49 protein-coding genes and 2 pseudogenes are annotated in these 54,889 nt (G+C 60.5%); 9 read left to right on the forward strand and 42 right to left on the reverse strand.

The window, feature by feature from the left end; translation table 11 throughout:
* The first annotated feature begins 549 nt into the window (after positions 1-549).
* Positions 550-852 (forward strand): YciI family protein, encoded by a 303-nt coding sequence (locus tag AB4Y44_RS33970; protein ID WP_368701966.1) that lies wholly within the window; start codon positions 550-552, stop codon positions 850-852.
* A 542-nt stretch (positions 853-1,394) separates the two neighbouring features.
* Here the strand turns inward: AB4Y44_RS33970 and AB4Y44_RS33975 are convergent.
* The 7 genes from AB4Y44_RS33975 to AB4Y44_RS34005 form a co-directional block, all read right to left on the reverse strand.
* Positions 1,395-1,646, reverse strand: a complete 252-nt coding sequence (locus AB4Y44_RS33975) for a hypothetical protein (protein ID WP_368701967.1) — start codon at positions 1,644-1,646, stop codon at positions 1,395-1,397.
* A 31-nt stretch (positions 1,647-1,677) separates the two neighbouring features.
* The gene (pcaF, locus tag AB4Y44_RS33980; RefSeq protein ID WP_368701968.1) at positions 1,678-2,880 is read right to left on the reverse strand and encodes a 3-oxoadipyl-CoA thiolase; all 1,203 of its coding nucleotides are present in this window, start codon (positions 2,878-2,880) and stop codon (positions 1,678-1,680) included.
* A 50-nt stretch (positions 2,881-2,930) separates the two neighbouring features.
* A complete protein-coding gene (locus AB4Y44_RS33985; protein ID WP_368701969.1) occupies positions 2,931-3,875 on the reverse strand; it encodes an electron transfer flavoprotein subunit alpha/FixB family protein in 945 nt (314 codons plus the stop codon).
* Between the two features lie 28 nt (positions 3,876-3,903).
* Positions 3,904-4,653 (reverse strand): electron transfer flavoprotein subunit beta/FixA family protein, encoded by a 750-nt coding sequence (locus AB4Y44_RS33990; RefSeq protein WP_368701970.1) that lies wholly within the window; start codon positions 4,651-4,653, stop codon positions 3,904-3,906.
* A 69-nt stretch (positions 4,654-4,722) separates the two neighbouring features.
* Complete coding sequence (locus AB4Y44_RS33995) at positions 4,723-5,982, reverse strand: MFS transporter (protein ID WP_368701971.1); 1,260 nt, start codon at positions 5,980-5,982, stop codon at positions 4,723-4,725.
* A gap of 115 nt (positions 5,983-6,097) precedes the next feature.
* Positions 6,098-7,252, reverse strand: coding sequence for an acyl-CoA dehydrogenase family protein (locus AB4Y44_RS34000; RefSeq protein ID WP_368701972.1), 1,155 nt, complete (start codon positions 7,250-7,252; stop codon positions 6,098-6,100).
* 52 nt (positions 7,253-7,304) lie between these two features.
* Positions 7,305-8,138: an IclR family transcriptional regulator gene (locus tag AB4Y44_RS34005; RefSeq protein ID WP_368702012.1), complete on the reverse strand. Its 834-nt coding sequence runs from the start codon at positions 8,136-8,138 to the stop codon at positions 7,305-7,307.
* Positions 8,139-8,451: 313 nt separating this feature from the next.
* Between AB4Y44_RS34005 and AB4Y44_RS34010 the strand changes: the two genes are divergently transcribed.
* The 3 genes from AB4Y44_RS34010 to AB4Y44_RS34020 all read left to right on the forward strand — a co-directional run bounded on the left by AB4Y44_RS34010 (position 8,452) and on the right by AB4Y44_RS34020 (position 12,930).
* Positions 8,452-9,675, forward strand: a complete 1,224-nt coding sequence (locus AB4Y44_RS34010) for a CaiB/BaiF CoA transferase family protein (RefSeq protein WP_368702013.1) — start codon at positions 8,452-8,454, stop codon at positions 9,673-9,675.
* Positions 9,676-9,878: 203 nt separating this feature from the next.
* Positions 9,879-11,918, forward strand: a complete 2,040-nt coding sequence (locus AB4Y44_RS34015; protein ID WP_368701973.1) for an FUSC family protein — start codon at positions 9,879-9,881, stop codon at positions 11,916-11,918.
* Positions 11,919-11,988: 70 nt separating this feature from the next.
* Positions 11,989-12,930 (forward strand): LysR family transcriptional regulator, encoded by a 942-nt coding sequence (locus tag AB4Y44_RS34020; RefSeq protein ID WP_368701974.1) that lies wholly within the window; start codon positions 11,989-11,991, stop codon positions 12,928-12,930.
* Between the two features lie 168 nt (positions 12,931-13,098).
* Here AB4Y44_RS34020 and AB4Y44_RS34025 read toward each other — a convergent pair whose 3' ends face one another.
* Together AB4Y44_RS34025 and AB4Y44_RS34030 are read right to left on the reverse strand one after the other, a co-directional pair.
* Positions 13,099-14,106 (reverse strand): LysR family transcriptional regulator, encoded by a 1,008-nt coding sequence (locus tag AB4Y44_RS34025; protein ID WP_368701975.1) that lies wholly within the window; start codon positions 14,104-14,106, stop codon positions 13,099-13,101.
* A 167-nt stretch (positions 14,107-14,273) separates the two neighbouring features.
* On the reverse strand, positions 14,274-15,173 hold the full coding sequence (locus AB4Y44_RS34030; RefSeq protein ID WP_368701976.1) for an enoyl-CoA hydratase/isomerase family protein: 900 nt from the start codon (positions 15,171-15,173) through the stop codon (positions 14,274-14,276).
* A gap of 518 nt (positions 15,174-15,691) precedes the next feature.
* Between AB4Y44_RS34030 and AB4Y44_RS34035 the strand changes: the two are divergent.
* Positions 15,692-16,550: pseudogene (locus tag AB4Y44_RS34035) on the forward strand (3-keto-5-aminohexanoate cleavage protein).
* A 126-nt stretch (positions 16,551-16,676) separates the two neighbouring features.
* The gene (locus AB4Y44_RS34040) at positions 16,677-17,441 is read left to right on the forward strand and encodes a TetR/AcrR family transcriptional regulator (RefSeq protein ID WP_368701977.1); all 765 of its coding nucleotides are present in this window, start codon (positions 16,677-16,679) and stop codon (positions 17,439-17,441) included.
* A 57-nt stretch (positions 17,442-17,498) separates the two neighbouring features.
* On the opposite strand, the pseudogene AB4Y44_RS34045 reads toward AB4Y44_RS34040, so the two are convergent.
* The 11 genes and pseudogenes from AB4Y44_RS34045 to AB4Y44_RS34095 form a co-directional block, all read right to left on the reverse strand.
* A pseudogene (locus tag AB4Y44_RS34045) lies at positions 17,499-17,921 on the reverse strand (helix-turn-helix domain-containing protein); the annotation flags it as partial.
* Positions 17,922-18,007: 86 nt separating this feature from the next.
* A complete protein-coding gene (locus AB4Y44_RS34050; RefSeq protein ID WP_368701978.1) occupies positions 18,008-18,442 on the reverse strand; it encodes a hypothetical protein in 435 nt (144 codons plus the stop codon).
* A 55-nt stretch (positions 18,443-18,497) separates the two neighbouring features.
* Positions 18,498-18,869 (reverse strand): DUF3331 domain-containing protein, encoded by a 372-nt coding sequence (locus AB4Y44_RS34055; RefSeq protein WP_368701979.1) that lies wholly within the window; start codon positions 18,867-18,869, stop codon positions 18,498-18,500.
* Between the two features lie 282 nt (positions 18,870-19,151).
* The gene (locus AB4Y44_RS34060) at positions 19,152-19,601 is read right to left on the reverse strand and encodes a hypothetical protein (protein ID WP_368701980.1); all 450 of its coding nucleotides are present in this window, start codon (positions 19,599-19,601) and stop codon (positions 19,152-19,154) included.
* A gap of 396 nt (positions 19,602-19,997) precedes the next feature.
* Entirely contained in the window at positions 19,998-21,461 is a 1,464-nt protein-coding gene (locus tag AB4Y44_RS34065) for an alginate export family protein (RefSeq protein WP_368701981.1), read from the reverse strand.
* A gap of 89 nt (positions 21,462-21,550) precedes the next feature.
* The gene (locus AB4Y44_RS34070) at positions 21,551-22,315 is read right to left on the reverse strand and encodes a YoaK family protein (RefSeq protein ID WP_368701982.1); all 765 of its coding nucleotides are present in this window, start codon (positions 22,313-22,315) and stop codon (positions 21,551-21,553) included.
* A gap of 99 nt (positions 22,316-22,414) precedes the next feature.
* Positions 22,415-23,332, reverse strand: coding sequence for a glyoxalase (locus tag AB4Y44_RS34075; RefSeq protein ID WP_368701983.1), 918 nt, complete (start codon positions 23,330-23,332; stop codon positions 22,415-22,417).
* Between the two features lie 22 nt (positions 23,333-23,354).
* On the reverse strand, positions 23,355-23,801 hold the full coding sequence (locus AB4Y44_RS34080) for a DoxX family protein (RefSeq protein WP_368701984.1): 447 nt from the start codon (positions 23,799-23,801) through the stop codon (positions 23,355-23,357).
* 1 nt (position 23,802) lies between these two features.
* A complete protein-coding gene (locus tag AB4Y44_RS34085) occupies positions 23,803-25,701 on the reverse strand; it encodes an amidohydrolase (protein WP_368701985.1) in 1,899 nt (632 codons plus the stop codon).
* Complete coding sequence (locus AB4Y44_RS34090) at positions 25,698-25,988, reverse strand: DUF1427 family protein (protein ID WP_368701986.1); 291 nt, start codon at positions 25,986-25,988, stop codon at positions 25,698-25,700. The genes AB4Y44_RS34085 and AB4Y44_RS34090 overlap by 4 nt, the downstream gene beginning before the upstream one ends.
* An 80-nt stretch (positions 25,989-26,068) precedes the next feature.
* The gene (locus AB4Y44_RS34095) at positions 26,069-26,722 is read right to left on the reverse strand and encodes a hydrolase (protein ID WP_368701987.1); all 654 of its coding nucleotides are present in this window, start codon (positions 26,720-26,722) and stop codon (positions 26,069-26,071) included.
* A 584-nt stretch (positions 26,723-27,306) separates the two neighbouring features.
* Between AB4Y44_RS34095 and AB4Y44_RS34100 the strand changes: the two genes are divergently transcribed.
* Positions 27,307-27,855 (forward strand): LysR family transcriptional regulator, encoded by a 549-nt coding sequence (locus AB4Y44_RS34100; RefSeq protein WP_368701988.1) that lies wholly within the window; start codon positions 27,307-27,309, stop codon positions 27,853-27,855.
* Positions 27,818-28,879, forward strand: a complete 1,062-nt coding sequence (locus AB4Y44_RS34105) for an IS630 family transposase (RefSeq protein WP_368701989.1) — start codon at positions 27,818-27,820, stop codon at positions 28,877-28,879. The genes AB4Y44_RS34100 and AB4Y44_RS34105 overlap by 38 nt, the downstream gene beginning before the upstream one ends.
* Positions 28,880-29,153: 274 nt before the next feature.
* Here AB4Y44_RS34105 and AB4Y44_RS34110 read toward each other — a convergent pair whose 3' ends face one another.
* The 22 genes from AB4Y44_RS34110 to AB4Y44_RS34215 all read right to left on the reverse strand — a co-directional run bounded on the left by AB4Y44_RS34110 (position 29,154) and on the right by AB4Y44_RS34215 (position 52,522).
* Positions 29,154-29,495 carry a BON domain-containing protein gene (locus AB4Y44_RS34110; RefSeq protein ID WP_368701990.1) on the reverse strand — a complete coding sequence of 114 codons (342 nt, stop codon included), beginning with the start codon at positions 29,493-29,495 and terminating at the stop codon, positions 29,154-29,156.
* 872 nt (positions 29,496-30,367) lie between these two features.
* A complete protein-coding gene (locus AB4Y44_RS34115; protein ID WP_368701991.1) occupies positions 30,368-31,789 on the reverse strand; it encodes an MFS transporter in 1,422 nt (473 codons plus the stop codon).
* A gap of 137 nt (positions 31,790-31,926) precedes the next feature.
* Positions 31,927-32,484: a phosphonate metabolism protein/1,5-bisphosphokinase (PRPP-forming) PhnN gene (gene phnN, locus AB4Y44_RS34120; RefSeq protein WP_368701992.1), complete on the reverse strand. Its 558-nt coding sequence runs from the start codon at positions 32,482-32,484 to the stop codon at positions 31,927-31,929.
* Positions 32,485-32,494: 10 nt separating this feature from the next.
* Positions 32,495-33,649, reverse strand: a complete 1,155-nt coding sequence (locus tag AB4Y44_RS34125) for an alpha-D-ribose 1-methylphosphonate 5-triphosphate diphosphatase (RefSeq protein WP_368701993.1) — start codon at positions 33,647-33,649, stop codon at positions 32,495-32,497.
* The gene (phnL, locus tag AB4Y44_RS34130) at positions 33,646-34,368 is read right to left on the reverse strand and encodes a phosphonate C-P lyase system protein PhnL (protein WP_368701994.1); all 723 of its coding nucleotides are present in this window, start codon (positions 34,366-34,368) and stop codon (positions 33,646-33,648) included. The genes AB4Y44_RS34125 and phnL overlap by 4 nt, the downstream gene beginning before the upstream one ends.
* A gap of 9 nt (positions 34,369-34,377) precedes the next feature.
* Positions 34,378-35,208, reverse strand: a complete 831-nt coding sequence (locus AB4Y44_RS34135) for an ATP-binding cassette domain-containing protein (protein WP_368701995.1) — start codon at positions 35,206-35,208, stop codon at positions 34,378-34,380.
* On the reverse strand, positions 35,205-36,125 hold the full coding sequence (locus AB4Y44_RS34140; protein ID WP_368701996.1) for an alpha-D-ribose 1-methylphosphonate 5-phosphate C-P-lyase PhnJ: 921 nt from the start codon (positions 36,123-36,125) through the stop codon (positions 35,205-35,207). The genes AB4Y44_RS34135 and AB4Y44_RS34140 overlap by 4 nt, the downstream gene beginning before the upstream one ends.
* Positions 36,122-37,252 (reverse strand): carbon-phosphorus lyase complex subunit PhnI, encoded by a 1,131-nt coding sequence (locus AB4Y44_RS34145; protein ID WP_368701997.1) that lies wholly within the window; start codon positions 37,250-37,252, stop codon positions 36,122-36,124. Before AB4Y44_RS34145 ends, AB4Y44_RS34140 begins: the two co-directional genes overlap by 4 nt.
* On the reverse strand, positions 37,252-37,830 hold the full coding sequence (phnH, locus tag AB4Y44_RS34150; protein WP_368701998.1) for a phosphonate C-P lyase system protein PhnH: 579 nt from the start codon (positions 37,828-37,830) through the stop codon (positions 37,252-37,254). The genes AB4Y44_RS34145 and phnH overlap by 1 nt, the downstream gene beginning before the upstream one ends.
* Positions 37,820-38,296 carry a phosphonate C-P lyase system protein PhnG gene (gene phnG / locus AB4Y44_RS34155; protein ID WP_368701999.1) on the reverse strand — a complete coding sequence of 159 codons (477 nt, stop codon included), beginning with the start codon at positions 38,294-38,296 and terminating at the stop codon, positions 37,820-37,822. The genes phnH and phnG overlap by 11 nt, the downstream gene beginning before the upstream one ends.
* Positions 38,297-38,414: 118 nt before the next feature.
* Complete coding sequence (phnF, locus tag AB4Y44_RS34160; RefSeq protein WP_368702000.1) at positions 38,415-39,146, reverse strand: phosphonate metabolism transcriptional regulator PhnF; 732 nt, start codon at positions 39,144-39,146, stop codon at positions 38,415-38,417.
* A 487-nt stretch (positions 39,147-39,633) separates the two neighbouring features.
* Positions 39,634-41,751 carry a 3-hydroxyacyl-CoA dehydrogenase NAD-binding domain-containing protein gene (locus AB4Y44_RS34165; protein ID WP_368702001.1) on the reverse strand — a complete coding sequence of 706 codons (2,118 nt, stop codon included), beginning with the start codon at positions 41,749-41,751 and terminating at the stop codon, positions 39,634-39,636.
* Positions 41,752-41,764: 13 nt separating this feature from the next.
* Positions 41,765-42,952 (reverse strand): acetyl-CoA C-acyltransferase, encoded by a 1,188-nt coding sequence (locus AB4Y44_RS34170; RefSeq protein WP_368702014.1) that lies wholly within the window; start codon positions 42,950-42,952, stop codon positions 41,765-41,767.
* A 213-nt stretch (positions 42,953-43,165) separates the two neighbouring features.
* Positions 43,166-44,041 carry an alpha/beta fold hydrolase gene (locus tag AB4Y44_RS34175; RefSeq protein WP_368702002.1) on the reverse strand — a complete coding sequence of 292 codons (876 nt, stop codon included), beginning with the start codon at positions 44,039-44,041 and terminating at the stop codon, positions 43,166-43,168.
* A 75-nt stretch (positions 44,042-44,116) separates the two neighbouring features.
* Positions 44,117-45,058 carry a 3-carboxyethylcatechol 2,3-dioxygenase gene (locus tag AB4Y44_RS34180; RefSeq protein WP_368702003.1) on the reverse strand — a complete coding sequence of 314 codons (942 nt, stop codon included), beginning with the start codon at positions 45,056-45,058 and terminating at the stop codon, positions 44,117-44,119.
* Positions 45,059-45,146: 88 nt separating this feature from the next.
* Complete coding sequence (locus AB4Y44_RS34185; RefSeq protein WP_368702004.1) at positions 45,147-45,911, reverse strand: enoyl-CoA hydratase/isomerase family protein; 765 nt, start codon at positions 45,909-45,911, stop codon at positions 45,147-45,149.
* A 28-nt stretch (positions 45,912-45,939) separates the two neighbouring features.
* Positions 45,940-47,097: an acyl-CoA dehydrogenase family protein gene (locus AB4Y44_RS34190; protein WP_368702005.1), complete on the reverse strand. Its 1,158-nt coding sequence runs from the start codon at positions 47,095-47,097 to the stop codon at positions 45,940-45,942.
* 16 nt (positions 47,098-47,113) lie between these two features.
* Entirely contained in the window at positions 47,114-48,187 is a 1,074-nt protein-coding gene (locus AB4Y44_RS34195) for an acyl-CoA dehydrogenase family protein (protein ID WP_368702006.1), read from the reverse strand.
* Entirely contained in the window at positions 48,188-49,441 is a 1,254-nt protein-coding gene (locus AB4Y44_RS34200) for a CaiB/BaiF CoA transferase family protein (RefSeq protein ID WP_368702007.1), read from the reverse strand.
* Positions 49,442-49,454: 13 nt separating this feature from the next.
* Positions 49,455-50,690, reverse strand: a complete 1,236-nt coding sequence (locus tag AB4Y44_RS34205; protein WP_368702008.1) for an MFS transporter — start codon at positions 50,688-50,690, stop codon at positions 49,455-49,457.
* Positions 50,691-50,763: 73 nt separating this feature from the next.
* Positions 50,764-51,969, reverse strand: a complete 1,206-nt coding sequence (locus AB4Y44_RS34210) for an acyl-CoA dehydrogenase family protein (protein WP_368702009.1) — start codon at positions 51,967-51,969, stop codon at positions 50,764-50,766.
* 16 nt (positions 51,970-51,985) lie between these two features.
* Entirely contained in the window at positions 51,986-52,522 is a 537-nt protein-coding gene (locus tag AB4Y44_RS34215; RefSeq protein ID WP_368702010.1) for a flavin reductase family protein, read from the reverse strand.
* Positions 52,523-52,890: 368 nt separating this feature from the next.
* Between AB4Y44_RS34215 and AB4Y44_RS34220 the strand changes: the two genes are divergently transcribed.
* On the forward strand, positions 52,891-54,705 hold the full coding sequence (locus AB4Y44_RS34220) for a sigma 54-interacting transcriptional regulator (RefSeq protein ID WP_368702011.1): 1,815 nt from the start codon (positions 52,891-52,893) through the stop codon (positions 54,703-54,705).
* Positions 54,706-54,889: the final 184 nt, after the last annotated feature.

Below are 54,889 nucleotides of genomic sequence, written 5' to 3' on the forward strand. Positions count from 1 at the left end.
TCACCAGCGTCGTGTCCGGCTTCATGGCAGGCCCCGCAGCGGTTGCAGCAGTCTGCCAGCTTGCCAGCGCTCAAAAACACGACATCTGTAAATAGCCAGAACACGACATTAGGACGTAGCCCCCACAAATCAAAATGCGATCATTTAATTTATGTAAAATTCTAGGCAGGCGGAGCGGGAAAACAGATTGGCAAAGGTCCTTGGTGCGCTGGGGTCGTCGAGCGACGCCATGCAGCGCCTGTCAAAATGCACCCGACGATTTGTAAGGCTGGAGCGAAGGGCCTTTTCAAATGGAAGCTGTGCTCGAACGACGTGGTGCGCAAGCTGCCTGGTTTTCCTTAATCGCCAACATACCGTCCGCGACGCGAACCTTCGTGCACCGCCACACGAGGGATAACTTAGTCGGCTGTCCAGGACGTCACTCTGGCGCAAAATGATATTTATCCCACATGTGTCGCGTAGACAAATCGCTCACTTGTGGGTTTCCCCGTAGCCCCTAGATTGAACGGCAAAAGCATTCACGATTCGACTTACCCCGATAGGCCCATCATGTTCTTCATCATCCATGCACTCGACAAGCCTGACCACGTGCAGAGCCGCTTGGACGGCTACGCCGACCACAAAGCGTATCTTTCTAGCGCGAGCATCAAAACGCTCGTGTCAGGTCCCCTGCTGGCAGACGACGGCGAAACGATGATTGGCTCTTTTTTCCTCGTCGAGGCTGATAGCAAAGCAGACGTTATTAAATTCAATGCAAACGACCCGTTCGCAAAGATTGGGCTGTGGCAGAACGTCAGCATCCATCACTTCAACAAGCGCGTCGATAATCGTGATATGGGCACACCAGCGTAGAACCGGCAATCTACCGCTGCATGCCTACACGCTCCCTCTTACGAATGAAGATGGCTGCCCCATGCACTCGTGCGCCTCCGAAAGTCAGACGGCAGACTTCCAGTACCGGCCACAATCGATAACTGGATCAATCGAAGACACGGCCGCTCTAGATCAACTCCCGCCTACCGTCATCCCGTGTTCTCGCCCCGATATCCGCGGTGGGCGGTACTGGCCGGCGGCAAGCTTACTTCGGACCAACGTCGATGCCATACCGAACGATGGTCAATAAGCGGGAGAGTACGATCTGGAGGCCACGCGGAACGATGCATACGTGCGTGGCTCTGTTACTCTTACGTGTTCTTCGGCCGGCAGTGCAAGAGCAAGCAGGGCTTCCTGGAAAGCGCGCTCGATGCCATCCTGACACTGATCGTCAGACTTGTTTGTCATCTGATCAGTGCTCACGCAAAGCGAAATCTGATCCAGTGTATATTGAATCTGACCAGCCGTTGCCCCTCCCGCTACAAGCCGCGGGGACTTGTGCACAACAAGGTGGGTATGAGTCAGCGAGCGATAAAAGCGCTCCGAGAATCCGATTTCCCTTGAAACCGCTCAATAGCAAGCCGGATCGCCTGATCGAAGCTGGATTCGGTGGCCAGATGCCGATTGTTGATTGATACAAGCCAACCTCGTGCAGACTCGCACCAGCGGATGCGATGCTCTTCGCAGAGAATGGAAAACATTCGCCATAAATCAGCGTCTTCCTGATTTGCGGTTGCCGCCGCCATAATTCGCCGCAACTCAAAGTCTGTCATTCCACTACCTCGCTGGTGCATCTGGTCACGCTTACAGGCGCTCAATCGCAATAGCAATCCCCTGCCCGACACCGATGCACATCGTGCACAGCGCGAAGCGACCTTGCGTGCGTTGCAGCTGATACATCGCGGTCGTGACCAGTCGTGCGCCGCTCATGCCCAGCGGGTGACCCAACGCGATCGCGCCGCCGTTCGGATTGACGCGCGCGTCGTCATCGGCAACACCCAGCGCGCGCAGCACCGCGAGACCTTGCGACGCGAACGCTTCGTTCAGCTCGATCACGTCGAACTGATTGATGTTCATGTTCAAACGCGCTAGCAGTTTTTGCGTCGCAGGCGCCGGGCCGATGCCCATTACGCGCGGATCGACACCCGCCGTCGCGATGCCGAGCACGCGTGCGCGCGGCGTCAGGCCATAGCGCTTCGCGGTCTCTTCGTTCGCGAGCAGCAAGGCCGCTGCGCCGTCGTTGACGCCCGAAGCATTGCCCGCCGTCACCGTGCCGTCGGGACGCACCACGCCCTTGAGCTTCGCGAGCGCCTCGATGCTCGTTTCGCGCGGATGCTCGTCCTTCGACACGACAATCGCGTCACCCTTTTTCTGCTGAATCGTCACCGACACGATTTCCTGCGCGAGCGTGCCGTCCTGCTGCGCGCGCAACGCCTTCTGCTGGCTGCGCAGCGCGAACGCATCCTGGTCGGCGCGGCTGACGTTGTAGTCGGTTGCGACGTTTTCGCCCGTCTCGGGCATCGAGTCGACGCCGTAAAGTTGCTTCATCAACGGATTGACGAAGCGCCAGCCGATCGTCGTGTCGTAGATGTCGGCCTGACGCGAAAACGCGCTCGTCGCCTTGCCCATCACGAACGGCGCGCGGCTCATGCTTTCCACGCCGCCCGCGATCATCAGCCCGGCTTCGCCCGACTTGATCGCGCGCGCCGCAATGCCGACGGCATCCATGCCCGAGCCGCACAGACGGTTCACGGTCGAACCGGGCACGTCCTTCGGCAAGCCTGCCAGCAGCAGCGACATGCGCGCGACGTTGCGGTTGTCTTCACCGGCCTGATTCGCGCACCCGTAGATCACGTCGTCGATTGCGCTCCAGTCGACCTCCCTGTTGCGCTCCATCAGCGCCTTGAGCGGTACGGCGCCGAGATCGTCGGCGCGCACCGACGACAGCGAACCCGCATAGCGGCCAATCGGCGTGCGAATAGCGTCGCACAAAAGAGCATCCGTCATGCTTTCTTCTCCAATTCGAGGTTACAGGAGCAACTTCGCTCCTTCGTTAGTTAGATAGTCGCCGCGAGATCTGGCACGGCCGAGAACAGATCGTCAACCAGACCGTAGTCCGCCACGCTGAAGATCGGCGCATCTTCGTCTTTGTTGATCGCGACGATGACCTTCGAGTCCTTCATACCGGCGAGATGCTGGATCGCGCCGGAGATGCCGACGGCGATGTACAGTTGCGGCGCGACGATCTTGCCGGTTTGACCGACCTGATAGTCGTTGGGCACGTAGCCCGCATCGACGGCTGCGCGCGAAGCGCCCATCGCTGCGCCGAGCTTGTCGGCCAGTGGCTCCAGCACCTTCGTATAATTCTCGCCGCTGCCCAAACCACGGCCACCCGACACGATGATGTTCGCGCTAGTCAGTTCCGGGCGGTCCAGCTTCGTCACTTCGCGGCTGACGAACTGCGAGAGACCTGCGGCAGCCGCAGCTTCGACCTTTTCGACCGATGCGCTGCCGCCTTCCGCCGCCACCGGATCGAAGCCCGTTGCGCGAACCGTGATGACCTTGATCGCGTCGTGAGATTGAACGGTAGCGATTGCATTGCCCGCATAGATCGGGCGTTCGAATGTATCTGCGCTGATCACCGCAGTGATCTCGCTAATCTGCGCGACGTCGAGCTTCGCGGCAATGCGCGGCATGATGTTCTTGCCGTACCCGGTAGCGGGCGCGAGGATGTGCGAATAGTTCCTCGCCGGGACTTGAACAAGCGTCAGCACCGTCGCCTCGACATTTTCCGCGAGACATTCGGCCAGTTGCGACGCGTCGGCCAGCAGCACCTTCGCGACGCCTGCCACCTTCGCCGCTGCATCAGCGGCGCCCTGTGCGTTGTGGCCCGCGATCAGCACATGAATGTCGCCACCGATCTTCTGTGCGGCGGCAACCGTGTTCAACGTTGCCGCTTGCAGCGCCGCGTTGTCGTGTTCAGCAATTACCAGAACCGTCATATCATTCGTCTCCGTGTGCCCGTAAAAATCAAAGCACCTTGGCCTCGGTCTTGAGCTTCTCGACCAGCGTCTTCACGTCAGCCACCTTCACGCCAGCCGAACGCTTTGGTGGCTCACTGACCTTCAGCGTCTTCAGACGCGGCGTCACGTCGACACCCAGGTCTTCCGGCTTCACGGTGTCGAGTGGTTTCTTCTTTGCCTTCATGATGTTCGGCAAGGTCACGTAGCGCGGTTCGTTCAGGCGCCGATCGGTCGTCACGACTGCGGGCAACTTCAGCGACAGCGTTTCAGCCCCGCCGTCGACTTCGCGCGACACCGTTGCCGTCCCTTCAGTGACTACGACCGTCGACGCAAACGTTGCTTGAGGTAAGCCAGCCAGCGCGGCGAGCATCTGACCAGTCTGATTCGCATCATCATCAATGGCCTGCTTGCCAAGAATGACGAGAGAAGGCTGTTCTTTGTCGACCATCGCCTTGAGCAACTTTGCCACGGCAAGCGGCTGAAGATCCTCATTCGACTCGATCAACACCGCGCGGTCCGCGCCGATCGCCAGTGCGGTGCGTAGTGTTTCCTGACATTGCGTCACGCCACACGAAACGGCGATCACTTCACTGACAATGCCCGCTTCCTTCAAACGCACCGCTTCTTCAACAGCGATTTCGTCGAACGGATTCATCGACAACTTCACGTTGGCAATGTCGACCCCCGTGTTGTCCGACTTCACGCGGACCTTCACGTTGTAATCAATCACCCGTTTGACAGGTACCTGAATTTTCATAGCATCCACAAATTCAAAACAGGCCGCGGCCACGCACTGAGAAGCTACGGCCGTAATCAGCCGGCACGGTCACGCATTCTGCGGGTCGTAGAGCTTCTCGCTGATGAACAATGCGGGCACGACGCCAGCGAGAAAGTACGCGCCGCCCATGACCAGAAAGCCGAGTCCGATCGTGCCGCCCGTCGCGAGAAAACCGATGGCAGCGGGCGCGATGGCGGCACCCGCACGCCCGACGTTGTACGCGCCGCCCACTGCCGAGCCGCGAATGCGAGCCTCGAAGCTTTCGGTCATATACGTCGCGTTCACGCCGTACGGCATCCCGTACAGGAAACCGAACACGGTCATCAGCCAGGCGATGTTTTCTGGCGTATGCCACAACACAATGACAGGCAAAAACACCGCCGCACCGAAGGCACCAAATGCGAATATCGCGCGTCGCCCAAACTTGTCGGCGAGCCAGCCTGCGATGATTTTTCCCAGGATCATCGCGACATAAGTGCCCACCATGTAGCTCGTCATCGACGAAAACTTCAGGTGCAGTTCCTTCTCGAGATAGGTCGGCATCCAGTTGCTGACGCCGTAGTAGCCGAACTGCAGCAGACCCGCGGTCAGCGACCACAACAGGAACATGCGGCGGCATACCGGATCGCCGAAAATCTGTCTGGTCGCACCGATGCCCTGCTCTTTCCGCACGACGTTGCCGCAAGCGCGTCCTTGTCGCGACGCGATGTAGCTCTCCGGCTCGGGAACCAGACGCTGCATGACCAGCGCAAGCACGACGGGCACGATGGAGAGGAAAAAAAGATAGCGCCACCCGAACGTCGGCAGAATCAGTCCGGCCAGCACCGTCGCGACGACATAGCCGACCGACCATCCCGCCTGCAGCGTGCCGAGGATCGTCGTACGGATGCGGGTGGGCGAGTATTCCGACATCAGCGTATTGCACGCGACGTACTGTGCGCCAAGCCCAAGCGATGCAATGAAGCGGAACGCCGCGAACTGCGTGAAGTTTTGCGTCAGGCCAAGCGCTGCCGTGCCGATCGAAAAGACCCCGATCGTCCACACCACCGTACGCACGCGACCGAAACGGTCGCAGGCCCAGCCCCCGTAGATGCCCCCGATCGCCATGCCTGCAAGCGTGACGGTGCCGAGCGCGCCCGCTTCGACGTTCGAAAGCCCGAAGTCGTGCTTGAGGCTCGACAGGCTATAGGAAAGGAACATCAGGTCTGCACCGTCGACCATCAGACCGAGAAAAGCAAACACGAACACAGCGATCCACACACGATCGCGCGCAACCAGACCTTGCTGGCTGAACGAATTGACTTCCATCCGGACTCCTCCATGCGGCTAACAAGCCAACAAGCGCTCTACGGCGCCTTGACGGCAAACGATTGTGCGGTGACCACTCACCGCCTCCTTCACGACTGCGTGACTGCACCCGCGCTCAAACGCTCGCGTGGCGAAGCATGTTGCGAGCGATCACGAGCTGCTGGATCTGTGTCGTGCCTTCGTAGATGCGGAACAGGCGCACGTCGCGGTAGAAGCGTTCGATCGCGTACTCCGAGACGTATCCCGCGCCGCCGTGAATCTGCACGGCGCGATCGGCGACGCGGCCGCACATCTCCGAAGCGAACAGCTTGCAGCACGACGCTTCCGTGGATACGTCCTCCTTGTTGTCGCGGCGTCGGGCTGCGTCGAGCACCATCGAACGGGCCGCGTAGATTTCTGCCTTGCTATCGGCGAGCATGGCCTGGATGAGCTGGAATTCGCCGATCGGCTGACCGAACTGTTGCCGCTCCATCGCGTAGCGAAGCGCATCGTCAAGCATGCGTTCGGCGGCGCCGACGCAAATCGCCGAGATGTGCAGCCGCCCCTTATCGAGCACCTTCATCGCCGTTTTGAAGCCGACGCCCTCGAAACCGCCGATCAGATTCCTCGCCGGCACCCGGCAGTTCTCGAAAATGACGTCGCACGTATGGGCGCCCTTCTGTCCCATCTTCTTGTCGATCTTTCCGAGCGACACGCCAGGCGTGCCCCGTTCGACGATAAATGCGGAAATGCCGCCCGCGCCCTTGATGTCGGGATTGGTGCGGGCCATCACGGTATAGATGCCCGCCTCGGGCGCGTTCGTGATGAAGCGCTTGGCGCCGTCGATGATGTAGTGGTCGCCATCGACCCGCGCACGCGTGCGCAGCGAGCCTGCGTCCGAACCCGAACCCGCTTCCGTCAATGCGAACGAAGCGATCAGTTCGCCAGATGCGAGCTTCGGTAGATAGCGTTGTTTCTGTTCTTCGGATCCGTCGATGATCAGGCCTTGCGATCCGATACCTACGTTCGTGCCGAACAGCGAGCGGAAGCATGGCGAAGTCTTGCCGATTTCGAACGCGACGCGCACTTCCTCCTCCATTGTCAGCCCAAGACCGCCGTACGCCTCGGGGATCGACAGGCCGAAGAGGCCCATCTCGCGCATTTCGTCAACGATGTCGGCGGGAATCTCGTCGGTTTCCGCCACTTCGTTTTCAGCAGGGACGAGCCGCTCGCGCACGAAGCGCGAAACGGTGTCGAGTAGGAGGTTGAGCGTTTCCTGATCACGAATCATCTGTTTTCCTTGATTCCACAAGGGGCGCTTCACGCGAGCGCACCGTTGTCGGTCATCGCCGCCCTATGGCGGCGCCTAAACGTCGCACAAGGTCCACAAGGCGTGGACCAATGTCGTTTTCCAGCGTGTCGCGGCTCATCACAAATGCGGGCCCCCCGCAGTTGAAGGCCATGCGGGTGCCATCGGGGGCCGCGAACGGAGCGGCAGCGCTCGCGATATCCTTGTCCCAGTCGCCCACCGAGAGGCAAAAGCCGCGCTCCTCATAATCCTTCACGGCCTGATCGATGCCGCGCTGGATGCGCGGCCAGTCCGACTCGTCCTGAAGGCGTACCTGCTCGAGCACTTCGTGGCGCTCCTCCTCGGGCGCCGCCGCAAGGTACGCCCGCCCCATCGACGTCGTCGCGAGCGGCAATCGGACGCCGACGCCACGCATGACGGTAATCGGCGCGCTGCTGCGCACCCACTCGATATAGACGACTGAGAGCCGGTCACGAATCCCCAAAGCCACCGATGCGCGGGCATATTCGGCAAGTTCCTGCATGAATGGGCGCGCGACATCGCGGATGTCCAGATTCGACAGCATCGAATAGCCGAGCGAGAGAACACCCGTCCCGAGGCTGTATTTGCCGAGCGATTCCGAGTAGCGCAGATAGCCGAGTTTCGCGAGCGTGCCGGCCAATCGCGCTACCGTGGCTTTCGGCAAGCTCGTGCGACGCGCCAGCTCCGACAAACCGAGATAGCGGTCCGCGGGTCCGAAGCACCGCAGCACTTCGAGCCCTCGCGCGAGTGCGGTCACGAACTGCCGGTCCGTGCCGGCCTCGTCGTCGAAGCGCGCGATGTCGCGCTGCTCATACGGAGCGTCCGACGGTCCCGCCGGACTCTTCATCCTCGGCATAGCTGTAATCTGTCCCTGCTCTTTCGAACCCTTTCCTTTGCTAAATCCTGTCATGTCGAAACACTCCCTGTCAAATATTTTAGAAATTCGGTCCGCATAGCGGACCAACATATATTCATCACCAGCAGATGCTGAAATCGTTTGTCAGATTAGATAACGCCTATTAACCAGGGTTTACATGCGTTATCAAGTCGATTATCTTGCTTGCCCGGCGGAAATTCTATCCTATCGGTTCGCATTGCGGACCATCAATCAGGGAGTAAACCGCTGCCGCGGAATCCCCTTCAATTTCAGGATGACTTACATGTCTGGAGCACTTTCACATCTTCGCGTTCTCGATTTATCCCGCGTCCTGGCCGGCCCTTGGGCGAGCCAGATCCTTGCGGATCTCGGCGCCGAAGTGATCAAAATCGAACGTCCGCGCACGGGCGACGACACCCGCGCATGGGGCCCGCCCTACCTTAACGACAGTGAAGGCAATGCGACCGGCGAGTCCGCCTATTTTCTGTCAACGAATCGTGGCAAGAAGTCGGTCACGCTGGACATCGCGACGCCAGAAGGACAAGCGATCGTGCGGAAACTGGCGAAGCAGAGCGATGTGTTCATCGAGAACTACAAGGTCGGAGACATGGCCCGCTACGGTCTTGCCTTCGACGACCTACATGCGCTCAACCCGCGCCTGATCTATTGCTCGATAACGGGCTTCGGTCAAGATGGTCCGCTTTCTCAGCAAGCGGGTTACGACTTCATCGTTCAGGCCATGGGCGGCCTGATGAGCATCACCGGCGAGCGTGACGATCTGCCGGGTGGCGGACCGCAAAAGCTCGGCGTCGCATTCGCTGATCTCATGACGGGCATGTATTCGACCGTCGCCATGCTCGCTGCGCTGGCGCATCGAACCAAAACCGGCAAAGGCCAGTACATCGACATGGCGCTGTTCGACGTTCAGGTGGCTGCGATGGCGAACATGAACCTCAACTACCTCGTGTCGGGCAAGACGCCGAAGCGTGAAGGAAACGCGCACGCGAACATTGTCCCGTATCAGGTGTTCGACGCGAGCGACGGGCAGCTCGTACTGGCCGTGGGCAACGATCGACAGTTCCGAAAATTCTGCGAGGTCGCCGATTGCGCGCATCTCGCACGCGATCCGCGGTTTGCGACCAACGCAGCACGCGTGGTCAACCGCGAAGCATTGGTTCCGCTGATTCAGAAAGTTCTGGTCGCTCGCACGATCGGGCAGTGGGTTACGGCGCTCTCAGCAGCGGGCGTGCCCTGTGGGCCGATAAATGACATAGCGCAGACGTTTGTACATCCTCAGGTCGACTTCAGGGGCATGCGGGTGGATTTGCCTCATTCGCTCTCGGGCACCGTGCCGACAGTGGCGAATCCGATCCGGATGTCAGGCTCTCCGATCGAATATCGAAGTGCGCCCCCGACGCTTGGGCAGCACACGGATGATGTGCTGGCATCGCTGTGCCAGATCGACAGGGAGGAGCTCGACGCATTGAAGAAGACCGGAGTGATTTGAGACGAACCGACGCGACCCAGGAGCCCCGCCCTGCGCCCAGATGACGCTTCGGCCAACGCCAGCAAGCGCACCGCATGACAGGCACGCGCTCCAGCGTCCAACATGCGCTACCGCATTTCCGAAGCGCATGTCGGTTGCACCGCGCAAAGAGGCTCCCCCGCTGATGAAGTTGTTGACCGGCTCCCCGGTGAGTTCCGCTTAGTATGAAAATCCATCGTTGCAAATTGCCCGATTTAACTGCGCTCGGCACAGCACTGCGTCGCTCACTGCCGGGTGTGCCCTGGGCCTCCATAGCTTTTGCCGTACGCACCACAGCGGCGTCGTTGATCGCACTCTACATTGCCTTTCGGATGAACCTGGACGATCCGAAATGGGCGGCAACGACCGTATGGATCGTAGCTCAAGGTAATCGGGGAATGAGCCTCTCGAAAAGTCAGTACCGGATTCTCGGCACGACAGTGGGTGCAGTGGCGGCGCTCGCACTGATCGCACTTTTTGCACAGACGCCGGAATTGTTTGTACTTTCGCTTGCCGCGTGGATCGGCCTTTGCACCGGCGTGGCGACTTCATCGAGAAATTTCCGCGCCTATGCCGGGGTACTTGCGGGCTACACTGCTGCAATCATTGCCGTGAGCGCAGCGTCTGCCCCGTCAAATGCCTTCAATCTGGCAGTAGCCCGCTTTCTATACGTGATCCTTGGCATTCTGGTCGAGGCGACGCTGACGACGATCTTCGCACCGGGCGAACCGGTGCGCGAAGTTCGTGAAAGCCTTGGCCGATACGTAAAGCAGGCAGCAGATGTCTGCGCAAAAGTGCTCCGCCGCAAGCCTGACGGCCTCGCAATTCACAGGCTTTTCGCGGGTGCGCTCGAGTTGGACACCACTGCCGAATATGCCGCAGCGACATCGTTGACTGTGCGACGGAAGATAGGCCACTTGCGGGCCTTAGCACTTGCTGTACTTTCACAACTGGCGGCTGCACAGACGCTAAGCGAGCAGTTGACTCAACGTCCTGACATCAAGGACGAACTCATCGAAGAAACCGCGCAACTACTGGAACGCGTTGCCATGGCTCCGGCCAGACTGAACGCCGAAGTATTGGCTGCGACGTCAGCGGTCGACTCGGCGCTGCTGGTAGAAGCAGACGCGTCAGGCGATTTATTCACTCCCCGGCTGCTCGTTTTGAACCGCCTACGCTTGCTTCTGGCCGCGCTCAGTGAAGTTCTCACGCGCACAGCGCAGATGGAGCGAGCCGATGCACCGACAGCGCGTCCAGACTTTGCCTGGCATCGCGATCCCGTTCTCGCCTGGCACAACGGAATTCGGTCGTTTGTCGCGGTACTGGCCGCGTCGGCATTCTGGATTTTCAGCGCCTGGCCGTCCGGTGCAGGCTTTGTGACGATCGTTGGGGTGGTCAGTGCGCTGTTCGCCACTCGCCCGAACCCCGTGGATGGTGCGCTCGGCTTCCTGAAGGGCGCGGCATGCGCAGCACTTGCGGGGGCACTGTGCAACTTCGTCTTGCTACCGGCAGTGTCGGGTTTCGTCCTGCTCGCATACATCGCTGGTTTCTTTATGGTCTGTGCGGGGCTCGCCATGCGTAATCCTCGCACGGCAGCCATCGGCAGTGGTTTCGCGCTTTTTTTCTGGAATTTTATCTCGCCGGTCAACTCCACACGGATCAATGACGCCTCGTTCCTCAATAGTGCGATCGCGACTTTGCTCGGCATCGCATGCGGCGCGGCGATATTCGCGATTCTGTTTCCGAGGGATCCAGAGGCCATTCGAGCCCGGTTACACCGCGCGGTCCGCCGGGATCTGGCCGAGATGGCTCGCAGCCCACGGGAATGGAACGCAGATGCCTGGCTGAGCCGGACCGCCGACAGGTTGAGTCGCCTGCTTGCGATCGGGAGTGCGATACCACGAGCGTGTAAAGAGAGCGATCTTCGCGGGCTGGTTGCGGCATGGACCATCGGCGATAGCTTGCTGGCTCTGCGTGACTTTGCTGCGAAGCATTCGGTTGCGCGCAGACCCGTAAGTGTTGTTCTGAAACGGCTCCATCGCTTCGATGTCGGGCGACTCGTAAGCGTATGCGATGCGGGCGCACGGCGACTGAAACGACAAGGCCGCGAACTGTCCGACACGGAAAGGCGGGAGCTATTGCATGGCGCCATCCTCATGCAAACAATCGCTGACGCTGCGAATGCACACGCGGATTTTCTTCGCGGTCGGATGACAACGCCCTGATATGTGCGCCCAGAAGAACTCGTGCTGACACGGGCACGCCGCTAACTTCGGGGTTTCTCTACGGTTGACTATGGATACTTTTCAAAAGATGAAAGCGTTTGCACGTGTGGTTGAAGCCGGAGGCTTCACCGCCGCGGCCGCGCGTCTGGATTTGACAGCAGGTCAGGTTTCGCGTGCTGTCACTGAGCTGGAACAACGTCTGCGCACGCGCCTCCTCTATCGCACGACCCGCAAGATTGTGCTGACGGAGGCCGGAAAGCGATATCTGCACCGGTGCTACCAGATTCTGGACTACGTCGACGAGGCCGAAGCAGAGGCATCAAATGCGCATGTGCTTCCGTCCGGGCGCTTGCGTGTACACGCCACTGCGAGTTTCGGTCAGCATTACGTGATGCCCGCTGTTATGCGCTATCAAAAACGGTACCCACACGTTGCTGTCGAGCTGACCCTGTCTCAGCATGTTCCTGACCTCCTCGAAGAGGGTTACGATGTCTCGGTTCAACTCAGTCGGACCGAACTACCGAGTTCCAGTTCGGTAGCTGTTCGAGTCGGCAACTCCTATAGTATCTTGTGCGCCTCGCCCTCATATCTTGCCGACCGTGGAACCCCAAGTTCGGTTGCCGCGCTTGCCGACCATACGTGCCTGCAGACGACCAGTCTGACACTTCCCTCGTCACGTTGGGATCTGGACGGTCCAAATGGCAGGGAAGTTTTCGAGCTTCATTCATCACCCTTTCGGGTCAATATCGCTGAAGCGATGGCTTTCGCCCTACGCGATGGCCTGGGCATTGGCGCACTGCCGCTGTGGACTGCATTGCCCTGGCTGCGCGACGGCACCCTGATCCGTGTGCTGCCCACATACCGCCTGAGTGAGATGCAGATTCATGCACTTTACCCTTCCCGCGAATATCTGGATGCCAAGATAAGGAGCTGGATCGACTTTTTGCGGGAGTCCGTTCCCCAAATGATCGACGACGACGAGCCGGCAACGAATATACCGCGCTCACACTGACGCGCCGCCTTGTATATAAGGTTAGCGCTGATGGTTCGATTGCCAGACCGGGAGGATGGCATGGTAGCCCTGCTTGAAAAGGTCGAGCGCCGGAATGTCACGACGTTTCCGTGCCTTGACGGCGAGGTTCCCGGGCGGCTCGGGACCACCCATTGCCTGAAATGTCCGTCAAGCAGCCTTTAAACCGTCATCGCTTTCGGTGCCGGCCTTAGTCCCACTGGAATCATCGTGATGCGAATGTGCAGGCGTGCAGCACGACAAGAGCAGCTCGGCATCCTGTGAGGCAATTCTCGCGCTTAGCTCTTGCTTGATGAAATCCACGAAGGTGCGGATCGTTGCGCGCACGTAGCGACGCGAAGGATAAACAGCATATACGTTCAAGGGTGGCAACTGCAGCCGCGGCAATACCCGAACCAGCATTCCGACCCGAAGATCGTCGATTGCGCAATAGACTGGCAGCACGCCAATGCCCGCACCCGCCCGCAATGCCGCGCGCATTGCTTCCGGATCAGTGAACTTTAGACGCATGCTCACTGCATCCAACAAAGGCGTGCGGTCCGTGGGCAGCACTAGCCAACCATCCGACGTGGTTGGCACTAGCAACTGCGCGCAAGCATGTCCTGCCAGGTCGCCCTCCGAGAGCAGAGGACGCATCTTCAGGTATGCCGGTGCGGCCACTAGCACGCCATGGATTGTGGCCACCACCTGACTGACATAGTCCGAGTCAGGAAGCGCCTTTGCCGCGATCACCGATATGTCGAACTGTTCTTCGACGAGCCGTGGCAACGTCGGCGACGATGTCAGGTCGACCTCCACCTTTGGGAAGCGCCTTTGGTAGTCAACGATGCAAGCAGCGAGATGCGCCTTCCCAAGACCAGCTATTGTGTGAACGCGAAGCAGGCCGGCCGGCTCTTTCACTGAATCGGTGGCTTCGGCATCGGCGCAGTCGAGGTCGGCGAGAATCTGCGCGCAGTGGCAGAAATAGCGCTCACCCACTTCGGTGAGCCTGATACGGCGCGTCGACCGGTCAAACAATCTGGCGTGCAAATCATCTTCAAGTTGCGAAACGACGCGCGAGACGTACGCGACGCTGCAATCGAGAACGTTGGCCGCGGCCGTAATACCGCCGGCTTCGGCGACGCGCAGAAACACGCGCAACATACGGATCTTGTCCATCTTACTCCACCAATTGTGCTGACAATTACAGGGCAACTTCGCGACTGGAATGACAAGAAACAGAGTTGTACCGGCACTCGTTTGTGCGGACCGTCACCGCCAGCTTTTCTGAATCAGTCCGATCATGTCGTCGCTACCGATGTTCACGACATACTCGCCGGTCTCGATCACATTGCGCGCTGAAATCCTTGCGGCTGCCATCGGTTCCGCGCCCCATGTTCACGCCAAGTAGCGGCGGCTCGTACGAAACGATCGTAAACGCGCTGAACGGGGCGAGATTCACCAGCCCGTCCGCCGATCGGCTTGTAATCCAGGCAATCGGGCGGGGGACGACAATCGCATTGAGCAGTTTGTATCGCTCGGAAGCTTCGAGATCGGCTAAGTACAGTTCCACAGATCTGCCGTGCATCCGCCGCGGCGATGCCGCCTCGAACTGACAGATTGGCCAGCTGCTTGATACCTTTGAGTGCAACGGTCGGAGCTGCTGCGAGTTGCCGTGCCCATGACATCGATACCGAAGGCAGTTCCGATTCGGCTGCGACGAAATTGATGACGCCCCATCGCTCGAGCGACGCCGGGTAGTGCCTGCGCCCGAACATGGCCATTTCCTTGACCGGTGCGGGACCCACGCGCTGCACGACACGCTGCACACCACCCGGAAGCGGTAGCAGGCCGAGCGAGGCTTCTGCCATTCCGAAGAATGCCGTGTCTGCGGCCACGATGATGTCGCAGGTCAGCGCGAGTTCGAAGCCCCCGCCGAGCGCGCCACCATGCACCGCAGCGACAGTGGGAACAGGTATGTTCTCGAGCGCATCGAGCAACGATTCGAACGAGGCCTCGTCATGTCGCCTGGCGCCGGCACCGTCCCCAAAACCTGCAACATCGGCGCCGGCGCAAAAATGACGCATCGCACTACGCAGCAAGATCGCCCGGCAACCCTGTTTGATGGCACGCGCGTACGTACCGAGCAGATCTGTCATGAAGGAGGTCCCGATCAGATTGTGTGGCGGGTTAGACATCGTGACGACGCCGACCGCGCCATCCGTTTCATACAAAACAGTGCTCATTTCTCGTCCTGCATGGGGGCCGGGGGGGTTACCGGCGGGTTGATCACAAGATCATCTCGAGAGATGCGAACGCAAGATGACAGGCCTGCAATATGTGGCCCTAGAGATAGTGACTGTCGTGCACGCCGCCAGGAATCGCTTCTCACGACTTAATCCTAACGCCGTTAATATCGATAACAATACGGGTATTCCCGAGGCGTGAAGGGTTAGCGCTCCAACATCACCGATTCCAGGATGCGCTGGTGCGTGTGTCGCTGCGTTAAACGCACTAAACAGCGCCATTTACCGGGAAATTTGACATCTTTTTACCGATGCGCAAAGCGCCATGACTGGCAGCTATGGAAAACGCATTCCGGCCCCGTGCGTGGATGTCCGTCGATCTCCCTCGACCGCGAGCATAACGGTGTTAATATGTGATCGAGCGCCCAGCCCTTGAGTCGCGCCGGCGAGATAGCAAGAGATCTCCGGATTAATGCCCCGATCTACCCTCTGAGCGACCACTACGCTGGACAAAACGATTGTTACTTGGGCACTTACTGGAAACGGCGATACGGCGCGCCTCAACCCCGCTGGAGCAAATCGCCAATGAGGCCATCGCTGCATGTGAGGCCGGCGCGAGCATTGCGCACACTCATGTCCGTCACCCCGCGACCGGCGCGCCAAGTACCGACCTGTCTCTCTACAGGGAGGTTGTTTCAAGGATCCGCGGAAGCGGATCTCCGATCTTGATCAATCTGACGACCGGGCCGGGCGGAGGCTTCTATCCAACCGACGAGGATCCGAACAGGGGAAGCCCGGAGAGCACGATGATGACGCCTGAGGCGCGCGTCCAGCATGTACTCGAATTGCGTCCGGAAATTTGCAGCCTTGACGTAGCGACCATGAATTTTGGCAAGCGCGTGTTCGTCAACGTGCCCGACCATCTGGTTAAAATGGCTTCCCTTGTCGAAAGTGCAGGCGTAAGGCCGGAGATCGAGGTCTTTTCTTGGGCACGTGCGCCTCGCGCGTCATCTGATCGAAACACAAGGTGTCCTTCAGTCTCCCCTCTTCCAACTGTGCCTTGGAGTGCCAATGGGTGCGGACGCCGACATAGAGGCTCTGCTGATGATGAGGCGCTATTTGCCCGATAACGCGCATTGGTCGGCGTTCGGCATTTCGCGAGCCCAATTTTCGACAGTGTCTCAAAGTGTGATTCCTGGAGGGCACGTTCGTGTCGGTCTCGAGGACAACCTTTATCTCGGAAAAGGGGAACTCGCGCCGGGTAACGCAGCGCTGGTCAAACGTGCGGTCAGTATCATCGAAAGCATGGGCGCCGAAGTCGCAACACCCGACGAAGCGCGCTCCGTACTCGGCCTGCAGCCTCGACGGCTAAACTAGCCGGCCACCCGGCGACGATGCTTGATACGGCCACCGCGGCATCATTTCAATGTTGGCGCCGTAACCCACGCGCTACCCGATTGGGGCCCGTTTCACCACAGATCGATTCGGTGTTAAGATTATGGCATGGAAGAGACCGCAAGAACCAAACGCACGGCCAGAGCCGGAACCAACGCCCGACGCAAAGCAGCAGGGGTCGAGGAAGCCACGGCCAATCCTCTCGCTGCGAACCGTTCCCGTACGCCAAAGAACAGGACGGAGGCTGAGGTTGCTGAACCACGCCCGTATCACCACGGTAACCTCCGTGAAGATCTCGTACGTTGTGGCAAGGAGCAACTCAGCGAGGTCGGTCTTGCCGAGTTGAGCATGCGGCGTATTGCAAGCACCGTGGGTGTATCGCAGGTCGCACCCAAGCATCACTTCGGAAACAAGGAAGGCTTGCTGGCCGCCATTGCGGCGAGCGGCTTCCGGGATCTCACAGAGTTCCGCTTTTCCCGGCTTCGCCCCAACATGTCTGCCGAGCAGCGACTGCGATCGCTGTTGTCGAACTATGTGGCATTCGCGGCGCTTCATCCGACGCTGTTCCACCTGATGTTCTCACCGCAATTCCGCTCGCCTCAGGTGCATGCCGAACTCGACGACTCCGCGCGCCAGTGTTACCACACGCTCGTCCGGGCTGCGGCGGACTACCTCGCCGAACAGGGCAAGGCCGACGAGGCGAAAGCGTTTAGCGTGGCGCGTATAGCATGGATGTGCGTGCACGGTGTAGCGACTATGACGGTCGACTTCAGGATCAACCCTTTGGGCGCGCCAAAAGTCACTTCGGAGCAACTCACCAATCAGACGCTCGACGTGATATTTGCGGGTATCCGCGGGCTGAACGGAATGTAGCCGCGACTGTGACGGCGGCGCCAGTTGGCGCGCCTTGCGCGAGGCGGTCTCGCCCGGTCAAGAACCTTCCGCAAGCACGGGCGACGCAAGCGTGGACCTCAGGTCGAGCATGTCGCCGCCCGCGTTGCGTCGAAACGCTTGCGGCGGTTGCCCGAATATGCGCAGGAACGCTTCGCGCATTCTCCGAGGATCGGACAAGCCCGTCTCAACGGCAATCTCATCCATAGTGTGTCGGCTTTCTTCGAGCATCAGGCGCGCTGCTTCGAGACGCAATCGTTCGACGGCCTTCGCCCGAGTCTGTCCGGTTTCCGTCCGAAACGCGTGGCTAAACTGCCGCGGACTGAACCGCGCGCCTTCCGCCAATTGTTTAACTGAAAGAGGCTCTGCGAGATTTTTCTTCGCGTACGTCAGCACCGCCTGAATGCGATCCGACTTCGGCTTCAGCTCTGGCGGCGCCAAATGCTGCGACTGCCCCTGTCCGCCAGTTCGACTTCCTAAGGCCTGCTACCCGTCTCCGTCACACGTCACGCATGGTCTCGACGCCGCCTGGATCTCCCAACCAGCGGCTATTTTTGACAAACGACGGCGGTCATGACGAGTGGCATCACCTCCTTCACGGTCGCGGGACTTCCGATCTCGTGAATGCGTTCGCCTACCGCGTCTTTGCCTGCCATGACAACGACCCCGTACACCTCGTTGGTCGCCCCACCGCTACCGTTCTGACTGAACATATCGTCGTTGGGAGAAAAGCCGAATACAGCCGAGACCTTGAATCCCAGTGCTGTTAGATCACCTGTTGTCCTCGGCTGATATGCATTGACCGAGTTGTCCGACACTCTCATCGGCTTCGAACCGATCTCCTGAGCGTCGACCAGTTGCTTGATGAACTCGTGCGCACCCGACTGACAATCCAGCCTCGCATCCAGCTCATGTGCATGGATCATGTTCGAATATAACGACAGGCCAATAGAGAAACATCGAAGCCATTTTGAACTTTTCACTTTTCATACCTCCCCGGGCGTGCATGTGAAAAAGCAATCTCACTCATGCGTACGGTCAAACCGACGGGACAAAGGTTACGCCATGTACTCCATCAGTCCGAGCCGCAACGTGTCGGCCACGACGTTGAATAGCGCTTGTCGGTGGCGTCAGGCCATCAGCCTCATGAAACGAGAAGTGAATCTCAGGCACGCCTGCCGCTAGTATCATCCGATCACGATTCGCGGGTACATTCGATTTACGCGCACGAGGCTGGAATACGCGATCGCCAGGACAAATGCGCATGCCTGTCAACGCACAGATGGACGGTTTGCGCGCAACACCTTTGCGCCACACCTGATCGGCATAGTGTCCGGATTGTGGATCGCTCCAGCAGACACTGAGCGTTTGCGACGTAAGCTGCTCGACAATTGAAATACGGGCGACCACGGGTTCGCCAACAACAGGTCGATTGTCCGGGGTGCCGTGCCGCCGCTCCGGCGAAATCTGCCTTTACGGGTCTCTGTGTCCGCAGTGGACGCCGACGCGAACGATTCAGGCCTCAAAAGAGCTATCAGTGTGCGTCGAACGATGTCGTTTTCATTTCGACAAGTCATACCCTCACCTCTTCTGCAGTAATGTGTCTCATCTGGCTCTGTCGCGCGAAATGCGCCACCGACGGGTAGCACGGTGAACATTGATAGCAATGCCGGCTCATTACGCCCGCTAAGCTCATTTTTCTTCGTTGACTGTGTGGTTAAGCGCGCTCAGCCGTTCGCCAACACCGTCTCTCCTCATCGCTGCGACTGCGAGTGATGCAACGCATGCGGCTTTGCTAATGCATTCAACGGTCGAGAAGAGTGCAATGGGAATGCAGCGCGTGTACTCAAGAGGTAGTGCCGGCGCTATGGCGAGTACGCTCGCTCCGCAGATGAAGACAAACACTTGACGAGCAAACCGCAGGTTGGCGATGGCGGCCGCGCCAATGACGCACATGAGCACCTTCGACGTCACCAAGGCGAGCAGCGAGGTGGAATTGATCGTTCCGATGAGTTCCAGCGGTGCCTCAATCAGTGCCCAGCCGCAGACGAAAATGACAGATGTTTTGAACAGGCGCGCCAATCCGATGGCATCTGCCGGGACAGGTTGCGAAAAGAAATTCACGTAATCCATCGCGTTCATTAACTTGGCTGCTTTTCGGGAATCACAGGAATCCGTCCTGAGCGGAACGTGCGCCTTCATACGCAAACGCAACGACGATGACTAGGTTTGGGGATGAACAGCTGATGCCATAAACCGCCGGCTAGGCACCCGCCCCTGCAATAACCGAAAAAAGAACGTCGGTGCTTTGACGCATATCCGCGTCTGCCATCGGCCAAATTTAAGGTATGCCCAGCGCAGCCGCAATTGCACTTTAGGTGCAGGGCGAAACGGGGAAGTCATCAGACTGGCAAACATGCTGCATGGATACACTCTTGTGCCAACGCTCCCACGCGTGCGTCTTCTTCAGCGGATTCCCGCGGTCTGATCTCAGATACATCTGCCATGATTTCTCCTCCTTGGCCTGGTGTCATGTAGCTACCATCCGTACTTCAGTTCTACGCCAATGTAATCTGCGTTCTTGCCACCTGCCTCGCGAATCGAGTTGCCTACCTGGAAGTGCACTGCTTCAACGGACCCGATCAGGTTCGCTGAAATGGTCCAGTCGGCACGCACCTGGGCATACATGCCCGTCCAATGGCTCCCATGTCCGGCTGTTCCCGGCACCACGGCATTGGCCTGCTGATAAACGGCGTCCGCGGTCGTCTCTCGCCACTGGAATCCAAGTGCACCGAGCAACGTGAGAGTATTCGTCGGCTTGAGCATGATGGAAGGCTTGATGTGAATCAGGTTCGCATAGCCCGTGTAGCCCGCAAGCGTGAAGTAGTACCCGTTCGGAAAGAGCGGATTGAACGTTTCGACCCGCCCATCACCGGGATGGCGGTCGCCCGACGCCGCATCGACTTGCACGCCCACGCGCGGGGTCCACGGCAGGTCCAGCGTGTAGCCAGCCAGCGAGCCAACCGCCCACGCGCTGATGGTCTTGGTGCCGATGTGCCCCGATTGGTACATCGACTCCACATCCCAGTCGGCGCGGCCGACCTTGCCTGAGTAGCGAAGGTCGAAGACGTCGCGATGCTCGTCGCCCGTCGCATCCAGAAAGTGCGCGTTCGAGCGGTTATATCTTGAGTAGTAGCCGGAGAGATCGCCGGGTCCGACGCCCTGCCGCTCAAAACGCACACCGCTGAACGTCAGGTGCCGGTTGGAGAAATCGTCGAATGCCGTCACGTCGCGGTACTGCACGGGCTGGGTCAGGTAGCCGATGAAACGCCATTTCTGATACTCGTAATCCACCCAGACGGCGTCGTACGCTTGCCTCACATTAGGCCCGTCGCGAACGGAAATAAACCGTTGCAGATCGAACGCCATCTCCTGGCGGCCAACGCGGAACTTCAGCGTGCCGGGCCCGAATGGACCTGCCCAAGCGACGAAGGCCTGTTCCAGGTCAAGCGGATTTTTGTCGACAGGCGTCACCGTGTCCTTGCCGAAGGGCCTCGCATCTTCGAGTTGCGCAAAGAACTGGAGATACGGGCCAATACGCGCATCAGCACTGACCTCCGCACGCTGTATCACGTACGTATCCGGATGCCCCATGCCGATGCCGAAGAGCGGCGCATCGTTGACCTCCAGTCGCTCACGCAGATTCGCGCCGAGCGACAGATACGAATGGGGATCGCCACCCAGGGGAATGTATTTGAGGCTGTCGAGCGGTTGTCGGGGCACGCAGTCTTCTGCAAGCACAGACCAGTCTTCCTGCCAGCGGTTGAACTCCACTACAGGCCGTTTCGCGGTGCATTCGGCGGCCGGGGTATCGGCGGTTGCCGGTTCCTGCGTGCTCGCCCGCGCGTTGCCGCTCGACGCCAGCACCAGGGCGCCAATGAGAATGGCAACGTACGCAAGCGCGCCCACACCTGCGAACGGCCAAGGCCACGCACGCGTCATAGCATCTCCGTGTCGTGAGACGGGTGCGATCGGATGCGCGCCATACCCGTCAGGGGATATCTGAAATGTGATCCGTGCTGCCCGATCGATCAAACGCGCTCGCTGTGACAGTCGGCAGCACGGCCAGGCCTGGCCGGCTTTTTCCTCGCGTCTGTCGCCGTTGCGGAGGCATCCAGTTGCGTCTGTGCGCCGCGTGCAGTCCTCAAAGCCAGACACAAGAGCGCAATGCAGGGCAGCAGCAATGCCGAGAACCCTACGTGCTGATACGCGAGTGCGCCAAGGATTGCTCCAGTTGCAAACGCGAGAATTGTCGGCAACATCTTCCCCAGACGCGTTCGCGCGACCGTTCGCGCGTCGGATGGCATCTTTTGCGACAGGATGTCGACCGTATCGAGCACGGCTTGCGTAACGTTGCCCGTCATCACGGTGTTGGGCACGCCGGGACGCGGGACAAGGCGGTCGTGCGCATTCTGTACGCCCATTGCCGCGGCGCCGATCATCCCGCAAACAATGACGGGCGTGCCATTCGCATGCACAACGGGCGAGACGCCAACACCCGCGAGGCAAAAAGCCAGCATGAGGGAGGCCTGGAAAATGTAGAGAACGCACCCCGCCCGGTTGGAGGTCGCGGGTTCGACGCGCTTCACAATCACGCTGCTGACGGCGACGCCTGAGACGAACGCAGGGAATGCCATCAGCTTCATGAACGCGCCCTGGCCGAACCCTGCCGCCTCAGCACCGATCAGTACGAAGTTGCCCGTTACGTGTGCGGTGAACAGCCCGAATAGCGCCACAAAGCTGAGCGTATCCACATAGCCCGCAATGCCTGCGAGCAGGTTGTCTTCAGAATTCATCGCTCGTGTCCCGTCCCAGGAATGGCATCGGATCGAACTGCGTGGACACGCTCGCCAAACATCGCTGTGTCGGCAAGCAGCTGACGCTTCTCGCCAAACTCACTGCGCAGTTGTATGAATCTCGGCAATGTAACCACCCGGGAACTGCACCAGTGCCGCTTCACGCTGATCGGAAGTGAACGGCGGAACCAGCACTGTCACTCCAGCCGCCTTTGCCTTTCGCAGCGTGTCGCTGAGATTCGTCACTTCATAGCCCGTCATCTCGCGGCCAAAGGGATAAGGCAGGTGCCCATCTGTCACGAGCACCGTCATCTTGCCGAATCCCGACTCGATTCGCACACGCCGGTACGTCCCGCCCGGTTGGCCAATCTCGACGCCAGGCGCGTTGCGATCATCGGACACGATCTTGCCATGCGAAAAGGCGACGAAGTTGCGAATCAGCATATTGGCGCGCGCAGGCGACACGTACACCCGGTTCTCTGGCACCGTCTGCAAAGCAGCGTAGTTCGGCGCCTGGGTGTGCCAGTACAGTTGCATGCTGACGCCGCCCGGCCAGGTAATGATCGCGTCGCGGCCGATCGGATCGGGGAACGTCGTCACTACGGCGTCAGCGTGGTGTCGCGTAGCCGATTTGACGGCGGCGTCGATGTCGGACACGAGATACCCTGTGCGCTCGCTGCCGAACGGATACGGGACAGGGGTCTTGAAGCCGAACACCGACAGCGTGCCGACCGGCGTGAAGACAAGTTGCGACATCGTCTGGCTCGGCGCGGGCGTTACCTGAAAAACGCCCTTCTGAGACTTGTGACCGCCGAAAGTCGCAACGACACTATCGGTGAACTTGTCGAAGTCTTCCGGCGCGACATAGACATGCGTGGTGTCATATTGTGGCCCCACCGCGATATGCGGTTCTGCAACGGGATGCGGAATTTTCGGCGGTGCGGCCGACGTGACCGACGACGCCGCGAGAAGAATGATGGCGAGCGCGGTCACTGCCAGGGAACGGAGGTTACGCATGGTGTTGAGCGTCCTTTGAAGTTTACTTAACGCCGGCACGGCCGGAGGAATATGTATTGCCGGCAAGGCATGTCGTCATGACGAGTGCAGCGATGAGTCCGAGATGCTCGAAGAATCCGTTCAACGCGAAAACACGCGGATCGCCTGTCAGGTTCCAGAAGTCGTTCGCGACGAGCATCGCTACGGCCGTCAAGACTCCCAACCCGCCCGCGCCCAGCCACACGAACCGGTTGAGGATCACGCAGGCCGAACCGCCAAGCTCGACGACTATCGCGAGCGCTGCCCACAGCCATCCCGGATGCAGGCCGAAGTGTTGCTGCTCGAGCATGGCGCCATGAAAATTCGCGAGCTTAACGACGCCCCCGATCACATACATGGACACGAGCGCCGAGCGCACCACTACCGGCTGCCAGCGCTGTGCGAGCAGCGTCGCGATCCACGGTGGATTTCCTTGTGCGTGTGTGCTCATGTCAGACCGCCCAGCAGGCACAGCCGAGCGCGCCCCAGAACGAACGCAGATCGGAGGTCGGTGCGCTGTTCGACCACGCGCGCGCATGGTTGTGACCATGCACGGCGCAACCGTTCGAGCAAGCACACGACGACGCCGCAATCTGCTGCAGCGAAGCTTCAGCCTCAACTCCGGCCTTCGAATCCTTCCATGCCGCGAAGCCACCGAAGCGCCGCACGGGCGACCAGTCGGGCATCGCCGGAGGCGGCGCGCTGTCGTCGAGATGAGAGAACGCCGCAGCGCCATACACGATGCGGCCGCCCACAATCGTCAGCTCTGAAACTGTGTTCGCGATGTCGTCCTCGGGGCACGCGAAGAAGTCGCGATCGGGAACGATCAGGTCCGCGAGTTGACCCACGGCGATCTGGCCTTTCTTGCCTTCCTCATTGGAAAACCAGGTGACCATCTCGGTCCACATCCGCAGCGCCGTATCGCGGTCGAGACGATTACGCTGCGGATAAAGGCGCAGCCCGCCTACCGTTTTACCCGTCACGAGCCACGCAAGCGACACCCACGGGTTGTACGATGCGACACGAGTGGCATCCGTGCCCGCAGACGTCCGAACCCCCTTCTCGAGCATCCGCGCAACCGGCGGCGTGGCCTCAGCCGCGGCCGAACCGTAACGTTCGACAAAGGACTCTCCCTGGTACGCCATTCTGTGTTGAACGGCTACGCCCCCGCCGAGCGCGGCGATTCGATCCATCGAGCGCTCGGATATCGTCTCCGCGTGGTCGAAGAACCAGTGGATGCCATCGAGCGGAATGTCGCGATTGACTTTCTCAAAGACGTCCAGCGCACGGCTGATGGTCTCGTCGTAGGTTGCATGCAAGCGCCATGGCCAGCGGTTTTCGGCGAGCACGCGCACGACCTCTTCCAGTTCATCTTCCATCTGCGCCGGCATGTCCGGCCGCGGCTCACGGAAGTCCTCGAAGTCTGCTGCGGAGTACACCAGCATCTCGCCTGCACCGTTGTGCCGGAAATAGTCGTCGCCCTGCTTGTACTTCGACGCTTTTGTCCAGTTCAGGAAGTCCTGCTTCTCCGCCTTAGGCTTCTGCGTGAACAGGTTGTACGCAAGGCGCACTGTCATCTGCCCTTCATTGGCAAGCTTCTGTATAACTTCGTAATCCTCAGGATAGTTCTGAAAACCACCGCCTGCGTCGATTACGCCGGTCACGCCAAGCCGGTTCAACTCACGCATAAAATGGCGAGTCGAGTTCAACTGATAGTCGAATGGCAACTTGGGCCCCTTCGCCAGCGTCGCATACAGGATCGACGCATTCGGTTTCGCAAGTAGCAACCCCGTTGGGTTGCCGTTGCCGTCGCGCATGATCTGTCCGCCGGGCGGCTCCGGCGTGTCCTTCGTATAACCAACCACGCGCAGCGCGGCAGCGTTCAGCAACGCCCGGTCATAAAGGTGCAGGATGAAGACAGGCGTATCGGGTGCAATGGCATTCAGTTCCTCGATGGTGGGCAGCCGCTTCTCGATGAACTGCTGTTCGGTGAAGCCGCCGACCACGCGGACCCACTGCGGTGGTGGAGTAACTGCCACCTGGCGTTTGAGCATGTTCATCGCATCGGCGAGCGAGCGCACGCCGTCCCACCGCAGTTCCATGTTGAAGTTCAGGCCGCCACGCACCACGTGTGTATGGTTGTCGATGAGTCCCGGTAGAACGGAACGTCCCTTCAGGTCAATCACCTTTGTCGCCGTTCCGGCCAGCGACATGACGTCGGCATTCTCGCCAACAGCCGTAAACTTGCCATCCCTGATCGCGACCGCGCTCGCTGTTGGGTTCGCCCGGTCTAGCGTCGTAAAGCGGCCGCTGTGAAGGACAAGATCAGGGGTAATTTCAGATGCTTTCATGAGTGACGCTCCTTGCTATCGGCATTCTCTCGGCTAGCCTGTTCCACCGTATGACCGCGCAGCGGCATGACGGCCAGGGACGGCGCACTGTGTGACTCTTGCGGAACCGTCGCAAGTGGCGAACCGAATAAGAGATGCTTGCTTACGGGAATGATCTGCTCGCCGCCCAAAATGCCGAACAGGCCGACGAGCGCGACAAGCGGAGGCGCCGGTGAACGCACATGAATCAGGTTATAAATCGCGCCGACCAACATGCCGGCTAACAGTGACAATAAATAGGCTTTCATCGACACACCTTGGTCGCATCGTCCGAGCATGAAAACAGCGGCTGGCGCGCGAGCGCGCCAGCCGTCACAACCCTTTAAGGTCAGTGACCCTCGCTACCACCGAACATCGTCTTCGCGTAGACAAGGCCGAGACCGTAGCCGCCGCCGTGCTGGATCGACGTCGCCACAGTCTGGTTGTACGTTTCGCTACGTGCCCAGTCGCGTTGCAGTTCGAGCAGATATTGCAGCGAAGTCATGGGACGTGCGCCTGCCTGCACCATGCGCTCCATCGCTCGCTGATGGGCTTCGTCGCTCACGTCGCCGCATGCATCGGCAATCACATACGCTTCGAAGCCCTGATCGATCGCGGACAGCGCCGGACCGACAATGCACACGCTCGTCCACAGACCCGCGAATACAATGCGTGGCTTGCCGATTGCATTGACGCGGTCGGCGATACGCTGGTCTTCCCATGTATTCATCGACGTGCGGTCGATGATGTTCGTTTCCGGAAAAACCGATTTGATCTCGTCGAAGATTGGGCCGGAAAAAGTCTTCGCGGCAACCGTAGTCAGAATGGTCGGAACAGCAAACTCCCTGGCGGCGTTTGCTACGAGCGCTGCGTTGTTACGCAGTACGACGGGATCGATCGACTTCGTCGCAAAGGCCATCTGCGACTGATGGTCAATCATGATCAGCGTGTGGTCGACCGGTGAAAGCAGTCGCTCTCCCGGTTTGGCTTGAGCTTGAGGCATGTGTTCTCCAATGTGGAATCTGAAAACGTGACATTGTGTGATGAAGACCGATCCATGTTGCCGGCGCTACCGGAGTTCACCGCAGCGACTGGGCAGGATGTGATCCATCACCTAACGAAAGAGCGGCGACGCAATTGGTGTTGTTGGGTCGTCTCGGATTCGTTGGCAGAATCATGCCGTGGGGTTCGAGGTGGAACAACGACAGGTTCGGTTCATAGGTCTGAACCAACTCGGAAACTGTGGAAGGTCAGATCGATGTTTGATTGGATTTCATCGCACGAATGAAGCTACTTACTACTCAATCCGGGGGCACGAACAGATGAACGGGGTTCGATGTTCGGTCGAATCGGAGGCGACCTGGCCCCGACAACGTGCGAGTGTTGTTCCCAATCCCGGCATTCCTCTACGCTCTCTGAGGCAGGACGCCGCGCTGCCTGCTGATTTCTTGCGCAAAAGAGAAGTCCCGCAAGGTGACGGCATATATTTTTGGAGAACTTACCGCGTTCCTCTGCTTCTTGTATGTGCATGTGCACTACTAGATTCGGCCAATTCATGGAAACGCGCTTCTGTGCAACGGTTTGACAATGGCGGTCAAGACCTTTGCCTTACAAACGACTGCCGGTACAACGCCGTTTCTTGTCAATCCAGTTTCAAAGTCGCGCTGGTATTGTCAGCAAAACCGTTGGAGTGAGATGGACAAGATACGTATGTTGCGCGTGTTCCTACGCGGCGCCGAAGCCAGCAGTATTACGGACGCGGTCAACGTTCTCGATTGCCGCGTCGCGTCCGTCTCGCGCGTCGTTTCGCATTTTGAAGATGATTTGCACGCCAGATTGTTTGACCGGGTCGGTCAAGCGATGAAGGTTACATTGACGACCGCTGCGACGCGAATACTAATGCGGAGTCGGCGAGGCGGCGGGAGTCCACGGGATCAGGGGTCCAAAACTGGGGCGGACCATAGATTTTCCGTGCGTGAGCTAGCGAGTCAGGAACGGTCATTCACGCGCACCGTTGCTGAGACACTCGACCGTCTGAAGCTCATCACTAAGCGGCTAGTCCATTGCGTCATTGAAAAAGCACCTGAATTGGTATTCAATGAAACACATGGAAAAGATGAACTTGACCACGCTTGAGCGCAAACAATTGCTGTCGGTGGCTCGTAGCCAAACGGTGCGCGCAGCCGACACGCGGCGTGCCCGGTTGATCCTGATGCTTGACGACGGCGAAACACGTGAGGCGATCATGCAGCGGCTGCGCTGTGACTCTCGCTTCATTAGCCGTTGGTCGAGCCGGTTTCTGGCCGAGCGGCTGGCAGGCCTGTACGCGCGCCATCCGGGACGAGCTCCGGTGCATCCGCCTGAAAAGCTGGAGGCGCGGGTTCTGAATCTCACGCTCAAGCAGCGGCCCCCGGACGGCTCGACGCATTGGAGCAGCTATAAGCTTGCCGCGGCTTTGGGCGATGTGGGCGCTTCCACGGTCCAGCGCATCTGGCGCAAGCACGGCGTGCGCCCCCATCGGCTCGATACGCACATGGTCTCAAATGATCCTGACTTCGAGACCAAGGCGGCGGACGTGATCGGTCTGTATCTGAACCCGCCCGCACACGCGGTGGTGTTCTGCGTAGACGAGAAGACGGCAATTCAGGCTCTGGATCGTAAAGACCGGATGCTGCCGCTGTCGCCCGGGCGCGCCGAGAGCCACGGCTTCGAATACAAGCGCAACGGCACGTTGAGCCTGTTCGCCGCGCTCAACACGACAACCGGGGAAGTTATCGGCAAGACGGCGCCGCGCCATACCAGCGAGCAGTTCGTGGTCTTCCTCACCGACGTTATCGCCAGCCAGCGGCCCAAACAAGAAAGCCATGTGATCTGCGACAACGTCAACAGCCACAAGACCACGCGCGTGCAAGAGTTCCTGCGGCAACACCGAAACGTGCGATTGCATTACACGCCGACCTATACCTCCTGGCTGAATCAGGTGGAGAACTGGTTCTCGCGCATCCAGCGCGACGTGATCACGCGAGGCATCTTCACCACGGTAAAGGATTTGGAGCGCAAGCTGATGCGCTATATCCGCGAGCACAACAAGAATCCCCGGCCGATCAAATGGAAATACGACGATCCATCTCGGCGAATTAGACCAGTGCCATTTCAATGACGCAGTCGACTAGTCCGTTCGCGACGACGACCGCATCTTCGGCGGTTGAATACGGCAGTTGAGGCCGTGCATCTCGGCAACGGGCTGGCATCGCGATATTGGAACTAAGTCGCTTTTCGCAACGCGCGAGTCTGCCAATATTGGTTGGCACGACGACGGATCAATAGTCCGGTTAACTCAGGTTGATTGAAATTTCTGCATGCCGGAAACTCAGCGGGAACGGCGAAGCCGTATCCTCGTGCAAACGGAAGGGCGGCCCCGCCAAAGGCTTGACTTACTGACCCGGTTCCTTGATGGTCAGTGCACTCTTGACCGAGGTCACGCCGGCAACGCCCTGAGCGACTTGAGTGGCCTTGTCGACCTGCGAAGCATCCGGAACGGTGCCTTCCAGCGTCACCGCGCCACCGCGAGCGCGAATCAAAATGTTCTCCGTTTTGATGTCCTTCGCGTGATTCAGCGCGGCACGCACTTTCTTCTCCAGCGCGTGGTTGGCCTGCTTCGACGATTGCGAAGTGGCGGGCGCCGTGCTCGTATCGTTCCCCTGCGCCCATGCGCTGACCGAAACGGCGACGATCAATGCGCCACCGGCTAGTTTGATTGCCTGAATAGTCTTCATTCACTTTCTCCTTTTTCAGCGTTGCGACGAATCCGAACGGTAGTCTCACAGGTAGGCAAACGGAACGTCGGACGAACTTTGACGACTTGTACTCGGTGCAACAGTGCCAAAAGGCATGACGGTGTGGGATCGATTTCGCCAAGCCCACGTTGGAACACAAGTGCCCCGGCCGCCTACGGGAAGGCGATGCGTTTCCAATTTTATGTTGTCACACCCCATACGTAGAGTGGGACAAGTGCAATTCTGGCACTTAATGGACAGAAAATGGCGGAAACTGCCGGGGCCGCGCGAGCTAGCTTAGGGCTACGCGTTCGAAGCAACGAAGCAACAGACGTCCCTTGTAGAGCGGAAAGCTGCTAGTCGACTGAATAGCAGCCAACCGTTTAGGGTCGGCCACGGAAGATCATCGCTTGAGTCGAGCGGGTAGTTCATCGACTGCTATGAACTTCCGGGTTCGGCCAGGAAGCGTCGCTCCGAGCTTGGAGGACAGCGCCAGTGTGGCGACCGGCTTCCACCAAAAGCCGCCATCCGCTTCCGGCTCACGCGGATAACTATTTCAAGGGCTGGTGACATTGTCTGTGCGCTACCTTTTGCACCGAATCGATGTTCTCCAGGCGCCCGTGGGTCGTAGGGACGCCCCAGCCAGCCAAGTAGTTTCGCTACCTTTGATACTACAGATCGCCGGAGAAGGCGTTCCTTGAACTAACCGATATTTCTCTTTCGCCACGCCCGCTAAGCCGCCGTGAATATGTTCGCGCGACGTTTCAGAGATCGTCGTAGCTGACATGTTGACGACAAAATGAAAAGGGCCGCAGAGAATTTTCTGCAGCCCTTTGAGTCTCCAACCGTCTGCGCTTTGCGCGCTCACAATATTACTGCGCTGCGGCACCCGTCAATGCATCATCGCTGCCTTCCTCCAGCGAAATATTCCGGGTTTCGCGTCCCTTGACCCACCAGATCGCGGCGGCAACCGGGCCCGGCAGAGCAAGCCCCAGCAGGACAAGCAGCGGTGCGGAAGGTGTGCCCGTCGAGCTGAAAGCACTCGTCAACAGCAGCGGCGTAGCCATTGCGCCCACTCGACCGAATGCAACGGATACGCCCAAACCCGAGGCGCGCAGCCGTGTCGGCAGGATTTCAGCCGATACCACGTAAGCCGAGATATAGCCCCATGTCACGCCGAACTGGATCAGGCAGTAACCGAACACCATGGAAGGCAGCGATTGTGCGAAGTACACCACCAGAATCGCGAGCACGGTGAACGTGTAGCTCGTGAACAACGAGGAGCGACGCCCCCACGACTCGAGTACATATGAAGCCAGCAGACCGCCCAGCAACGCCGCTATGTTGCCGTAAATGTAGTAGATCGGCATCGCGGCAGCAGGCACTTTCATGTACGGCAAAATAACGAGCGCCATCAACGACAGCACACCATATACAACGACGGCCTGCGAGAAGTTCAGGGCACTGGCAAGGCTGCACGGACCGCGATAGCGTCCAGCCAGTTCACCAATGTTGCGCCAGAACGTCGGGTGTGCCGGCACCATCATGGTGGGTTCATAGCGCTTCTGCGCTTCGGTTTCGGCACTGATCCCCGCGCCCTTTGCATACGCGGCAATTTCATCGACGATTGCCTCGGCTTCAGCCACGCGCCCTTGCTGCAGCAGCCAGCGCGGAGATTCGGGAATCACGCGACGAATCCAGAAGAAAATCAGGGCCATCGTGGTACCCAGGCCAAAGCCCACTCGCCACGCCACGTCGGGAGAAAGGTGGTTGAGCGCGAAGTACGAAACAATGGCCGACAACACGGCGCCGAGCGGAAAACCGGACAGGATCAGCGAGTCGGTTCGTCCGCGATTGCGGCGCGGGATGAACTCGCCCATGGTCGCCGTCACGGCGGAGTATTCGCCGCCCACGGCGAGCGCGGTCAGTGCGCGGAATACGAGGAAGGAGTTGTAATCCCACGCGAAGATGGTTGCTACGCTGAACGCGGCATACCACAGGAGCGTCGCAAGAAACAGGCGTTTTCGGCCAAAACGATCCGCCAGGTAGCCGAAGGCCACCGCGCCGACCAGAATGCCGAGCACCCACACGCTCACTGCCAGCGAGCTTTGGGCGGCATCGAGGTGCCAAAGCGCCTTGATCGTACCGAACACGCTACCGATGATATTGGTTTCAAACGAATCAAGCGTCCAGCCCACTCCAAGCGCGACCGTTAGCAGGGTGTGGAAGCGTGTCCACGGCATGTGATCGAGCCTGGTTAAGGCGTCGGTCTTGATGGTGGTTCGGGAAGTCATGTCGATATGCTCCTTTCCTGATCTGAATATTTATTTGCAATGCTAAGTAAATTGAAATATTGACGACACAATCTGGCGCTAACGCGCGGGCTAGCTGGCCATAGCGCTCCTCATGGGACGGGCGGACTTTCCGCGGATCACGATTGCTCCGCGCAACGCAGAATCAGCGAAACCAGCGCCTGCCCCGCCTCTTTGAGATCGCCGTCATTACGGATGATTTCCAGCTGGCTGGACGACCGCTCGAGCAAGCGATTGCGCTGCAGGCGCTGCGCAACTTGCTCCGGCGTTTCGCGGCCGCGCGCCAGAAGGCGTTCCCGCAGTACCGCTTCCGGCACGGCAATCTCCACCGGCACGAGATACGGGTAGCGTTCACGCGCCTGCGGCAGGTACTCGCGCGATCCGTTCATCACGACGGTCAACCCCTTGTCCAGCCAGTGGTCGATCTCGGCCCCGATGCCGTATTGCAACCCATTGCTCGCCCAGTCCAAAGCAAACAGGTTCGAGTTGCTGCGCGCCGCGAACTCTCCCGGACTCAGGGCGACGTGATTTTCGCCACCGGCGTCCGCTGCGCGCGTGATGTAGCGGTGAGCAAAGCAGATCCGGGCGTGGCCGGACAGTTGTTCGCGCGCATGGCGTAACAGGCTGTCCTTGCCGCTACCGGAAGGGCCGCTTACATAGATCAGCTTGCCTGACATGGACCCGGCCTCAATGTTGCACCCGGCTCGCGCCGAGCACGAGCTTGCCCCGCGACCACACCTGGTCGGCATGCGGCAGGCCGCCAACGCGCTGGACTGCGACGAGATCGGCACGTTTGCCCACCGCGATCTCGCCGCGGTCGTACAGCCCGGCGGCCCGCGCGGGATTGCGCGTCACGAGCAGTACCGCATGCGCAAGCGAAATGTCCGCGACCTCAGGCAGCTTGAACGTGGCCGGCAGCAACGAGGCGGGCGAGTAGTCGCCGCACAGACAGTCCGCGACGCCTGCCAGCACGGCGTCGAGCGCGCGCATATTGCCCGACTGCGACTTGCCGCGCAGGATGTTCGGCGCGCCGAACAGCGTGGCAATGCCGTGGCTGCGCGCGGCCTGGGCCGTTTCGAGATTGATCGGAAACTCCGAGACCGTCGCACCGAGGTCGCGTACCAACTCGACCTTGGTCGCTGAATCGTCGTCGTGACTTGCAATCGCAACGCCATTGGCATGCGCCAGCTTAGCTAGCTGCTGCATGCGCTCGACCGCGCCTTTCGCTGCTTCCGCCTTTTGCTTCACGATTACGTCGAGCGTGGCATCGTCGGCCTTGTAGGCGTTCGCAAGATAGTTGCGGAACGACTCCACGTCGCGAAACTGACCCTGGCCCGGGCTGTGATCCATGAACGAAATCATGTCAATCGCGCCCGCTTCCATCAGGCCAGACAGAACGGGAGGGGCGGTCACGTCGGTTACCTCGAAGCGCGCATGGAACTTGTTGTCGATCAATGCATGCGCTTGCCAGGCGTGGATCGCGCGGCCGAGCGCGGCTGCGGTTTCGTTGTTGCGCACGCCGAACTCGCGGTTCGCGAATGACAGCGCATGAAATACCGTGGTGATGCCCGCAGACGCATTGCGCTTGTCTGCCTGCGCGCAGGCGAAGTCAAACGCAAAGTGCACGCCCGGACGAGGTTCAACCTCTTTTTCCAGCGAGTCGCAGTGCAGGTCGATCATCCCCGGCATCAGGGTATGGTCTTTCAGGTCGATCACCGTTGCATCGCCGGCACCCTCAGGATCGAGTGCGGCAATCTTGCCGTCCTCGATGAGCACGGCCAGTTTCTGGCGCACTTCGTCAGCGAGAACGACGGTGGCGTTCGTCAGGAGTTGGCGGCTCATAGCGTGGTCGCCTCGGAAAGAGATTGGCGGACAACCGGCGGCGCCAGTTCGATCACCTGGTCGGCAAGGCGCGTGACCAGCTCGGGATGATGGAAGATGGCGAGCATCGCCACGCCTTCCGCCTTGATCGCCTGCAGGATCTCCACCACCTTGTCGGTGGTGCGAGGATCGAGGCTCGCGGTCGGTTCGTCGAGCAGCAGCAGGCGCGGGCGAGCGGCCAGGCCACGCGCGAGGTTGACGCGCTGCTTTTCACCGCCCGAGAATGTCGCAGGCGGCACTTCCCAAAGTCGCTCGGGCACGTTCAGCGCATCGAGCAGTCCACGCGCCTTGTCGCGCGCGTCGGCACGCGTCGCGCCGCGCACGAGCATCGGCTCGGCCACGACATCGACGGCGGCCTTGCGCGGCAGGCAGTGCAGGAACTGCGTGACGAAGCCAATCTCGTGCTTGCGCAGCGCGAGCACCTCGTGCTCGGACGCCTGCGCGAGATCGACCGTGTCGCCCGCAACGGTGCGGTACAGCGCTCGCCCGGCGCTCGGCAGGTAAGTACGGTAGATGCACTTCAGCACGGACGACTTGCCCGCACCGGTCGGGCCGATCAGCGCAGACAGCGCACCGGGTTCGACGGTGAAGGACACGTTCGCGCACGACGGAATGGTCTTGTTCTGGTCATGCAGCGTGAAGTGTTTGCTCAGGTTTTCAACAGTCAGGATCGCGGACATGGGTTTACCTCAGAGAGCGGAGGCCACAAGCCGCTGCGTGTACGCATGCTGCGGGTCTTCGAGGATCTGGTCGGTCAGGCCCGACTCGATGATGCGGCCGTACTTCATGACGATGGTGCGGCCCGCGAGCAGGCGGATCACACCGAGATCGTGCGTCACCGCAATCATCGCGGTACCGAGTTCCTGCTGGATCTCAAGGATCAGGTCCAGAATGCGCGCCTGCACCGAGAGATCGAGTCCGGTGGTCACTTCGTCGAGGAACAGCAGCGGCGGACGGGTTGCGAGCGCCTTTGCGATCTGCACGCGCTGCTGCATGCCGCCCGAAAACTTCTTCGGGGATTCATCCATGCGCTCGGGCAGCACCTCGGTGCGCGAGAGCAGATCGCGCGCGCGTTCGCGGATTTCGCCGTACAGCGTCACATCGTTCATCAGCAGGCGCTCGGCGATATTGCCACCCGCCGATACGTTGAAATTCAAGCCGAGGTGCGGGTTCTGGTACACCATGCCGAAACGATGGTTGCGCAACCAGCGCTGTTCGGCGGCGTTCGCTGCGAAGAGGTCCGAGTCGTTCTCGTCGTCGAAGAAGCGCGCCGAACCCGCGGTCGGCATTTCATCGAAATAGAGCGTCTTGACGACGGTCGACTTGCCCGATCCTGATTCGCCCATGATGCCGAGGATCTCGCCGGGCTTCAGGTCGAAGCTGACATTGTGGGCTGCCACCACCGACCCGCAATGCGGGCAAATGTTGGTGTCCTGTTCAGGCCCGGTGCTCTCGATACATCGTTCGCAGCCCGAACCATGGATCCTGGTCAAGCCGCGCACTTGAAGAATGGGGCTCACTGAGCGGCTCCTTCAGTCGTTGCCTCGGCCTTCGCATGGATGTGGCCGTTGCGATAATCGTTGCAGTAGTCCGAATCCGAGCACTGGTACGACTTGCCGCCGTCATCGCCAATGATCTCGTCGAGAAAGCTTTCGGTCGAGCCACAGCGCACACAGGCGCGGCGCTGGCCGTGCTCGTCGCGGAAGTCTTCGGTACGGAACGGCACGTCGTCGAACGCGAGCGGGACCGCACGCGTGTACGGGGGCACCGCGTAGATCTTCTTCTCGCGGCCCGCGCCGAGCAGTACCAGCGCAGCGGACATGTGCAGCTGCGGCACGTCGTAGCGCGGGATCGGGCTCGGGTCGATCACGTAGTGGCCGTTGATACGCGTCGGGTAGCGATGCGAAATCGTGATTTCGTCGAACTGCACGATGTCTTCGTAGAGCTTGGTCAAGAGGCGCGAATAGTCGCCCTCGCCGTGCATGGTCTTGCGGCGAGCCTCGGAGGGTTCCACCACGACCAGCGGATCGGGATACGGCACCTGCAGGACCAGGATCTGCTTTTCGGTCAACGCCACCTCGGGAATGCGGTGGCGCGACTGGATCAGCGTGGCCTCGCCGGTATGCTCGGTGGTCTGCACGCCCTCGCAGGTCAGTTCTACAAAATGACGCAGATTGACCGCGTTCACGGAGTCGTCCGAACCCTGGTCGATCACCTTGAGCGTGTCGTCCGGCCCAACGAGGGACAGCGTCAGTTGCAGACCGCCGGTTCCAAACCCGCGCCCCATCGGCATTTCGCGCGACGCATACGGTGTCTGGTAGCCGGGCACGCAGATCGCCTTGATCACCGCGCGGCGGATTTCCCGCTTCGCATATTCATCGAGAAAGCCGAAGCTGTAACCCGCCTCGTCGAGCGGCAGTTCGTAGAGTTCGTTCATTGCTCGACTCCTTGTTCATCCTGTTCGGCGTGCTTGCCCGCAGCCTTTTCCTGCGTCGTGCGCAACCGGTCCATATCCGACTGGAACGTGACGTAGTGCGGCATCTTGTAGTGGCTCGCGAAACCCATCGAATCCACGCCATCGATATGCAGCAGCACGAATTCGGGGTCTTCCGACGGATTGGTCGGACCGTCACGCATGCCGTTCTGCAGCGAACGGTCGAGCACCGCCATCGAGATTGCCTTGACTTCGTTATGGCCGAAACACGCGCCATAGCCGAGCGTGAAGACGGGCGGACCATCGCTGTCATCGCTCTCGTACATCGCCACCATCTCGCACTCGGTCATCAGGACTTCGCCCGCCTCGACGAGTTCGCCTGTGACCGGATGGGGAATGCGCACCGGCACATAGCCCACACGCAGTTCGGCCACCGTCGGGTGCACATCGCCGTAGCCGCGCATGTTCGAGTACGCAATCGCAAGCAGCGAACCGGTCTCGGCGCGCGCCATGGTTGCGAGCGCGGCGGAGCGCGGCACCGGGAAGATCAGCGGGTCGCGCGTGACGTCGAACGGTTCGGCCTGCGACGGCTGGAGCTTCGGCAGCAGCCCCTCCTCACGCAGCGCGTCGACCACCTTCGGGAAGGTGTCGGGCAGATCGCTTTCATCGATCGAGTCGAGGAACGTGCGTGCGACAGAGCGAAACGCTTCGGGCGATTCGTTGGCGAGGTCCAGACGCATGAGACGCAGCGCGTAGTCGTTAGTCGGCCCGAGCATCTGACCGCCAGGAATATCCTTGAACGCGCTCGAGATGCGGCGGATCACACGCATTTCACCGGTATGCTGTACGGGCGCCTCGAGCAGCCGGGGTTTCGTCGAGCGATAGGCGCGCAGTGCAAACGCCGCTTCGAGCGTGTCACCTTGCATCTGTTTGATCGCGAGCGCGGCGAGACGCGGGTGATACAAGCCACCTTCTGAAACCACTCGCGAGGTGAGCGAGCGAAGCTGGTGTTCGATGGTCTGCAGGGTCAACGGCGTGCCGTTTTCCCCCTCGGCCGTACGCAGCGCTTCGACGACCTGCTCCGCGCCCCGGATTGCCCTGCCGCCGCCCTTGATAGCTACATAGCCCATTACCGGCCTCCCTCTGCGGCAACCTTGATCGTTCTGGGCAGTGCGACGACGCTGTGTTCGCCCAGAAGCGCCACATCGACACCGAGCGGGAAGGCGCTATTCCACTTCCTGCGCAGCTTCCACCATTGCGGGTCGATACCCGTCACCTGCAGCGAAGTGCTGCTCTGGATGCCGGGCCCGCTGAGAATCAATCCTGAGCCCTGCCCGATTTCATCCGCGATCAGGATGAGTGTTGCGCCCTTCTCCGGACTGTCGAGCGTGCCGAGTGCAGGTTCAAAATCGGGTGCTTGACTGCCCGGCATCACGACGAACCGGGCCTGGTCTGCACTCGCGGACTTCGCTCCGAGCCGCTGACGGTCTGCCGCATCAACCAGCTCGCAAGGGTCGGCCAGCAGGGTTGCGGGATCGGCCAGCGTGGCAAGCACGATAGGCAGCACATGTGCGGCCTGCGTCTCGAGTTTGACAATGCGGCCGGGATAGGAAAATGCGTCCACGATGCTGCGAAACGCGCGCTGCTGAGCCAGCGGAGTCCAGTCGGTCGGGTGCGAGACGATACGCGTCTCCAGCTTATTCATCATCGTCCTCCTGTGTGGCGAGCAACGAGAAGTCCACGCGCGTGGCGGCCAGCAGCTTCTTGCGATCGGCGGCGGTGGCTTCGACGGCCCGCTTGCCTTCGTGAAGCAGTCTCATGGCGTCTTCGTGCCCGGGCCAGGCGGCGGCAGTTACCGCATCGAGAATCGCGAGCGCGCGAATCAGGCTGGTGCGGTCAACCATGACAATCGCGGCGCCTTCGGCGGTGCTGCCTTGCGGGTTGGTTAGGCGCACATGCGCCTTGGCGACCGGAATCTCCCCGAGGTAATAAATCTCGCCCATGGCAGCGTCAGCAAGCGGCACCAAGGCGAGGCCGGATTGCGGGATTTCCAGGTCTGCCACCTGAAATCGCTCACTGAGGTGATGCGCGAGTTCGCGAATGCGCTGGGCCGGGACGTTCATCCAGTAGCGCATCCAGTCGCCGCGCGCGGGCTGCAGCGATTTCGCTTCCATTAGCATTCCTTTCTAATATCCATATGAATGGACAGATATGAAAATCAGTAAATCGTCCTGCTGGGTCGCATGCGCCACGCAGGCCTGAAACTTTGAACGTGGCGACGCCCTGACCCGGTTACACCAGCGGAATGCGCAACTGAACGCGGTCCGCGCGAAACCGGGTAATCACATACTCGACCGGGTGGTTGTCGCGCTCATCCACGTTCACGCTCTTCACCCGCAAGACGGGCTGGTTTTGCGGCATGCCGAGGATTCGCGCATCGTCCCCCTGGGGTAACACTGCCGTGACGGCGCTATCGACACGACGTAGCTGGCAGCCATACTCCGCGCTCAGAAAAGCGTGAAGGGAGTCGCCCTGATAGCTGTCCAGCAGATCGGGGAAACGCTGTGCTGGCAAAAAATGCGAAATCAGACACATCGGCTTGCCGTCCACGCTTCGCAACGTTTCCAGCCAATGCACGGGCGCGCCTTCCGATATGGCAAGGCGTTCGGCAATGCGCATGCTTGCAGGCACGGTCTGCTTGCGCAGGACGCGGTTTCCGGCCTGCAAACCTTGAGCGTTCAGGTTTTCGGTAAAACGCGTGGTCTTGCCGATCTGGTAGTCGATCTGGTTATTGAGCACCAGGATGCCGCGGCCGTGACGGCGCTCCACCAGGCCTGCATCGACCAACTCGTCAATCGCACGACGCAGCGTGTGCCGGTTCACCCCGAAGCGCGAAGCAAGCTCGGCTTCGGATGGGAGATAGTCGCCAGGCACATACAGGCTGACGATCTCCTGTTCCAGTTGCCGTGCTATCTGGGCATACAAGGATGCGCCCTGCTCTCGTGTGACCGCGTACAAGCTCATATCCGGTTATCTAGATAAGTAGATAAGCGAATGCTACAAAGATTCTGTGACAGATATGTGATGGTGTTCGTTGTGCTCGCGCAGATTTCACGTTGCGTTAGCAACGACATCGGCGGACGAGTAACGTATCACCTGGATTTGCTTCTCAGACCGGCTGAGTGGGGTCTCGCTACGGCCGCTTCGAGCCGATCCATGATGCAGCCGCGATTAGATTAATGGCAGCCCGGCAACATCGGACTGTCCGTGCCGCTGACGGGGCGCAATGGCACGGTTTATTGCAGCACGGTTAGCTTCATGGTCAACGAAGCGACGCGCGGAGAATTGATCGCGAGGCACAGCGCCATCGCACTTTCGCTGGCCGAGGATATCAGGCTCACGTGGAAAAATGCGAGCTGAGGCAGATTTGATGACCCGCACGCCATAGGCTGGCGACCGGGTCCATGTTTCTTCGTAGCGTCCCGCAGGACGTTGCGATGTCCGCCCGACCTCAGCGCCGCCACTGTGCCAGAGCCGTGCCACTGGCTGCCAGCGCGGTCAGTAGATTGGCTTGCTTCCAATAGCCGAAGGTGTCACCGCGAGTGGTGGCATAGTGTGCCAGCCGTTCAGCAATAACTTTCAGTCCGATCGCGTCCGCCATCCACATCGGGCCGCCACGGAAGTCGGGAAATCCGTAACCAGCGACCCAAACCTCGTCGATGTCGCCAGGGCGATACGCAATCCCTTCCTCCAGGATCTTCAGGCCTTCGTTGATCAACGGATACAACAGGCGCTCGGTAATCTCGGACTGGCTGATGGCGTCTGCCAGGCGCCGGGCGATGCCGTGCTGCGCGGCGAGTTCCTGCGCGATGGCGGTCACCTCTGGATCGGGTACCGGCGCACGCCCGTCGTACCGGTAAAGCCCCTTGCCGGTCTTCTGGCCATGACGTCCCAGTGCAAACAGCTTCTGCACCAGCGCGCGGTAGCTTGGATCAGGCGGCAAGCCACCGGCCTTACCGCATTCAATGACCATCCTCGCCCCCACATCCACACCGGCCATGTCGACCATGCGACAGGGTCCCATGGCCATGCCGAGCGTTTCGGCGACTGCGTCCACCTGCGCGGGATCGGCGCCCTCCATGACGAGAAACTCGGCCTCCCGTATATAAACCTCAGCCATACGGTTGCCGATGAACCCGTAGCACACACCCGAAACTACCGGCACCTTTCCAATGGTGGCGGCAAGCTTCAGGACGGTAGCCAGTACAGCCGGCGCGGTATCAGCGCCACGCACGACTTCCAGCAGCCGCATGACGTTGGCCGGGCTGAAGAAGTGCATGCCCACCACGTCGGCCGGGCGGCCCGTGGCGCGTGCCAGCACATCCACGTCAAGGGTGGACGTGTTGGTGGCAATGATGGTGCCTCGTCTGACCACGGATCCAAGTCGCCCACACACTTCTTTCTTAAGCTCGAGGTCTTCGAACACGGCTTCGATGACCAGATCGCAATCGGCCAGCGCAGCGTAATCGAGCGAGCCTTCCAGCCGGCCCATGCGCTCGGCTAGCTGATCGGCCGCCAGCCTTCCCTTTGCGGCACTGGCCTCGTAGTTCCTGCGAATCAGGGCTAAACCACGCTGCAATGCTTCATCGGAGACTTCGACAATCACCGTGGGAATGCCCGCATTGGCAAAGTTCATCGCAATGCCGCCGCCCATGGTTCCGGCGCCGATGATGCCTACCTTGCGAATGGGCCGAAGCGCGGTGTCGCGCGGCAGGCCAGGAATTTTCGCTGCTTCCCGTTCGGCGAAGAACAGGTGGCGCAGCGCCCTCGACGAAGGCGAAGGCACCAGTTTCACGAATTCGGCGGCCTCCACGGCTTCACCGTCGGCAAACGGCAATGTCTGGGCTGCGCGCACGCAGCGCACCACAGCCGCGAGCTGGGGCCAACCCGGTTTGCGCGCCGCAGCGGCTTCAGCTTTGTCCAGTACGTCGGCGGGGGCAGGCACGGTCGCCAGATCGCGGGTGCGACGTGGCGGGGTGCCCGCTGCCAGCATCGCTTGTGCCGCCGCGAGGCCGGCAGCGAGCGGCTCGCCATTGGTATCGGTCAGGACATCGACCAGTCCGGCCTGCTTCGCTTGCGCCGCACCGATCATGCGGCCACTGAAAATCATGTCCAGCGCGAGCTCGGCGCCGATCAGCCGGGGCATGCGCTGCGTGCCCAGCGAACCGGGAATCAGGCCGATCTTCACCTCTGGCAGACCAAAGCGGGTGGAGGGCTGCGCCACTCGATGGTGGCACGCCATGGCCAGCTCCAGCCCGCCCCCCAGCACCGTGCCGTGCATCGACGCGATCACGGGACGGCGCTGCCCCTCCAGCCGGGCGAGCAGCGTATTGAACGGCTGAACCGCGAGACCCGCAGGATCCTCGAACGTCGCGATATCGGCGCCGGCGACCCAGGTTCGCCCCGCGCAGTACAGCACCAGTGCCTCAAGGTCATCGGCCGACTCGAAGCTGTCGAGCGCCTGCGCCAGACCGGCGACAAACGGCCCGGAAATGGCGTTGACCGGCGGATTGTCGATGAGGATCAGACCGATGCGTTGTTCGCGTTTGAATGTGATGGAAGCGCTCACGATCTACGCCTCCTCATGCCACGACTTCGAACAGGCCCGCAGCACCCATGCCGCCGCCCACGCACATCGTCACCACCACATAGCGCGCGCCACGGCGTCGCCCTTCGATGAGCGCATGACCGACCAGTCGCGTGCCGGTCATCCCGTAAGGGTGTCCGACTGAAATGCCGCCACCGTTGACGTTATAGATCTCCGGATTGATTCCAAGCCTGTCGCGGCAGTACAGCGCCTGGCAGGCGAACGCCTCGTTCAGTTCCCACAGGCCGATGTCCTCCACCGTCAAGCCATGCTGCCTGAGGAGTTTCGGAACGGCCAGCACGGGCCCAATGCCCATTTCTTCCGGAGGCACGCCCGCCACAGTCATGCCGCGGTAGATCCCAAGTGGTTTCAGGCCACGCTGTGCCGCCAGGGCGTCGTCCATCAGCACACACGCGGCCGCGCCGTCTGAAAGCTGGCTGGCGTTGCCGGCCGTCACCGTGCCGCCCTCGATCACCGGCTTCAGGGCCGAGAGTGACTCAAGCGTCGTTTCGGGACGGTTACCTTCGTCGTGGGTCAGCGTCACCTCTTGATAGCTGATCTCCCCGGTTTCCTTGTCGGCGATGGCCTTCGGCCAGGTCAGCGGAACAATCTCAGCGTCGAAACGCCCCGCACGCTGTGCCGCTGCCGTGCGCTGTTGAGACTGCCACGCGTACATATCCTGGGCTTCGCGAGTGATGTCGTATTTGCGTGCGACGAATTCCGCTGTCTGCAGCATCGGCATATAGGCATGTGGCGCCTTGGCGAGGACAACGGGATCGGTCTCCGACGCAGACCAGTCCAGATAGCCCTTTTGAACTGCAGAGATGTTCTCCTGCCCGCCAGCGACGACCACGCGCATACCGTCCACCATGATCTGTTTGGCTGCAGTCGCCACCGCCATCAGGCCAGACGCACATTGTCTGTCCATCGTCTGGGCACTCACGGCGTCGCCGAGACCCGCCGCCAGCGCCGCATTGCGCGCGAGATTCATCCCGGCAGTGCCCGCGGCCAATGCGGTGCCAACGACGACATCGTCGACCTCGCCCGTCTCCACGCCGCTACGGATCACGGCGTGATGAAAAGCGTGACCCAGCAGGGTCGGTGACTTGATGGCGTTGAATGCCCCTTTGTACGCGCGCCCAATCGGGGTCCGCGCGACGGAGACGATGACGGCTTCTCTCATGAGATCCTGCAATAGAAAATAAGAAAACGGAAAACCGAAAACCGATACGACTGCACTTGAACCGCCGGCATCGCCCTGTGAGCAACCGTGCAGCAGGCGCACCACCGCATGATTGCGCGCCGAACGCGTCCAAGGTTGCCACCCGGCGCGAGACGAGCTTCGAGCCGGGAGGGCGCGGATCGAAACCCGTGTGTCAGCGCCCGCGCGAAGCGATTAGTTCGCCAGGAAATCCAGCGCTATGCGGTTGAATTTATCGGCGTGCTCCCACTGGGCCCAGTGACCACAACGGCTGAAGGCGTGCAGTTCGACATTCGGCAAGTTCCACAGCAAACGCATGCCAACGTCGAACGGCACGAAGCGGTCGTCGCGCCCCCAGATCAACAGCGTCGGCGCCGTCACCTCGGCGAGGCGCGGACCGTAATCGTTGAATGGCTTGGGGTTCGCTGCCAGGCTGCTGATCCAGTTCTCGAGGTGGTCAGGACGCGCCTGCATATTGGCCACGCGCTGTTGCAACAGTTCGTCCGTCAGTGATGACGGATCGAAAACGAAGACATTCATCATGCGCTTGACGTTCTCGAGCGTCGGCTCGCGATACACCTGGTTCATCATCTTGATGCCCTCGGTCGGCATCGGCACAGTCAGGCTGATGGCGTGGTTACCGCCCCCCATCAGCACGAGTTTGCCGACACGATCCGGGTTCGAGAGAGCGAAAGCCGTGGTACTGTGGCCACCCATCGAGTTGCCGATCACATGCGCACGCTTGACGCCAAGGTTGTCGAGCACCCCTTTGACGATCCGGCCGTTGAATTCCCCACGCGAACCGCTGGTGATCCGGACCGCATCACTCTTGCCCCAGCCCGGGAAGTCGATCAGGATGACCCGGTAGCCTGCCGCAGCGAACGGGCCGACGTTGCGGTGAAAATTCGACCAACCGGTAGCACCCGGACCCGAACCGTGCAACATCACGACGACGTCGCCGCCGACGGGACCAGCGTCGTTGTAGTGCACATTGAATTCGGTGTCGCCGTCGCGCACCTTCGTGAACCGGCTCGTATCTGCTTCGGTGTACATACCTTTACCGTTGCTCATCTGTGTCTCCTTGGGGTAAATCGTTTTTCTGAAGGCCGAAATGCCGTCGCCGTGACGGAGATCGATCCTCCCTGCTCAAGCCGCCGTCTGCGCATGCATGAACGCGTACCCGGCAATCCATTGGGGAATCGCGCAGTAGTAATCCACATGCGCATCGTATTTACCGAACGCGGAAAGTGCGCCGAATGCGGCGACCCAGGTGCGGATTTCATGCGCCGACTTGCCGCCGTCTCGCGCGATCTCGTCGTTGTTCATCGCGTCGACCGACAGCAAATCGTTCTGCAGGCGTGCGAGGAACGCCTGGTCCCATTCCGGATTCAACGCTCGCATGTTGGGGGCCTCTCCGGCCGTAAATGCTTTGGCCGCGTTGAACACGCGCTCCTGACGCATCGCACGGGCCTCGGGCGTCAGGTTGCGGCCGGCGATCAGGGCTTCCGCGACCTCCTTCGGCGCACTGACCAGTTCCGGCACCGGCGGTTCATGCGAGATGCCGCCCGAACCGATCACCAGCACACGCTTGCCCGTCTGCCGGAGGAAATGCCCGATTGCCTCGCCAAGGAGACGCGAGCGACGCAGCGTCCCCAGCGGCGGCGCAGCAGCATTGATGAAGACCGGCACCACGGGGTAGGTATCGAGCCCGCCTATGAGGTGTTCCAGCGCCTGGGCCGCACCGTGGTCGACCTGCATGCGATAGGAGATCGATACGTCGATGTCGGCCGCCAGCACGCTTTCGACCATCCTCCTCGCGATATCGGCCGGCACCAGCAAGTCTCCCACCGGGGTCCCGTAATCACCGACTCCGCTCGCCGCGGCGCCAACGCAAAACGGTGGCATCAGGTCGTAAAAGAAGCCGTTGAAGTGGTCCGGTGCGAACACCACCACCAGTTCCGGATTGAAGGCACGCACGCGCTCGCGTGCGGCGGCCGTCACATCCCGAACATCGGCCACGATTTCTGGCGCAGGATCGAAATGGCCCTGCAGCGGGGTATGAGACATACATTCAACAAGAATCGACATCAAGAATCTCCTGCCATCTCAGCGATGGCTTGCGGTTGAACGGCAGTGTTCGTGGACGCGAGGCATGCCAGCCGACGATCACGAAACCTCATCGACCGATAAAGCTGGCAGGCCGCCGCTCGGCGGTGGACTTCACGCCCTCGGCGAAATCTTGCGTGGCCATGAGGCGCTCCTGCTCCGCCTGTTCGCGGCTGACTGCCGCGCGCACACGCCCGGCGAGTCCCGAGCGCAAGGTTTCCCGGCTGGCGAGCACACCCAGTGGCCCACACGCGGCAATTTCCTCTGCCAGCGCCACGGCTCGCTCGCGCACATTTGCCTGCTCGACCAGTTCGTTGACGAGGCCAATCGCAAAAGCCTCCTCGCCATCGATGCGACGACTGGTATAGAGCAACAGCTCGGCCCGATTGCGCCCGATGAGTTCGGGCAAGGTCACCGAAAGACCAAAGCCTGGATGGATACCAAGGCGCGTGAAATTCACGGAAAACCGTGCCTCCGGACAGGCGACCCGGAAGTCGGCCGCCAACGCGACGCCCAGTCCACCGCCGATGGCAGGTCCCTGGATCGCCGCCACGATCGGCTTGCGGCAGTCAAAGATGCGCAGCGCCTGCTCGTACAGGCGCCTCCCTTCGGCACTTGCCGGCGCACCGGATGATGACCCGGCAAACTTCGCACCGGCACAGAAGGCTTTTCCATCGGCAGCCAGGACGACACTGCGTACCTGTGCATCCTGATCGAATTGCTCGAGTGCGTCGGCTATATCGCGGATCAGGTCGACGTCGAAAAAGTTATGCGGCGGACGCTGAATGACGATCATGCCGACATGATCCGAGCGGGTAACTGCGATGTCGCTCATGAATGGTTAGCTCCTGCGAGGAAAATCGTTAGCGCAGATCCAGACCCCGCGCGATGATGCCGCGCAGGATCTCGGTCGTGCCGCCCTGTATGGTCAGCTTGGGCGCAATGTGCAGCTCGTGCGACACGTGTCGCTGTACAGCCTGCACCGCCGGCCGTGTTTCATCGAGGAACGCCGCCAGATCGCGCACGCGATGCGGCAGCTCCTGTTCCCAGACCGTCCCGAGGTCCTTGACGATCGCGGCCTCGACGACTGGCTCCCTGCCAGACGCGAGCATGCCGGCCACCGACACCGACATGCGGCGCAAGGTATGCAGCTGGCTCACGAGTCGTCCCACCCCCACGGCGAGACGCGCATCGTCTTGGGCATCGTCGACGGCATCCACGAGGGCATCGAGTGCGCTGAACGTATCCAGGAAACGCTCGGGTCCACTGCGCTCATAGGCCAGTTCGCTCGTGGCCTGCTTCCATGCGCCGTCGATTTCGCCGATCAGGTGCGAAACCGGAACGAAGACATCCTCGAACACCACCTCGTTGAACTCCTTCGCTCCACCGATCTGGGCAATGGGGTTGCAGGTAATGCCTGCGCTCTTCATGTCGATGAGCAATGAGGTCAGACCGTGACGCCGGTTTTCCCTGGTGGGCGCAGCGGTCCGGAACAGGCCGATCATGTAGTCGGCTTGATGTGCCAGGGTGGTCCAGATCTTCGTGCCGTTCAGCAGCCAGCCGCCGTCGACCGGGGTTGCTCTCGCCTTCGCGGCAAAGAGATCCGATCCGGAATCGGGTTCGCTCATACCGATGCAGAAACACAGTTCCCCCCGTACGATGCGCGGCAGGATGTCCTGTTTGATGGATTCGCTCGCATACCGGATCAGGGTCGGGCCGCTTTGACGGTCGGCCACGAAGAAGTGGCGCGTTGGCGCTTTTGCCACCAGCATTTCCTCGGTCACCACGTAGCGTTCGAGAAAGCTGCGCTCCTGTCCACCATAGGCCTTCGGCCAGGTCATGCCGATCCAGCCTTTCGCAGCCACTTTCTTCGCGAAGAGCACGCTGTTGGTTTCGTCGACACCCGGATTTTCAGGATCGAACGTGCCCGCCTTGATTTCTTCGGCAAGAAACGTGCGGACCTCTTCGCGCAGCGCCTGGCAGCGCGCAGGCAAACGTACGGGATCGAATTGCAAAGTCATGTCTGTCTCCTCAGTCTCAGCGGGCCGCAAGCAGGTGCCACAGATCGGTACCGGTGCCGCGGGTCACGAGTGCACCGAGGCGCCTCGCCCAGACCGCCTCGCTGCCGTAATCGTCACGCCACGACAGGACTCGCAGGGTAAAGCGATGCAGGATGTGCTCTTCCGTAAAGCCGATCGCGCCCAGCACCTGATGGGCGATGCGGCTGCCCGTCTCGGCGGCTTCTGCGCAGCGCACCCTGGCCGAGGCGACCTCGAGCAGGCGTTGCGCCGCTGACAGGCCGGACTGCGTCAGCGCATCCGCAGCCGATTCCGACACGGCCACCGCCGCTGCGACTTCATCGGCGAGTCGGGCCAGGTTTTGCTGTACGACCTGGAACTTCGAGATGGTTTTCTCGAACGCCACGCGTTCCTTCGCATACGCCACACTGATGTCGAGCACCGCCTGCAACGCGCCCGCGATCTGCAATGCGCGACACGTCGCGATCAGGGCCAGGCACCGCTCCGCCGAAAGACCCGGCACCCGCGCGCTGGCATGGGCTTCGGAGACGATTCGCACGTCATCTGCGGCGTCCCCCGCGAGATTCGTTCCAGCAACGATCTCGCACGCGCTGGCGGGCACCACCGCGACCCGAGCGGCCTCGCCGTCGTCAACGACCACGACGAAAGACTGCGCCTCGCGCGCAAACGGAACATGCATTGCATGCAGCGAGAGTTTTGCTGTGCCGTCCAGTTCCACCGAGGCGCGGCTGCCCACCACGATCACCACGGCGGCGCCCGATGGCAAGGACAAACCAGCCTGACCGGCGATCCAGCCGGCCGCCATCGTGTCCACGAGCGGAATGGCCAGCGCGGCTCGGCCTGCGGCTCTTACTACGGCAAAACCCTCTGCCAGGGAGAGGCCATATCCGCCGGACGCTTCCGGCAGCCACGCCTGCGGCAGACCCATCTCATTCAGTGCCTGCCACAACGGAGCCTTCCAGTCATCCGAACCGATCTGCAGAATGGTCTGCGGATCCGCGAGATCCGCGAAAATGCGTTCGGCCGCGTTCAGTACCAGGGAGTTTTCTTCTGTCAAGGGAACCTCGTTCATTCATTTCTCTGCTGTTGTGCAAGCCGTGCCAGCGGCAGCCAGTTCGGGCTGGGGACCGAACACCCCTGCCGCCTGCCACGCAAGGAACTCGTCCGCATCGACTCCCAGCACCGACGTCATGACTTCTCGCGTGTGCGCGCCGAGGCGCGCGGAAGCTGCCGCCGGCAAATGGTCGGTGCCGTGCAGGCGCAACGGGCTGTCCGCGACGGCGACCCGGCCAAATTGCGGGTGGTCGATCCATTCAAGGAAACCACGTTCATGCATGTGCGGGTCGTTAGTGACTTCGACCGCATTGCGCACCGGCGCATGTGGCACCTTGTGTGCCTCTAGCACGGCGCAGGCTTCGTCTCGCGTGAGCGTGCCGACCCAAGCCGAAACGTGCGCATCGGTCTCCTCCATATGGCGCACGCGCTCGACATTGCTGACAAAGCGCGGATCCCCGGACAGATGCTCGAGGCCCATCGCCTTGCACAGACTGCTCCAGTGCCCTTCAGTCACGCCGATGATGGCGACATGGCCATCCTTGGCCGCATACACGTTATAAGGCGCTGCCGAACGTCCGCCGTGCTCATTGCCGGTGCGGGGCGGAATCTCATCGAAGTCGTAATAAAAGCTCAGATTCGACGCCAGCGTGGGGTAGACCGTCTCCTGCATGGCGACTTCGACCAGACGCCCTTTACCGGTGAAATGCCGTTCGTACAAAGCGGTCAGCACACCCGCATACAGGTGAATACCGCTCAGGAAATCGACCACCGCCGGTCCTGACTTGACCGGTGGACCATCCGGGAAGCCCGTCACGCTCATCATGCCGGACGCCGCCTGGATGGTGATGTCCATAGCCTGTTTGAGCCGGTCCGAGCCCGACAGGCCGTAACCCGAACCCGATGCGTACACGAGACGCGGATTGATCTCTTGCAGCACCGACCATCCAACCCCGAGCCTGTCCATCACGCCTGGTGCAAAGTTTTCAAGCAGCACGTCGGCCTTTTCTGCCAGACGCATCAGCACGGCCCTACCCTGCTGATGTTTGAGATCGAGCGTGATGCACTGCTTATGTCCATTCAGAAGTGCAAATGGAATCCCAGCGCCCTTGCTGATCGCTTCACGTTGCCGTACCGGCTCACCGCCCGGCGGCTCGACCTTGATGACGGTCGCGCCGGCTTTGGCCATCAGGTACGTCGCGTACGGCCCCTGATAGACCTGCCCCAAGTCCAGCACCATGAGGCCATCAAGCGGACGATTCTTTCTCGACATTGCCCGTTCCTTATTACGCAGCCATACCTTGAGCGGGCAATTCGCGGCGCGGTTCCCTGATCCACAGCGCCGCCACGATCAGTCCCAGCAGGGCGGTGCCCAGAGCGATCTTCACGATCACGGAAATTCCCGCGTTCACAGCAAGACCGCCCGTCACGACCGGCGTAATCACGCCGCCGATCAGTTCCGCAACACCGACGATGGCACCGGTCGCAGTCGCGCCAAGCCCGTGTGGCACCGACTCGGACGCCAGAGGTCCGATAGTGGTGCCGATGACACCCGCGACGAACAACGCGATCGCGGTCAGTGCGACGAACAACGGTAGCGGAGCGGCGCCGATATTAATAAACACCCAGATGGCAATACACTCGCCCAGCAGCGCCCCCACGATCACCGGCCTGCGGCCGAGCCGGTCGGACAGCGCAGGCAGTGCAACTAGGCCGATGCTAGCGCCCACGCCGAGGCCAGCCAGCACTGTCCCCATCGAATCGCGATCCAGCTTCAGATAATCGGTCAGATAGTGCGGCAGGAATGCAGACAGCACCACGAGACCCGACATGGAACAGCACTGCAGCATCATGGCAGGCAGCACGTTGCCGTGCCGCATTACGTCTCGCCACGTATATTTCGTTGCCTGTCCGACGGTCTGACCAAGCTCGGCGGAGCGCAGTACCTTCGCGAGCAGCGCCGCGACGATCAGGCCCGGCGGGACGACGACCACAAAGACCCAGTGCCAGCTCGGCAACACTTTGAGCGCCCAGACAACGAACACCGGGCAGAACGCCAATCCGACGAGCGGTCCCGACATCTGCTGGAGACCTACGTTCCGGCCAAGCCGCCCTAGCTTCGACGCCTCCACCGTGGCGGCGACCCCGGCGGTCTGATAAGCCCCTTCGGCAACGCCGAGCAGGCCCCGCATCACTGCGAGGCTCACCATTCCACTAGCGAAACCGCCGAAACCGACCAGCAGCGAAAACAGGACCACGGCCGGCACAAGCACCCGCTTGGTACCGAACTTGTCGGCCAGACGACCCGACGACATCGCCGATATGCCCCAGCATAGAGACAGACTCGCGGAAATCATCCCGAGATCGCGATAGTTCAGACCTAGATCCTTCGCGATCGTAGGAAACAGCGGATAGATGAGATTCCGATCCAGCGTGACCAGGGCAAAGCCCAAGGCGAGCAGAAGCACAGCTTTAATTTCGTACTTCAAATCCCAGTTTTCGCCAGAATTGTTTGTTCGCATGGTGATTCGTCTCCGGAATTTATTGTCCTTGCAGAGGTAAGATGGGCACACGCCTCCCATCTTGCCTCGTGTCTTATTGTGGCGAGGGATCACGCGAGAACAGCATCGGTGGCAACGGCTCGCCGAGCAGATAACCCCCGAGGATGCCGGCGGTGTCGTCAGCGTTCTGCGTAATGTGATTCGAGGCCGCGATGACGTCGCGCAGAGTACGCTGCAGCGGATTGTCGAGATAGATGCCTCGGGCCGACGTGGCCTTGAACAGCAGCATGACAGCCTCTTCGCACTCGCGGCCGACGCGAGCAATATCGAGATTGATCGCGACGCGTTCGCTGAGCGGCACCAGTTGCCGGGATTCAACATAGCGAGTCGTCTCCTGCGCGATGTGCAGGATCCTGGCCCGCGACGAGCGCACCCGCGCTTGCGCATTGCCGAGACGGTCCTTCACATACGGGCTCAGTGCCGCCCTGACGCCGTTGCTGGAGTTGACGCGGGTGCGCATCTGGCGGATGAACTCATCCACCGCACCCTGGGCCATGCCGATGATGGACGACGACACCGCGGAATAAAAAACCTGCTGGAACGAATACAGGTACATGTCGCCCCGGTCGCTCATGCGGTAATCGACCGTGCTGTGGGCCCGGTATTCCGGAACGAACGCATCCTTCACTTCCACGCTCTTGCTGCCTGTGCCGGCCAGACCAAACACGTGCCAGTCGTCGATGATCTTGTAGTCGGAGCGCGGCACCAGCATCGCAATCCGATCGTTCGGCGTGCCGTCCTCAGCCTTCAACGTCATCCCCAGGAACGCCCACTGGCCGTGATCCGTACCGCTCGAGGTTGGCCAGCGCCCACTGACGATGTAGCCTCCGTCCACCCTGCGATAGGTACCGACTGGCGGATACGAGGACGCCACGATCACGGAATCGTCCTTGCCCCATACGTCCTCGCACGCACGCGAATCGAGCAGGCCGAACTCCCAGGTGTGGACCCCGAGAATCATTGCGTTCCACGCACTACTGCTGCAGCCCCGGCCCAATTCCATCAGCACCTTGTAGAACACCGACGGGTTCATCTCATATCCGCCCCAGCGTGCCGGCTGAAGGATGCGGAAGAAACCCGCCTCCCTGAAAGCCGCGATGATGTCGGCGGGCACCGCGCGGTTCTTCTCAATTTCCGCCGCACGTTCACGCAGCATCGGCACGAATGCTTTCGCGCGTTCGACCAGAGTCTCTTCGGTCGGGTTGTCCTTATGGATGTCCTGCTTAATCGCTGTACTCACATCTATCTCCTCGATATCAGGAATTGTTGATTTTTGCCTGCTCTAGCTGAGAGAAATTCCCCTCGAAATACACCAGCGGCAAGCTACTCTCCGCGTCGCAGCAGACCTCGACGACAGCGCACAGGAACACCGTGTGCGATGTCGCCTCGATCTGCTCCACCACCTTGCAGCCAAACGAAACGAGCGTGCCATCGAGAATCGGAATCCCGAATTTGCCCTCGCGCCAGTTGCCCGCGCCACGAAAGCGATCCTCGCCGACGACATTGGTGACCATGCCCGCAAAGCGCCTTGCGACGTCTTCCTGATGCGCGGCCAGGATGTTCACGCTTAACCGGCCGGATTCAACGATGACCGTATGCGCCCACACCGATTTGTTCACGCACACGAGGAGGCGTGCCGGCTCAGCACTAACGGAGCAGACTGCGGTCGCGGTCAAGCCAGCCTTGCCCGACTCTCCGCGCGAGGCAATTACCGTGCATGCGCCGGCCAGTCGGCGCATACCTGCGCGAAATAACGATGAATCAATACATTCAACAGCATCGGCGGTAGTCATCGCCTGAAATTCCAAGTGAGGCATTCCCATCACGCGTCTCCGCTTATTCGAAAGCCATGTGACACATCCATGAGTGCCGTTCGTTGCGGGCACATCCATGTTTTCGTGCATGGCACTTCCTATAAGGCAAATTGCGTGCCAAGCATCACGGCATTGCCGACATTTGCCGATTCCCACGCGCTTTCCAGTTTTCCTATCCGGGATATCCCGCAGACTCGACCGAGAATGTCGCGCGTCCGCGATTCAGAAATTCATGATTCGGCGCATGCGAAATATCGCCATCGGGGTCGGGATTTCATGAATTTCCGCATCCCGTCTCCTTTTGTACAGTGAGGGCAATTGCCCCAATTACCTTTAACCGATATTCAATGACTGCCTCATCTCCCGACAGCCAGCCCAGCAGCAGCTCATCACCCGAACTGAAACCGCTCGATGCGATGGACTTCACCGACATTCTCGAGCACCTGCACTTCAATCCGGTGGAAGGCCGCATCTGGCTGCGCGACCGCAGAATGCTCCTGCTTCCGACCGAGAGTCTCGGTGTGCTGCGGCGAGAACTGATCGACGTCCTCGGTCAGCAGGCCGCCCGACATTTGCTCACGCGGCTGGGTTATGCCACCGGCTCGCGCGATGCCGAACTCGCCTGGAATGTGCGCAATCACTTGTCCCAACGGGATATCATCTCCGCCGGCGTGCAGTTACATGCGCTGGAAGGCTATGTGAAGGCGGAACCCGTTCATGTTGAGGTCGACAGCACGGGGGGCTATTGTTATTCGGAGTTCTTCTGGAGCGACAGTGTCGAGGACGAAATCCACCTGGCCAATTGTGGTCAGGACCACGAGCCCGCCTGTTGGATGAGCATTGGCTATACGTCTGGATTCCTCAGCAAGATCATGGGCAAGCGCATCCTTGCCCGTGAAGTCGAATGCCGCGCGATGGGTCAGAGCAAGTGCCGCATCATTGCGCAGCCGGCGGAAAACTGGGAAAACGCCGAGGAAGACCTGCACTACCTGAGCGCCGAGCCCAATCGCGCGACGCGCACGTCCATTGCGCCTCAATTCAGCGCAGAACCCACCAGCAAGGCAGCGGACGACAGCAGCACCCGCGAACCCGATCGGCTGGTAGGCTCGTCCGTTAGTTTCACTTCGGCGCTGCACAAGGTGCATCGTGTAGCGAACACGCAGGCCACCGTGTTGCTGCTTGGAGAAAGTGGCGTCGGAAAAAGCGAGGTCGCGCGGGAAACCCACCGTTGGAGCAAGCGCGCCAACGCCCCCTTCGTGGAGGTCAACTGCGCAGCGATTCCCGAATCGTTACTCGAGTCGGAATTATTCGGCGTGGAGCGCGGCGCTTATTCAGGTGCGGCCGAATCCAGGCCAGGGCGGTTCGAAGCTGCCAACGGCGGCACCCTGTTTCTGGATGAAATTGGCATTCTGAGCTTCAGCGCGCAAGGCAAACTGTTACGCGTTCTACAAAGCGGCGAGTTCGAACGACTCGGTTCCAACAAGACGATCAAGCTCGACGTGCGCGTGGTGGCCGCCACCAACGAGAATCTGCCCCAGGCCGTCAAGGAAGGACGGTTTCGCGAGGACCTGTTTTACCGGATCAACGTGTTTCCGATACGCGTTCCGCCCCTGCGTGAGCGGCGCGACGACCTGCCTCTGCTGCTTGAGCATTTCATCAAGCGGCTGTCAACGTTGCATGGCCGTCACATTCCGGGCATCACGCCGCGCGCACTACAGGCAGTGCTGAACTATCAATGGCCGGGCAATATCCGTGAGTTCGAGAACGTGATCGAGCGCGGAGTTATCGTCGCGAACGATGGCGAATCACTCGATCTGCGGCATCTATTCAGCGTCGATACCAGCCTCGGCAATGCCAGCCTGATGCGGCTAACCGAGCTTGGCCACGTAGCCAGACGGCAGGTATTGAATGCGGGTGACGAATCGCTGGGTGCCGATCCGGCGGAAGCCTTCAGACCACCGCCCGATCTCAACCAGTGGGCCCGTGGCGCGATTCAGCAGCAGACGGCGAGGCTTACCGAGGTCGAAAACGCGCTGATCGAAGCCGCCATGGCTGAAACCGGCGGCAACGTCTCGAGAGCTGCGACTTTGCTCGGTCTGACACGCGCGCAGCTCGATTACCGCCTCAAGAACCGGGCCCGCGCGCAAGCTGTGTCGCAGTGAGAGACAGGTGGAATCCGGGCGATACAAAGTCGCGAATAGCAAGCAATCAGATGCATTGGACTGATATGACTTCACGAGTCAATGGGGATCGGTTTTCTGCTTCTCGAGTACATGTCATGTGAATTTCCTGAGGGCGACGTAGCAGTAAATCTCGACGGTCGATCACACTGATATTCGCGGGTTG

It is taken from the genome of Paraburkholderia sp. BR10937 (assembly GCF_040965695.1).
Lineage (GTDB): Bacteria > Pseudomonadota > Gammaproteobacteria > Burkholderiales > Burkholderiaceae > Paraburkholderia.

What these genes read in the sequence shown, in the direction of transcription:
- AB4Y44_RS33970 (WP_368701966.1), top strand. Translation starts at nt 550, where the DNA reads ATGTTCTTCATCATCCATGCACTCGACAAGCCTGACCACGTGCAGAGC.
- AB4Y44_RS33975 (WP_368701967.1), bottom strand. Translation starts at nt 1,646, where the DNA reads ATGACAGACTTTGAGTTGCGGCGAATTATGGCGGCGGCAACCGCAAAT.
- pcaF (WP_368701968.1), bottom strand. Translation starts at nt 2,880, where the DNA reads ATGACGGATGCTCTTTTGTGCGACGCTATTCGCACGCCGATTGGCCGC.
- AB4Y44_RS33985 (WP_368701969.1), bottom strand. Translation starts at nt 3,875, where the DNA reads ATGACGGTTCTGGTAATTGCTGAACACGACAACGCGGCGCTGCAAGCG.
- AB4Y44_RS33990 (WP_368701970.1), bottom strand. Translation starts at nt 4,653, where the DNA reads ATGAAAATTCAGGTACCTGTCAAACGGGTGATTGATTACAACGTGAAG.
- AB4Y44_RS33995 (WP_368701971.1), bottom strand. Translation starts at nt 5,982, where the DNA reads ATGGAAGTCAATTCGTTCAGCCAGCAAGGTCTGGTTGCGCGCGATCGT.
- AB4Y44_RS34000 (WP_368701972.1), bottom strand. Translation starts at nt 7,252, where the DNA reads ATGATTCGTGATCAGGAAACGCTCAACCTCCTACTCGACACCGTTTCG.
- AB4Y44_RS34005 (WP_368702012.1), bottom strand. Translation starts at nt 8,138, where the DNA reads ATGAAGAGTCCGGCGGGACCGTCGGACGCTCCGTATGAGCAGCGCGAC.
- AB4Y44_RS34010 (WP_368702013.1), top strand. Translation starts at nt 8,452, where the DNA reads ATGTCTGGAGCACTTTCACATCTTCGCGTTCTCGATTTATCCCGCGTC.
- AB4Y44_RS34015 (WP_368701973.1), top strand. Translation starts at nt 9,879, where the DNA reads ATGAAAATCCATCGTTGCAAATTGCCCGATTTAACTGCGCTCGGCACA.
- AB4Y44_RS34020 (WP_368701974.1), top strand. Translation starts at nt 11,989, where the DNA reads ATGGATACTTTTCAAAAGATGAAAGCGTTTGCACGTGTGGTTGAAGCC.
- AB4Y44_RS34025 (WP_368701975.1), bottom strand. Translation starts at nt 14,106, where the DNA reads ATGGACAAGATCCGTATGTTGCGCGTGTTTCTGCGCGTCGCCGAAGCC.
- AB4Y44_RS34030 (WP_368701976.1), bottom strand. Translation starts at nt 15,173, where the DNA reads ATGAGCACTGTTTTGTATGAAACGGATGGCGCGGTCGGCGTCGTCACG.
- AB4Y44_RS34040 (WP_368701977.1), top strand. Translation starts at nt 16,677, where the DNA reads ATGGAAGAGACCGCAAGAACCAAACGCACGGCCAGAGCCGGAACCAAC.
- AB4Y44_RS34060 (WP_368701980.1), bottom strand. Translation starts at nt 19,601, where the DNA reads ATGAACGCGATGGATTACGTGAATTTCTTTTCGCAACCTGTCCCGGCA.
- AB4Y44_RS34065 (WP_368701981.1), bottom strand. Translation starts at nt 21,461, where the DNA reads ATGACGCGTGCGTGGCCTTGGCCGTTCGCAGGTGTGGGCGCGCTTGCG.
- AB4Y44_RS34070 (WP_368701982.1), bottom strand. Translation starts at nt 22,315, where the DNA reads ATGAATTCTGAAGACAACCTGCTCGCAGGCATTGCGGGCTATGTGGAT.
- AB4Y44_RS34075 (WP_368701983.1), bottom strand. Translation starts at nt 23,332, where the DNA reads ATGCGTAACCTCCGTTCCCTGGCAGTGACCGCGCTCGCCATCATTCTT.
- AB4Y44_RS34080 (WP_368701984.1), bottom strand. Translation starts at nt 23,801, where the DNA reads ATGAGCACACACGCACAAGGAAATCCACCGTGGATCGCGACGCTGCTC.
- AB4Y44_RS34085 (WP_368701985.1), bottom strand. Translation starts at nt 25,701, where the DNA reads ATGAAAGCATCTGAAATTACCCCTGATCTTGTCCTTCACAGCGGCCGC.
- AB4Y44_RS34090 (WP_368701986.1), bottom strand. Translation starts at nt 25,988, where the DNA reads ATGAAAGCCTATTTATTGTCACTGTTAGCCGGCATGTTGGTCGGCGCG.
- AB4Y44_RS34095 (WP_368701987.1), bottom strand. Translation starts at nt 26,722, where the DNA reads ATGCCTCAAGCTCAAGCCAAACCGGGAGAGCGACTGCTTTCACCGGTC.
- AB4Y44_RS34100 (WP_368701988.1), top strand. Translation starts at nt 27,307, where the DNA reads ATGGCGGTCAAGACCTTTGCCTTACAAACGACTGCCGGTACAACGCCG.
- AB4Y44_RS34105 (WP_368701989.1), top strand. Translation starts at nt 27,818, where the DNA reads ATGAAACACATGGAAAAGATGAACTTGACCACGCTTGAGCGCAAACAA.
- AB4Y44_RS34110 (WP_368701990.1), bottom strand. Translation starts at nt 29,495, where the DNA reads ATGAAGACTATTCAGGCAATCAAACTAGCCGGTGGCGCATTGATCGTC.
- AB4Y44_RS34115 (WP_368701991.1), bottom strand. Translation starts at nt 31,789, where the DNA reads ATGACTTCCCGAACCACCATCAAGACCGACGCCTTAACCAGGCTCGAT.
- phnN (WP_368701992.1), bottom strand. Translation starts at nt 32,484, where the DNA reads ATGTCAGGCAAGCTGATCTATGTAAGCGGCCCTTCCGGTAGCGGCAAG.
- AB4Y44_RS34125 (WP_368701993.1), bottom strand. Translation starts at nt 33,649, where the DNA reads ATGAGCCGCCAACTCCTGACGAACGCCACCGTCGTTCTCGCTGACGAA.
- phnL (WP_368701994.1), bottom strand. Translation starts at nt 34,368, where the DNA reads ATGTCCGCGATCCTGACTGTTGAAAACCTGAGCAAACACTTCACGCTG.
- AB4Y44_RS34140 (WP_368701996.1), bottom strand. Translation starts at nt 36,125, where the DNA reads ATGAACGAACTCTACGAACTGCCGCTCGACGAGGCGGGTTACAGCTTC.
- AB4Y44_RS34145 (WP_368701997.1), bottom strand. Translation starts at nt 37,252, where the DNA reads ATGGGCTATGTAGCTATCAAGGGCGGCGGCAGGGCAATCCGGGGCGCG.
- phnH (WP_368701998.1), bottom strand. Translation starts at nt 37,830, where the DNA reads ATGATGAATAAGCTGGAGACGCGTATCGTCTCGCACCCGACCGACTGG.
- phnG (WP_368701999.1), bottom strand. Translation starts at nt 38,296, where the DNA reads ATGGAAGCGAAATCGCTGCAGCCCGCGCGCGGCGACTGGATGCGCTAC.
- phnF (WP_368702000.1), bottom strand. Translation starts at nt 39,146, where the DNA reads ATGAGCTTGTACGCGGTCACACGAGAGCAGGGCGCATCCTTGTATGCC.
- AB4Y44_RS34170 (WP_368702014.1), bottom strand. Translation starts at nt 42,952, where the DNA reads ATGAGAGAAGCCGTCATCGTCTCCGTCGCGCGGACCCCGATTGGGCGC.
- AB4Y44_RS34175 (WP_368702002.1), bottom strand. Translation starts at nt 44,041, where the DNA reads ATGAGCAACGGTAAAGGTATGTACACCGAAGCAGATACGAGCCGGTTC.
- AB4Y44_RS34180 (WP_368702003.1), bottom strand. Translation starts at nt 45,058, where the DNA reads ATGTCGATTCTTGTTGAATGTATGTCTCATACCCCGCTGCAGGGCCAT.
- AB4Y44_RS34185 (WP_368702004.1), bottom strand. Translation starts at nt 45,911, where the DNA reads ATGAGCGACATCGCAGTTACCCGCTCGGATCATGTCGGCATGATCGTC.
- AB4Y44_RS34190 (WP_368702005.1), bottom strand. Translation starts at nt 47,097, where the DNA reads ATGACTTTGCAATTCGATCCCGTACGTTTGCCTGCGCGCTGCCAGGCG.
- AB4Y44_RS34195 (WP_368702006.1), bottom strand. Translation starts at nt 48,187, where the DNA reads ATGAACGAGGTTCCCTTGACAGAAGAAAACTCCCTGGTACTGAACGCG.
- AB4Y44_RS34200 (WP_368702007.1), bottom strand. Translation starts at nt 49,441, where the DNA reads ATGTCGAGAAAGAATCGTCCGCTTGATGGCCTCATGGTGCTGGACTTG.
- AB4Y44_RS34205 (WP_368702008.1), bottom strand. Translation starts at nt 50,690, where the DNA reads ATGCGAACAAACAATTCTGGCGAAAACTGGGATTTGAAGTACGAAATT.
- AB4Y44_RS34215 (WP_368702010.1), bottom strand. Translation starts at nt 52,522, where the DNA reads ATGACTACCGCCGATGCTGTTGAATGTATTGATTCATCGTTATTTCGC.
- AB4Y44_RS34220 (WP_368702011.1), top strand. Translation starts at nt 52,891, where the DNA reads ATGACTGCCTCATCTCCCGACAGCCAGCCCAGCAGCAGCTCATCACCC.